Origin of the sequence: Streptococcus pseudopneumoniae (assembly GCF_001068775.1) — a bacterium.
GTDB lineage: Bacteria > Bacillota > Bacilli > Lactobacillales > Streptococcaceae > Streptococcus > Streptococcus pseudopneumoniae_N.
On record NZ_JWAJ01000148.1, the window covers coordinates 1 to 40927 of the forward strand.

General features: G+C 40.5%; 36 protein-coding genes and 1 tRNA gene. 32 read left to right on the plus strand and 5 right to left on the minus strand.

Going from position 1 to position 40927, the window contains the following annotated elements; translation table 11 throughout:
* Window positions 1–251: 251 nt before the first annotated feature.
* Window positions 252–1418: an IS30 family transposase gene (locus tag ADF68_RS09105; RefSeq protein WP_049548801.1), complete on the minus strand. Its 1167-nt coding sequence runs from the start codon at window positions 1416–1418 to the stop codon at window positions 252–254.
* Window positions 1419–1668: 250 nt separating this feature from the next.
* Here ADF68_RS09105 and rpmH point away from each other — a divergent pair, with 250 nt between their 5' ends.
* The gene (gene rpmH / locus ADF68_RS09110) at window positions 1669–1803 is read left to right on the plus strand and encodes a 50S ribosomal protein L34 (RefSeq protein WP_000831905.1); all 135 of its coding nucleotides are present in this window, start codon (window positions 1669–1671) and stop codon (window positions 1801–1803) included.
* A gap of 248 nt (window positions 1804–2051) precedes the next feature.
* The gene (locus tag ADF68_RS09115) at window positions 2052–4016 is read left to right on the plus strand and encodes a peptide ABC transporter substrate-binding protein (protein WP_049549538.1); all 1965 of its coding nucleotides are present in this window, start codon (window positions 2052–2054) and stop codon (window positions 4014–4016) included.
* 294 nt (window positions 4017–4310) lie between these two features.
* On the opposite strand, the gene ADF68_RS09125 is transcribed toward ADF68_RS09115, so the two are convergent.
* Window positions 4311–6155 (minus strand): APC family permease, encoded by a 1845-nt coding sequence (locus ADF68_RS09125; protein WP_049549539.1) that lies wholly within the window; start codon window positions 6153–6155, stop codon window positions 4311–4313.
* A gap of 155 nt (window positions 6156–6310) precedes the next feature.
* On the opposite strand from ADF68_RS09125, the gene ADF68_RS09130 reads away from it, so the two are divergent.
* The 12 genes from ADF68_RS09130 to pflA all read left to right on the plus strand — a co-directional run bounded on the left by ADF68_RS09130 (window position 6311) and on the right by pflA (window position 17643).
* Window positions 6311–7087: a TatD family hydrolase gene (locus ADF68_RS09130; protein WP_049549540.1), complete on the plus strand. Its 777-nt coding sequence runs from the start codon at window positions 6311–6313 to the stop codon at window positions 7085–7087.
* Window positions 7084–7647, plus strand: a complete 564-nt coding sequence (gene rnmV, locus ADF68_RS09135; RefSeq protein ID WP_049549541.1) for a ribonuclease M5 — start codon at window positions 7084–7086, stop codon at window positions 7645–7647. The genes ADF68_RS09130 and rnmV overlap by 4 nt, the downstream gene beginning before the upstream one ends.
* 132 nt (window positions 7648–7779) lie before the next feature.
* Window positions 7780–9180, plus strand: coding sequence for an SseB family protein (locus tag ADF68_RS09140; RefSeq protein ID WP_049549542.1), 1401 nt, complete (start codon window positions 7780–7782; stop codon window positions 9178–9180).
* Window positions 9181–9229: 49 nt separating this feature from the next.
* On the plus strand, window positions 9230–10102 hold the full coding sequence (gene rsmA / locus ADF68_RS09145) for a 16S rRNA (adenine(1518)-N(6)/adenine(1519)-N(6))-dimethyltransferase RsmA (RefSeq protein ID WP_049549543.1): 873 nt from the start codon (window positions 9230–9232) through the stop codon (window positions 10100–10102).
* A gap of 1 nt (window position 10103) precedes the next feature.
* Window positions 10104–10982 carry a ribosome small subunit-dependent GTPase A gene (rsgA, locus tag ADF68_RS09150; RefSeq protein WP_049549544.1) on the plus strand — a complete coding sequence of 293 codons (879 nt, stop codon included), beginning with the start codon at window positions 10104–10106 and terminating at the stop codon, window positions 10980–10982.
* 10 nt (window positions 10983–10992) lie between these two features.
* Window positions 10993–11649: a ribulose-phosphate 3-epimerase gene (gene rpe / locus ADF68_RS09155; protein WP_049549545.1), complete on the plus strand. Its 657-nt coding sequence runs from the start codon at window positions 10993–10995 to the stop codon at window positions 11647–11649.
* On the plus strand, window positions 11612–12274 hold the full coding sequence (locus ADF68_RS09160) for a thiamine diphosphokinase (RefSeq protein WP_049549546.1): 663 nt from the start codon (window positions 11612–11614) through the stop codon (window positions 12272–12274). The genes rpe and ADF68_RS09160 overlap by 38 nt, the downstream gene beginning before the upstream one ends.
* A 1-nt stretch (window position 12275) precedes the next feature.
* Window positions 12276–13532 carry a DNA recombination protein RmuC gene (gene rmuC / locus ADF68_RS09165; protein ID WP_049549547.1) on the plus strand — a complete coding sequence of 419 codons (1257 nt, stop codon included), beginning with the start codon at window positions 12276–12278 and terminating at the stop codon, window positions 13530–13532.
* Complete coding sequence (locus tag ADF68_RS09170; protein WP_049549548.1) at window positions 13522–14463, plus strand: 3'-5' exoribonuclease YhaM family protein; 942 nt, start codon at window positions 13522–13524, stop codon at window positions 14461–14463. Before rmuC ends, ADF68_RS09170 begins: the two co-directional genes overlap by 11 nt.
* A 101-nt stretch (window positions 14464–14564) precedes the next feature.
* Window positions 14565–15389 (plus strand): pur operon repressor, encoded by an 825-nt coding sequence (gene purR, locus ADF68_RS09175; protein ID WP_049549549.1) that lies wholly within the window; start codon window positions 14565–14567, stop codon window positions 15387–15389.
* Between the two features lie 72 nt (window positions 15390–15461).
* Complete coding sequence (locus ADF68_RS09180) at window positions 15462–16715, plus strand: diaminopimelate decarboxylase (protein WP_049549550.1); 1254 nt, start codon at window positions 15462–15464, stop codon at window positions 16713–16715.
* Window positions 16716–16848: 133 nt separating this feature from the next.
* Complete coding sequence (gene pflA / locus ADF68_RS09185) at window positions 16849–17643, plus strand: pyruvate formate-lyase-activating protein (protein ID WP_001287990.1); 795 nt, start codon at window positions 16849–16851, stop codon at window positions 17641–17643.
* 83 nt (window positions 17644–17726) lie between these two features.
* Here pflA and yidC read toward each other — a convergent pair whose 3' ends face one another.
* Both yidC and ADF68_RS09195 read right to left on the minus strand, forming a co-directional pair.
* Window positions 17727–18653, minus strand: coding sequence for a membrane protein insertase YidC (gene yidC / locus ADF68_RS09190; protein WP_049549551.1), 927 nt, complete (start codon window positions 18651–18653; stop codon window positions 17727–17729).
* Between the two features lie 77 nt (window positions 18654–18730).
* A complete protein-coding gene (locus ADF68_RS09195) occupies window positions 18731–19009 on the minus strand; it encodes an acylphosphatase (protein ID WP_049502928.1) in 279 nt (92 codons plus the stop codon).
* 33 nt (window positions 19010–19042) lie between these two features.
* On the opposite strand from ADF68_RS09195, the gene ADF68_RS09200 reads away from it, so the two are divergent.
* The 11 genes from ADF68_RS09200 (at window position 19043) to ADF68_RS09250 (ending at window position 28195) form a co-directional block, all read left to right on the plus strand.
* Window positions 19043–19783, plus strand: coding sequence for a TrmH family RNA methyltransferase (locus ADF68_RS09200; protein WP_049549552.1), 741 nt, complete (start codon window positions 19043–19045; stop codon window positions 19781–19783).
* Between the two features lie 54 nt (window positions 19784–19837).
* The gene (locus tag ADF68_RS09205) at window positions 19838–20521 is read left to right on the plus strand and encodes a Bax inhibitor-1/YccA family protein (RefSeq protein ID WP_049549553.1); all 684 of its coding nucleotides are present in this window, start codon (window positions 19838–19840) and stop codon (window positions 20519–20521) included.
* A gap of 95 nt (window positions 20522–20616) precedes the next feature.
* Complete coding sequence (gene asnA, locus ADF68_RS09210; protein WP_049549554.1) at window positions 20617–21609, plus strand: aspartate--ammonia ligase; 993 nt, start codon at window positions 20617–20619, stop codon at window positions 21607–21609.
* 60 nt (window positions 21610–21669) lie between these two features.
* Window positions 21670–22209: a 16S rRNA (guanine(966)-N(2))-methyltransferase RsmD gene (gene rsmD, locus ADF68_RS09215; protein ID WP_045762698.1), complete on the plus strand. Its 540-nt coding sequence runs from the start codon at window positions 21670–21672 to the stop codon at window positions 22207–22209.
* Window positions 22199–22687, plus strand: a complete 489-nt coding sequence (coaD, locus tag ADF68_RS09220; protein WP_049549555.1) for a pantetheine-phosphate adenylyltransferase — start codon at window positions 22199–22201, stop codon at window positions 22685–22687. The genes rsmD and coaD overlap by 11 nt, the downstream gene beginning before the upstream one ends.
* Entirely contained in the window at window positions 22671–23708 is a 1038-nt protein-coding gene (locus tag ADF68_RS09225) for a SepM family pheromone-processing serine protease (RefSeq protein WP_049549556.1), read from the plus strand. The genes coaD and ADF68_RS09225 overlap by 17 nt, the downstream gene beginning before the upstream one ends.
* 56 nt (window positions 23709–23764) lie before the next feature.
* The gene (locus tag ADF68_RS09230; protein ID WP_000615324.1) at window positions 23765–23995 is read left to right on the plus strand and encodes a DUF1146 family protein; all 231 of its coding nucleotides are present in this window, start codon (window positions 23765–23767) and stop codon (window positions 23993–23995) included.
* A 25-nt stretch (window positions 23996–24020) separates the two neighbouring features.
* Entirely contained in the window at window positions 24021–25307 is a 1287-nt protein-coding gene (murA, locus tag ADF68_RS09235; protein WP_049549557.1) for a UDP-N-acetylglucosamine 1-carboxyvinyltransferase, read from the plus strand.
* On the plus strand, window positions 25294–25488 hold the full coding sequence (locus ADF68_RS09240; protein ID WP_080979411.1) for a DNA-directed RNA polymerase subunit beta: 195 nt from the start codon (window positions 25294–25296) through the stop codon (window positions 25486–25488). Before murA ends, ADF68_RS09240 begins: the two co-directional genes overlap by 14 nt.
* A gap of 198 nt (window positions 25489–25686) precedes the next feature.
* Complete coding sequence (locus ADF68_RS09245; RefSeq protein WP_049549558.1) at window positions 25687–26517, plus strand: DNA/RNA non-specific endonuclease; 831 nt, start codon at window positions 25687–25689, stop codon at window positions 26515–26517.
* A 346-nt stretch (window positions 26518–26863) separates the two neighbouring features.
* Window positions 26864–28195, plus strand: a complete 1332-nt coding sequence (locus ADF68_RS09250; RefSeq protein WP_049549559.1) for a hemolysin family protein — start codon at window positions 26864–26866, stop codon at window positions 28193–28195.
* An 84-nt stretch (window positions 28196–28279) separates the two neighbouring features.
* Here ADF68_RS09250 and ADF68_RS09255 read toward each other — a convergent pair.
* Window positions 28280–28350: transfer RNA gene (locus tag ADF68_RS09255), tRNA-Cys, on the minus strand.
* A gap of 189 nt (window positions 28351–28539) precedes the next feature.
* Here ADF68_RS09255 and ADF68_RS09260 point away from each other — a divergent pair.
* The 7 genes from ADF68_RS09260 (at window position 28540) to ADF68_RS09290 (ending at window position 40730) form a co-directional block, all read left to right on the plus strand.
* Entirely contained in the window at window positions 28540–30519 is a 1980-nt protein-coding gene (locus tag ADF68_RS09260; RefSeq protein ID WP_049549560.1) for a peptide ABC transporter substrate-binding protein, read from the plus strand.
* Window positions 30520–30584: 65 nt separating this feature from the next.
* Entirely contained in the window at window positions 30585–32081 is a 1497-nt protein-coding gene (locus tag ADF68_RS09265; protein ID WP_049502738.1) for an ABC transporter permease, read from the plus strand.
* Window positions 32081–33007 (plus strand): oligopeptide ABC transporter permease OppC, encoded by a 927-nt coding sequence (gene oppC / locus ADF68_RS09270; RefSeq protein ID WP_049549561.1) that lies wholly within the window; start codon window positions 32081–32083, stop codon window positions 33005–33007. The genes ADF68_RS09265 and oppC overlap by 1 nt, the downstream gene beginning before the upstream one ends.
* 8 nt (window positions 33008–33015) lie before the next feature.
* On the plus strand, window positions 33016–34083 hold the full coding sequence (locus tag ADF68_RS09275) for an ABC transporter ATP-binding protein (RefSeq protein WP_049549562.1): 1068 nt from the start codon (window positions 33016–33018) through the stop codon (window positions 34081–34083).
* Between the two features lie 10 nt (window positions 34084–34093).
* On the plus strand, window positions 34094–35020 hold the full coding sequence (locus tag ADF68_RS09280) for an ATP-binding cassette domain-containing protein (RefSeq protein WP_001291283.1): 927 nt from the start codon (window positions 34094–34096) through the stop codon (window positions 35018–35020).
* 443 nt (window positions 35021–35463) lie between these two features.
* The gene (locus tag ADF68_RS09285; RefSeq protein ID WP_049549563.1) at window positions 35464–36444 is read left to right on the plus strand and encodes an acetylxylan esterase; all 981 of its coding nucleotides are present in this window, start codon (window positions 35464–35466) and stop codon (window positions 36442–36444) included.
* Window positions 36445–37079: 635 nt separating this feature from the next.
* Window positions 37080–40730: an SIALI-17 repeat-containing surface protein gene (locus tag ADF68_RS09290; protein ID WP_049549564.1), complete on the plus strand. Its 3651-nt coding sequence runs from the start codon at window positions 37080–37082 to the stop codon at window positions 40728–40730.
* Window positions 40731–40927: the final 197 nt, after the last annotated feature.

Sequence of the window (40927 nt, forward strand, 5' to 3'; positions counted from 1 at the left end):
GCTAAATTCCCAAACTAAGTTCCACCGCTAGTAGAAGTGGAAGTTAGTCTGATAAAAATTGTAAAAACCAGTGGAATTCCGTGTCAGGGTAAGTTCCACTGGTTTTACTCATGCTTGATTTCATCGCTTTTGTAGTCGAAAGGAATAGAAAAAAGAGCGCACAAAATCCCCTCATCTGAAAGCGTTTCAGATTAAGTTCCGCTATGGTGGAAGTTAGTATGAGACGTTTGAATGGGTTTTTTGGTTAGTTTTTAGATTTTATGTTGGAGTAATTTAGAAGACTGACAGACATCTTCTGCAGGTATTTTAGAAATGCCGAGAAGTTTAGGAATTTCTTCTCCGTAAGTAAAGGCAAAGAGTTCATAGGCTGACTTTCCATTCAAAGCAGCGCGTTTGACACTGTTGACATGCGAACAGACGAGATTAATATCCTCTTGAGTTAAGTTGTCAAAGGAAGTTCCCTTAGGTAGAATGTCGCGAATCAGCGTGTGATTTTTCTCAATTCTCCCTTTCTGGTCAGAGCGATTAGGGTCGCAAAAGAAGAGCTTGCTCTCTCCTCGAACATCCATTTCGATGTCATCAACCCTGGCAAACTCTCCACCATTATCAGTCAGAATGACAGGAAAGAGTTGGAAGAAATCTTTGTCCGCTTGGTGAAGAGTGTTCTTGATTTTATAAAGGTGTTTGGTAACCTCAAGGGCAGTTTTATTAACCAGAAGTCTAGCGAAGATAAAGTTACAGAAAGAGAGGTTGAAGGTGAGTAGGACTTTCCCTCCCATTCTGCCCATAACTGTATCCATTTCCAGCCAAGAGTCTAGTTGATTAAGGGCTAAATAGTTTTGGAAATCCTCATAGGAACGGCCTTTTTTAGCTTCTTTAGGGATGGAAGGTAGATTATTTTTTCTTCTTTCTTTAAATTTAACAGCTCTAGCAAGATCAATCGGAGCGATAGACAGGTAACCTTTTCGGATGTGTCGATAGACAGTTGAGGAGCTAACATCAAGGTTATGAGTTTTGAGGATATGATAGATGTGTTGTCCCTTTTTAACCCCATCAGAAATAATTTTATCCATGTTCCAGAAAGTCTGAGAATTAAGAGGAGTTCCTTCACGAGCTTCGACAAGAGTTTGTTCGTACTGCTTTTGAGCTTGTTTGGCGAGGTAGAAGATTTTCTGATAGCCACAGTTTTGTCTTCTTTTAGGACATCCATTACAGACAAAGGGAGCTTTGGCAAGTAAAGGACAAGGGAGGTTATCACACGTAGACTCTCTGACTAGTCTGTTTCGTTTGACTTCTTTGGAAACAGTAGTCGGGTCTTTTAGAATAAGTTGCCCGATAGCTTTGAAGGTTTCACCGCGCTCTAAACCTAATTGGATATCATTACGGTCTGAAAGGGTAAGGTGTTTATGTTTGATCATAGTAGGCCTCATTTCTACCACAAACGTCTCACACTTAATTCCACCATAAAAATCCGTTTTAGACTAATTTCCACTTTGGTCAGGAAAGTGGAAGTTACTTTGAGAAATTACCCCCTGCAAAAAAGCTGGAAACATTTGTCAGAGCTATTGACAAATGCGAAAGAATCAGATAGAATAGTAAAGTATGTTTAGTAACTGATCACTTTATAGCCGGCTAAACGAATACAAAATCTATGAGGAGGTATTCATCGTGAAACGTACTTATCAACCAAGTAAACTACGTCGTGCGCGCAAACACGGATTCCGTAACCGTATGTCAACTAAAAACGGTCGTCGCGTATTGGCAGCTCGTCGTCGTAAAGGACGCAAAGTTTTGGCTGCATAAACCAAACGAATTCAACAATGAAGTCAGTAGGAACTCGAGTCTACTGGCTTTTGTTTTGCCCTAAATGATGGCCTGCATTTACTTTCTATTTTTTCTATAATAGTGTATATAGGAGATTGAATTTATAACAGTACACTACAACTGCTAAAAATATTTCTAGAAATTAGTTTGACTTTCCTAATCTCTCTGTTCATATCTTATTTCAATCCACTATAATATTTCATATACTATATAAATGGAGAATATTTATGAAAAAATCAAAAGCTCTCTTACTAGGAGCTGGGCTTTTGAGTGCTAGCTTCTTGATGGTAGCTTGTAGCTCGACACAGTCAAATGCATCTGATAAAACCTACTCTTATGTATTTGCCAGCAATCCGGATACGTTAGATTACATTACTTCAACACGTGGTTCCACTTCTAGCATCACAACCAACTTGATTGATGGTTTGTTGGAAAATGACCGGTATGGCAACCTCATTCCTTCTATGGCTGAGTCATGGACTGTGTCAAAAGATGGTTTGACCTACACTTATAAAATCCGTCAGGGAGCTAAATGGTACACTTCTGAAGGAGAAGAGTATGCGGACGTAACAGCTCATGACTTTGTGACTGGTCTCAAGTATGCGGCTGATAAAAAGGCTGAAAACTTGTACTTGGTACAAGACTCTATCAAAGGGCTAGCAGACTATGTTGAAGGGAAATCATCTGATTTTGCAACTGTGGGCGTTAAGGCAGTGGATGATTACACGCTACAATACACCCTCAATCAACCAGAGACTTATTGGAACTCTAAAACAACAGCAAGTATCCTTAGTCCGGTAAATGAAGCCTTCTTGAAGGCTAAGGGAGATGACTTTGGAAGTGTGACGCCATCAAGTATCTTGTCAAATGGTCCTTACTTGTTTAAGTCCTTTACATCAAAATCTTTGATTGAATTTGATAAAAACCCTAATTACTGGGATAAGGACAATGTTAAAATTGAGAAAGTGAAGCTCTCTTTTTTTGACGGTTCAGACCAAGATAGTTTGGCTAGAGGATTCTTGGAAGGCAACTATACAGACGGGCGTATCTTCCCAACAAGCTCTGTGTTTGATCAGTTGAAAAAAGGGAATGAAGATAAGATTACCTATACCCCTCAAAATGCTATAACCTTCTACTATCTCTTCAATGTCAATCGTCAAAGTTACAAGCAAACCATGAAACAGACGGACAAAGAAAAGACGGATTCTCGTCTAGCTATGCAAAATAAAGATTTCCGTCAGGCCATTAACTTTGCCTTTGACCGTCATGCCTATGCTGCCCAGACAAATGGAGAAGATGGGGCTGATCGAATCCTTAGAAATACAGTCACACCAAGTAACTTTGTTCAAATTGGTGGAAAAAACTTTGGAGATGCGGTCAATGAAAAGATGGTCAACTATGGTACAGAGTGGTCTAATATCAATCTGAATGATGCTCAAGCTGCTTTCTTGGATCCTGAAAAAGCCAAGGCTGAATTTGCCAAGACTAAAGATAGTTTGCAAGCAGAAGGCGTGACCTTCCCTATCCACTTGGATATGTTGGTTGATCAGACTGCTAAGTTGGATGTTCAGCAAGCAAGCTCCTTCAAGCAGACCGTTGAAGCGACGCTTGGTTCAGATAATGTGGTTATTGATATCATTCAATTGTCTCCAGATGAGAAAGACAATGCTACCTTCTTTGCGGATACCGCAGATCAAAAGGACTATGACATTGATATCTCAGGTTGGAGTGGAGATTTCTCATATCCGAAGACCTATCTTGATCTCTTGGATCCAGACTCTGGTTCTCAGTTGAAAAATCTTGGCTTGACTCCAGGAAAAGACAATGAAGTCAAAGAAAAACTTGGTCTAGCTACCTACAGGGAGTTGTTGGGTGCGGCAGATAATGAGAATGAAAATATGCAAACACGTTATGAAAAATTTGCTGAAGTTCAAGCTTGGTTGACAGATAGTGCTCTCTTCCTACCAGTTCAAAGTGGAGGGGCTAATCCTATCTTCCGTAAGACTGTTCCATTTACAGCGGCCTTCTCATTTGTTGGACACAAAGGAGATGCGGACAACTACAAATATGTTGAATTGCAAAAGGAACCTGTGACGGCTAAACAGTACCAAGAACTTTATGAAAAATGGCAAAAAGAAAAAGCTGAGTCAAATAAAAAATCCCAAGAAGATTTGGCTAACCACGTTCGATAGAAGAAGGTTATCAATAAAATTTTAATACTCTTCGAAAATCTCTTCAAACTGCGTCAACGTCGCCTTGCCGTAGGTATGGTTACTGACTTCGTCAGTTCTATCCACAACCTCAAAACAGTGTTTTGAGCTGACTTCGTCAGTTTCATCTACAACCTCAAAGCAGTGCTTTGAGCAGCCTGCGGCTAGTTTCCTAGTTTTGCTCTTTGATTTTCATTGAGTATAAGTCTAATTTTAGGGACTAGATTCAGAAAAAGGCATTACCAGGAGCTTGTTGGTTCTGGTAATGCCTTTTCTTTATTCTTTCAAATGATAAGAGTAGCTAGCAACGACGACATCTTCGTGCCATCTGAGAGCATATTTTAATTTAAGGCTCATTTGATTGTGTAGGATATTTTGCCAAGGTTTATTAGGGATAAACTGGGGTACAAGAACTGTAACCGTGTAGTTCTTGTTCTTAGCTTCTTGAGAAATCTTTCGAACATAGCGGACTGTAGGAGTAATGATATCGCGATAGCTAGTATTAATGGTTTTAAGAGTAATATTTGGGAAGTAGTCAGCAAATTCTTGGAGGATTTCTTGGTCTTTTTCTTCGGTTTCCTTGGTGGAAATGTGCATGGCCAAAACTTCATCTCCTATACTTTGAGCGTAGTTAATCGCTCCAACGCTGACTCGAGTAACATTTCCTACTAAGACAAGGACGACATTGCCATCGTAGGCTTTCTTTTGAATTCCTTCATAAAGTCGAAGTTGTTTCGCCACTTTTTGGTAATGACTGTGGATAGACAGAAATAGGAAGGTCAATACCAGGATGATTGGGAAGAATGGCCAGATATCCCCAAGCCTGAAGAAGAGTAGAATAAGGACAATAGCGTAACAAATGATGGCACCAAGGATATTAGCAAAGGCAGATTTTAAGAAATGAGAGCCTTTTTCTTTTTTCCAGTGGCGAATCATCCCTGTTTGAGAAAGTGCAAAAGGAACGAAAACTCCGATAGTATAGAGAGGAATCAAGCGTTCTGTATTTCCGTTAAAAATGAGCAGAAGAATCATAGCACCAAAGGCTAGTGTTAAGATACCGTTTGAGTAACCTAGGCGGTCTCCCTTCTCCATAAAGAGATGGGGCATGTACTTGTTCTTAGCCATATTGTAAGCCAACATCGGAAAGGCTGAAAAACCAGTATTTGCAGCGACAGCTAGGATTAGGGCAGTTGAGAATTGGAAGAGATAATAAACAATCTGACCGATAGCTGAATCCCCTAAAATCCCTTTAGCCATTTGTGAGAGGATTGTTTCTCCGTGTTGAGGGGTAATTCCCATCCAGTAGTTTAAGAAGGTAATCCCTGCAAATAGAAATCCAAGGATAAGTGACATGATGGTCAATGTTTGAGCTGCGTTTTTTTCTTTAGGGCTCTTGAAAAATGGAACGGCATTTGAGATAGCTTCAACCCCTGTTAGTGAAGCCGAACCGCTGGTGAAGGCTCTTAAAATGAGGACAATTGAGAGACTTGGGACGGTTTGACCAATAGAGGAAGTTGCATGATAGCTTAGAGAGCCTGTCAACAGTTGGAAGATACCAAACAATAAGAGGAAGACTGTACTAAAGATAAAGAGATAGACAGGGATCATCAAAGAACTGGCGGATTCCTTCAAACCTCTTAGATTCAAAAGCATGAGTAAACAGACCAGAAAAATGGCGATGTGGAGGTTATAGGGGTGGAGGGTAGGCAGTGCTGCTGTGATAGCATCAGCTCCTGCAGCCACGGATACGGCAACTGTTAGCATATAGTCAACAAGCAGGCTTCCTCCAGCAATCAAACCTAGCTCAGGAGATAGATTTTCTCGAGTTACCATATAGGCACCTCCACCTTGAGGGTAGGCGTGAATGATTTGCCGGTAGGAAATGGTCAGGCTAGCTAATAGTAAGAGGACAAAAATGCCAATAGGGAGACTCCACCAGATAGCAAGCGGAGAAAGGCTGGCCAAGACGAGGACGACCTGTTCAGGCCCGTAGGCAATAGATGATAGAGCATCGCTTGATAGCATTGCGAGTGCCTGCGTTTTTCCAAGTAGTCCTCCCTCGCCTTCAGTTAAGGACTTAAGGGGACGACCAATAAAGGTATATTTTAGTTTTGTAAACATTTTCTTTCCTTTTCTGAAAAATTTCAACAAGAGTTATTATACTGCTACGAAAAAATACCGTCAAGAAAAAATGAGTGATTTCAAAATATTTTTTCCTATAAGAATGAGACTAGTTTTTTGGTATAATAGAAGGTAGAAAAAACGAGGGAATATACATGATTTTTGATACACATACCCACTTGAATGTGGAAGAATTTTCAGGAAGAGAAGCAGAAGAAATAGCCTTAGCAGCTGAAATGGGTGTGACTCGGATGAATATTGTTGGTTTTGACAAACCGACTATTGAGCGTGCTCTTGAACTAGTGGACAAGTATGACCAACTCTATGCGACGATTGGCTGGCATCCAACGGAAGCAGGAACCTATACAGAGGAAGTTGAGAATTACTTGCTAGAAAAACTAAAACATCCAAAAGTTGTTGCCTTGGGCGAGATTGGTTTGGACTACCACTGGATGACGGCATCTAAGGAAGTTCAAGAAAAGGTTTTTCGTCGTCAGATCCAGCTATCTAAGGAACTGGACTTACCTTTTGTGGTTCACACACGTGATGCGCTCGAAGATACCTATGAAATTATTAAGAGTGAGGGAGTTGGTCCACGTGGCGGCATCATGCATTCCTTCTCAGGTTCTTTGGATTGGGCTGAGAAGTTTGTTGAGCTTGGTATGACCATTTCCTTCTCAGGAGTGGTGACCTTTAAGAAGGCGACGGATATCCAAGAAGCTGCCAGAGAACTTCCTTTGGACAAGATTTTGGTAGAGACAGATGCACCTTATTTAGCCCCAGTACCCAAGCGTGGGCGTGAAAATAAGACAGCTTACACGCGCTATGTAGTAGACTTTATTGCGGACTTGCGTGGCATGACGACAGAAGAATTGGCAGCAGTGACAAGTACCAATGCTGAACGAATCTTTGGATTGGAAAGTAAATCATGAAAGAGAAAATTTCCCAAGTCATCGTAGTCGAAGGGCGTGACGATACGGCAAATCTAAAACGCTACTTTGACGTGGAGACCTATGAGACTCGTGGTTCGGCTATCAATGAACAGGACCTTGAACGAATTCAACGTTTACATGAACGTCATGGGGTGATTGTCTTTACAGATCCTGATTTCAACGGGGAACGCATTCGTCGGATGATTATGACGGCTGTTCCATCAGTGCAGCACGCTTTTCTCAAACGTGATGAGGCAGTTCCTAAGTCCAAGACCAAGGGACGTTCTCTAGGAATCGAACATGCCAGTTATGAAGACTTGAAAACAGCGCTGGAACAAGTCACAGAGCAATTTGCAGCAGAAAGTGACTTTGATATTAGCCGTAGTGACTTGATCCGATTAGGGTTTCTAGCTGGAGCAGACAGCCGAAAACGCAGAGAATATCTAGGAGAGAATCTTCGTATCGGTTATTCCAATGGGAAACAACTTCTCAAGCGTTTAGAATTATTTGGAATCAGTCTAGCTGAAGTTGAAGATGCCATGAAATCGTATGAGAATTGAGAAACCGTCCCAAAATGTAGGGGGAATATGATACAATAGAAGTAATCATATACGGTTTAATCAGGCTTGATAGCAAGCATTAGAAAAGTGCTCCACGGAATTAGCCTTGTGTGGAGTTAATGAGGAAAAGTTATGGGAATCTTTGATTTTTTAAAAAAGACGGAAACTGCAGAGGCAACTGAAATAACTGAAGCACAGAATGAAAGAGAAGAATCTAAAAACAATGCATGTATTGGAGTTTTAGATTTGTTCCCAATGAAGGAAACGAATCAATTATTGATCGTTGGGAGTTTAGAAGGGACTCTCAAGGTTGGAGATCAGTTGCAGTTTTGCAATCCTGACCAAGGAATGGACGCTCTTGGTACTGTAGAGGTTAAAAAACTTAGCAGTCAAAACAAAGATGCAGATAGTCTTACTGATGAAGTTCTCGCGCATCTAGTGGTTGATAGGCTTCCTTCTTTGGATAAATTGAAAAAAGGAAGTGTGCTCTTTAGTTCAGGTGTTGAGGAAGAGCAAAAATTATCAAGCTATTCAGATGCCCTTTATCGTGCTTTTGTAGCCATCCAAGAGGGTCAATTGACTAATGAAGACTATTTGTCAGCTAGCCTTGATGACAGTGTAGAGATTTTACGTCTCTTTTTATGGAAATGCCGTCAAAATCAGGAAACTGAAAGCGAAGAAAGCTATCAAGCCAACACTCGCAAGTTGGAACGTCTAGCGGAAATCGTCAAGGACAAGTTGTTAGTAGCAGATTCTGTTTATGCAGTTTATTCGGAAAAAACAGGCGAACCTTACCTTTTCTCAACGACCTATGACAGAGGTGAGGAAGGTTATCTGTGTACTGATCCCATGATTATGCTGTTGACACCATCTTGGTATCGCCAATTCAAGGAAACCATTGATAGTCGACCAAACTCAGTGGTAAAACTGATTGAAAATACGGAAGACAAAACAGGGATTGAGAATTTCCTTGGGACAGCCTTTTACTTAAACGGTGCCATGGGAGCAATCTTTAATTCCAAGGAAGTCAGCGTCAGCGCTCCTGCCTTGGTTCAAAAACCAGATTTTTCTGATTTGCCAGAAATACAAGTGCCTGTCATGAATCCTGACCTGGTAAGATGGATGCTCCTGATGGGACAGATGGATCAACCGACTACAGAAGAGCAAGAACTAGTTTATGGGCTTTACTACAAGTTCTTCTCTATGGCTATGCCTAAGGCAAAATTCTTGCTTCCATTAGATGCAGCATCAGGATTCCCAGAGGATAATTCAGAAGGGAATTCCTTTGTTTTGGAAAAAGACGCTAACTTTAATATTCCCGTTAGAGAGGGAAAAGATGGACGAAATTCCGTCCCAGTATTTACTGATTGGAAACGTCTGAGAATGGTCTTTGATGAAAAGTGGAATGGCATGATTGAAGAAGCTGGAGGCATGATTGAAGGCTTTGACTATGCCATTAATCCAACGGAATACTATGAAGCGGGTGCCTATGTTAGCCTAACAGCTTTTAAAGAGATGCAAGAGCTCAGTTAGGAACTAGAAGGCAATTAGAGAGTTCTTTAATAATTAGAAAAGAGAATAAATGAGAATTGCAGATTATAGCGTGACCAAGGCAGTGCTGGAGCGTCACGGTTTTACCTTTAAAAAGTCCTTCGGGCAAAATTTCTTGACCGATACCAATATCCTTCAAAAAATTGTGGATACGGCTGAGATTGATGACCAGGTTAATGTCATTGAGATCGGGCCGGGTATTGGTGCTTTGACTGAATTTTTAGCTGAGCGTGCAGCTCAAGTCATGGCTTTTGAGATTGACCACCGTTTGGTACCAATCCTAGTGGATACTTTACGTGGTTTTGACAATGTGACCGTAGTTAACGAAGATATTCTCAAGGTTGATTTGGCGCAACATATCCAGAATTTTAAAAATCCTGACCTGCCTATTAAGGTAGTAGCTAACTTACCTTACTACATCACGACCCCTATTCTCATGCACTTGATTGAAAGTGGGATTCCTTTTAGTGAGTTTGTCGTCATGATGCAGAAAGAAGTAGCAGATCGTATCTCTGCACAACCAAATACCAAGGCTTATGGTAGTTTGTCGATTGCAGTTCAGTATTACATGACGGCCAAGGTTGCCTTCATCGTGCCTCGTACGGTCTTTGTACCAGCACCAAATGTGGACTCTGCTATTTTGAAAATGGTGCGCCGTCCAGAACCAGCTGTAGCAGTTGAAGACGAGAACTTTTTCTTTAAGGTTTCCAAGGCAAGTTTCACCCATCGCCGAAAGACCTTGTGGAACAATTTGACAGGTTACTTTGGCAAGACTGAAGAGGTCAAGGACAAGCTGACCAAGGCTTTGGACCAAGCAGGCTTGTCACCAAGTGTGCGTGGGGAAGCTCTCAGCTTGGAAGAGTTTGCCAGCCTAGCAGATGCACTTAAAGGGCAAGGACTCTAAGATGCGGGGACAAATCATTAAAGCCTTGGCAGGATTCTACTATGTGGAGAGTGAGGGTCAGGTTTATCAAACACGCGCGCGTGGGAATTTCCGTAAAAAAGGCCATACTCCCTACGTTGGAGACTGGGTAGATTTTTCTGCCGAGGAAAATTCAGAAGGCTATATCCTCAAGATTCATGAACGGAAAAACAGTCTGGTCCGTCCGCCTATTGTCAATATTGACCAAGCTGTAGTAATCATGTCTGTCAAGGAACCTGATTTTAATAGCAATTTGTTGGATCGTTTCTTGGTTCTCTTAGAACATAAGGGCATTCATCCTATCGTTTATATTTCTAAAATGGACCTCTTGTCAGATCGACTAGAACTGGATTGTTACGAGCAGACCTATCGTGCCATCGGCTACGACTTTGTGACTAGTAAGGAAGAGCTCTTGCCACTATTGACAAACAAGGTGACAGTCTTTATGGGGCAGACAGGTGTTGGGAAGTCAACTCTTCTCAATAAAATCGCACCAGACCTCAATCTTGAAACAGGAGAAATTTCAGACAGTCTGGGTCGCGGGCGCCACACTACTCGAGCGGTTAGTTTTTATAATCTCAATGGAGGTAAAATCGCAGATACACCGGGCTTTTCATCCTTGGACTATGAAGTATCAACGGCGGAAGACCTCAATCAGGCCTTCCCAGAGATTGCTAGTGTCAGCCGAAACTGCAAATTCCGCACTTGTACCCATACCCATGAGCCGTCCTGTGCAGTGAAACCAGCAGTTGAAGAAGGTACTATTGCGCCCTTCCGTTTTGAAAATTATCTGCAATTCCTCAGTGAGATTGAGAATCGCAGAGAAACCTATAAAAAAGTCAGCAAAAAAATTCCAAAATAAGGAGAAACCTATGTCTCAATACAAGATTGCTCCGTCAATTCTGGCAGCAGATTATGCCAACTTTGAACGTGAAATTAAACGCCTAGAAGCAACTGGGGCAGAATACGCCCATATCGATATCATGGATGGTCACTTTGTACCACAAATCAGCTTTGGTGCAGGTGTGGTCGAAAGCCTTCGCCCCCATAGCAAGATGGTTTTTGATTGCCACTTGATGGTCTCTAATCCTGAACACCATCTAGAAGATTTTGCGCGTGCAGGGGCAGATATCATCAGCATTCACGTAGAGGCAACACCTCATATCCATGGCGCTCTTCAAAAGATTCGTTCTCTAGGTGTCAAACCATCGGTTGTTATCAATCCTGGAACGCCTGCTGAGGCTATCAAGCACGTGCTTCACTTAGTTGATCAAGTCTTGGTCATGACGGTTAACCCTGGATTTGGTGGACAAGCCTTTCTGCCAGAAACCATGGATAAGATTCGTGAGTTGGTGGCACTTCGTGAGGAGAAGGGCTTGAACTTTGAGATCGAAGTGGATGGTGGGATTGATGATAAAACTATTGCTCAAGCCAAAGAAGCTGGTGCAACAGTTTTTGTAGCAGGGTCTTATGTCTTTAAGGGAGATGTCAATGAACGAGTGCAAGCTCTCCGAAAACAACTGGACTAAAGTTGCAGTTTTTGCTGGTGGAGACCGTGGACATTATAGGATAGATTTTGATTGCTTTGTCGGTGTGGACCGTGGCTCACTCTGGGTACTGGAGGAAAAACTTCCTCTTACTATAGCCGTTGGGGATTTTGATTCTGTGACTATGGAAGAGCGTCAGTTGATTCAAAAACGTGCGCGACACTTTGTCCAAGCCCAGCCAGAAAAAGATGATACGGATCTGGAACTAGCACTGTTAACGGTTTTTGAAAAAGATCCTCAAGCTCGAGTGACCATTTTTGGCGCCCTAGGTGGTCGCATTGACCATATGCTGGCCAATGTCTTTCTGCCTAGCAATCCTAAATTGGCGCCCTATATGCGTCAAATAGAGATTGAGGATGGGCAAAATTTGATTAGCTATTGCCCAGAAGGGACCAGTCAACTTGAACCACGTTTGGACTATGATTATCTGGCCTTTATGCCTGTGAGGGACAGTCAGTTAACCATTATCGGAGCCAAGTACGAATTGACTGAAGAGAATTTTTTCTTTAAGAAAGTTTACGCTTCTAACGAATATATAGATAGGGAAGTTTCGGTGACTTGCCCAGATGGCTATGTGGTTGTCTTGCATAGCAAAGACAGGAGGTAGGATGGAAAGTTTACTTGTTGTTTTATTAGTTGCTAATCTAGCCGGCCTCTTTCTTATTTGGCAAAGGCAGGATAAGCAGGAGAAACACCTAAGTAAGAGTTTGGAAGATCAGGCAGATCATTTATCAGACCAGTTAGATTATCGCTTTGAGCAAGCCAGACAAGCAAGCCAGCTGAACCAAAAAAATCTAGAAGTGGCTGTTAGTGATCGTTTGCAGGAGGTGCGGATCGAATTGCACCAAGGTCTGACTCAGGTTCGACAGGAGATGAATGAAAACCTCCTCCAAACCAGAGATAAGACTGACCAACGACTACAGGCCTTGCAGGAGTCAAATGAGCAACGTTTAGAGCAGATGCGCCAAACGGTTGAGGAAAAGCTAGAAAAGACCTTGCAGACACGCTTGCAAGCGTCTTTCGAGACAGTTTCCAAGCAACTGGAATCTGTCAATCGTGGTCTAGGTGAAATGCAGACGGTCGCCCGTGATGTCGGTGCCCTAAATAAAGTCCTTTCTGGAACTAAAACGCGAGGAATTCTAGGAGAATTACAACTGGGGCAGATTATCGAAGATATCATGACACCTGCCCAGTATGAACGAGAATTTGCAACTGTTGAAAACTCCAGTGAACGTGTGGAATACGCTATTAAGTTGCCTGGGCAAGGAGACCAAGAATATGTCTACCTACCGATTGACTCCAAGTTTCCATTGGCGGATTATTACCGTCTGGAAGAAGCCTATGAAGCAGGTGACAAGGAGGAAATTGAGCGTTGTCGTAAGTCTCTCCTAGCAAGCGTCAAGCGTTTTGCCAAGGATATCAAGAGTAAGTACCTGGCGCCGCCTCGGACAACCAATTTTGGAGTTTTGTTTGTACCGACAGAAGGTCTCTACTCAGAAATTGTTCGCAATCCAATTTTCTTTGATGATTTGAGACGGGAGGAACAGATTATTGTTGCAGGTCCAAGTACCTTGTCGGCTCTTCTTAACTCCTTATCAGTTGGCTTCAAAACTCTTAATATCCAAAAGAGTGCTGATCATATCAGTAAAACCCTAGCTAGTGTCAAAACAGAATTTGGCAAGTTTGGAGGTATTTTGGTCAAGGCACAAAAACATCTCCAACATGCCTCTGGCAATATTGATGATTTATTAAACCGTCGTACTACAGCTATCGAGCGAACGCTTCGTCGCATTGAGTTATCAGAAGGTGAGCCTGCGCTTGATTTGCTCCAATTCCAAGAAGATGAGGAAGAATATGAAGATTAGTCACATGAAGAAAGATGAGCTTTTTGAAGGCTTTTACCTGATCAAGTCAGCTGACCTGAGACAGACACGTGCTGGGAAAAACTACCTAGCCTTCACCTTCCAAGATGATAGTGGAGAAATCGAAGGGAAGCTCTGGGATGCTCAACCCCACAATGTTGAAACCTTTACAGCAGGGAAAGTAGTCCATATGCAAGGTCGTCGTGAAGTGTACAACAATACGCCTCAGGTTAATCAAATCACCCTTCGCTTACCACAACCTGGCGAACCAAATGACCCAGCGGACTTCAAGGTTAAATCTCCAGTAGATGCCAAAGAGATTCGTGAGTATATGGCGCAGATGATTTTTAAAATTGAAAATCCAATTTGGCAGCGAATTGTTCGAAATCTCTACACCAAGTATGACAAGGAATTCTACTCCTATCCAGCTGCTAAGACCAACCATCATGCTTTTGAGACAGGTCTTGCTTACCATACTGCTACTATGGTTCGTTTGGCAGAAGCGATAGCAGATATTTATCCTCAGCTCAATAAAAGTTTACTTTATGCAGGAATCATGCTCCATGATTTAGCCAAGGTAATCGAGTTGACGGGACCCGACCAGACAGAGTACACAGTAAGAGGAAACCTTATTGGTCATATTGCTTTGATTGATAGTGAGATTACCAAAGCAGTAATGGAGCTTGGCATTGATGATACTAGAGAAGAGGTTGTCCTTCTTCGCCATGTCATTCTCAGTCACCATGGTCTCCTTGAGTACGGTAGCCCTGTTCGTCCACGAATTATGGAAGCAGAAATTATTCATATGATTGACAATTTGGATGCCAGTATGATGATGATGACAACAGCTCTGGCTCTTGTTGATGATGGAGAAATGACTAATAAAGTATTTGCTATGGACAATCGTTCCTTCTACAAGCCAAAATTAGACTAGAAACTAAAAAAATGAACTTTATTTAGACAATAAAGTTCGTTTTTTTGCTTTAGTGTGATATAATGAAGAAAGATTAAATAAAAAAGAATGGTAAATATATAATGAAATTAAGAAGAAGTGATCGGATGGTTGTCATTTCCAATTACTTGATTAACAATCCATACAAATTAACCAGTCTCAACACCTTTGCGGAAAAGTATGAATCTGCCAAATCGTCTATTTCTGAAGACATTGTCATCATTAAACGGGCCTTCGAAGAAATTGAAATCGGGCATATTCAAACGGTGACAGGTGCTGGTGGTGGTGTTATTTTTACACCATCAATATCTGACCTCGAGTCTAAAACGATTATCGAAGAGCTTCGTGATAAACTTTCAGAGAGTGACCGCATTCTGCCAGGTGGCTACATTTATTTATCTGACCTATTGAGCACTCCAGCTATTTTGAAAAATATCGGTCGCATTATTGCTAAGAGCTTTATGGATCAGAAGATTGATGCCGTTATGACTGTTGCGACCAAAGGGGTTCCGCTTGCGAATGCGGTAGCAAATGTCCTCAACGTACCATTTGTCATTGTCCGTCGCGACTTGAAAATCACTGAAGGTTCAACTGTTAGTGTCAACTATGTTTCAGGTTCTAGTGACCGTATCGAAAAGATGTTCCTTTCAAAACGTAGCCTCAAAGCAGGAAGTCGTGTCTTGATCGTCGATGACTTCTTGAAGGGTGGAGGAACCATTAACGGGATGATTAGCCTCTTGTCTGAGTTTGATTCAGAGTTGGCTGGAGTAGCCGTCTTTGCTGATAATGCACAGGAAGACCGTGAACAACAGTTCGACTACAAGTCACTCTTGAGAGTCACGAACATTGATGTGAAGAACCAACAAATTGCTGTTGAAGTTGGAAATATATTCGATACAGAAAAATAAGAATTGACTTGAAATACAAAGGTTGGAACTTTCGTCCCAGCCTTTCTTTGATAATGAATATGAAGGAGTCCTATGAAAACACCATTTATTAAACGTGAAGCCTTAGAAAAGATTGTTGGGGAGTTTCCAACCCCTTTTCATCTCTACGATGAAAAAGGGATTCGCGAGAAAGCACGAGCAGTAAATAAAGCCTTTTCTTGGAATAAGGGCTTTAAAGAATACTTCGCAGTTAAGGCAACGCCAACTCCAGCCATCTTGAAAATCTTACAAGAAGAAGGATGTGGAGTGGATTGTTCTAGTTATGTTGAACTTTTGATGAGTCACAGGCTTGGGTTTTCAGGGGCGGATATGATGTTCTCATCTAACAACACCCCAGATCGAGAATATGCCTATGCCCGTGAATTAAGTGCGACGATTAATTTGGATGCCTTTGAAGATATCGAGCATTTGGAACGTGCAGCAGGCATCCCAGAAATCATCTCTTGCCGTTACAATCCTGGTGGAGTATTTGAACTGGGTACGGATATTATGGATAATCCTGGTGAAGCTAAGTTCGGGATGACTAAGGAACAGCTTTTTGAAGCCTTTGCCATCTTGAAAGAAAAGGGAGCTAAAACCTTTGGGATTCATTCCTTCCTAGCTTCCAATACAGTGACCCATCTCTACTATCCAGAATTAGCACGTCAGCTTTTTGAATTGGCAGTAGAAATCAAGAAAAAGTTAGGAATTTCGCTGGACTTCATCAATCTTTCTGGAGGAATCGGAGTCAACTATCGTCCAGATCAGGAGCCAAATGATATCGCTGTAATTGGTGAGGGAGTTCGTCAGGTTTATGAGGAAGTCCTCACACCAGCAGGTCTTGGTCAAGTTAAGATTTTTACAGAGTTAGGACGCTTTATGTTGGCACCTCATGGAATTCTAGTGACTAAAGTAACCCATAAAAAGAAAACCTACCGAACTTATCTTGGAGTAGATGCCTCAGCTGTCAACCTGATGAGACCGGCTATGTATGGAGCCTATCACCACATCACCAATATGATGCATCCTGATGGTCAGACTGAAATCGTTGATGTTGTTGGTTCTCTCTGTGAAAATAACGATAAGTTTGCAGTTAATCGTGATCTACCTCAAACAGAAATTGGTGATTTGTTAGTCATTCATGATACAGGTGCGCATGGCTTCTCTATGGGTTACCAGTACAATGCCAAGCTTCGTTCGGCAGAAATTCTATATACAGAGGATGGTGGAGCACGCTTGATCCGCCGAGCCGAGCGACCAGAGGACTATTTTGCGACTCTCTATGGCTTTGATTTTGACAAGGATTAATAAATATTTTGAAAATCATGAAAGTTGAAAGTGAAAAACAGATTGTTTTCTAAAAAATAGGCAAAATCTGTGGTTTTTCTTTTCAGTCATGGTATAATAAAGACTATAAAACGTTTTCAAGGAAGGTAACGATATGTCTGAGGAAATAATTGACTATGGACAAGTGACAGGAATGGTGCATTCGACAGAGAGTTTTGGGGCGGTAGATGGGCCTGGAATTCGTTTTATTGTCTTTTTGCAAGGCTGTCAGATGCGTTGCCAATATTGCCATAACCCTGATACTTGGGCTATGGAAACAAATAAATCTCGTGTACGAACAGTAGATGATGTTCTAGAAGAAGCGCTTCGTTATCGTGGTTTCTGGGGTGACAAGGGAGGTATCACAGTCAGTGGAGGAGAAGCCCTCTTGCAGATTGATTTCTTGATTGCCCTCTTTACTAAGGCAAAGGAAAAAGGTATCCACTGTACCTTGGATACTTGTGCCCTTCCATTCCGTAACAAACCACGCTATCTAGAAAAGTTCAACAAGTTGATGGCCGTGACAGACTTGGTTCTCCTTGATATCAAGGAAATCAACGAAGCGCAACACAAGATTGTAACCAGTCAAACCAATAAAAACATCTTGGCTTGTGCTCAGTACTTGTCAGAAATCGGTAAACCTGTTTGGATTCGTCACGTTCTTGTACCTGGATTGACAGACAGAGATGAGGATTTGATTGAACTTGGTAAGTTTGTAAAAACTCTCAAAAATGTTGATAAGTTTGAAATCTTGCCTTACCACACTATGGGTGAGTTCAAATGGCGTGAACTTGGGATTCCATATTCCCTTGAAGGAGTTAAACCTCCAACAGCAGATCGTGTCAAGAATGCTAAGGAATTGATGGATACAGAAAGCTATCAAGATTACATGAAACGTGTACATGGATAAAATGAAAGAAGAGGTCGGGATTTTTTCTCGGCCTCTTTTCGACTATAGAAAAGACTCAGCATTTAAGCTAAGCCTTTTATTTTTTATCTAGAATGTTGTTTTCCAGCATTGCGTTTTTTGTTTTTCTTCTTATTAGAAGTTGTGATAGCTGTTGCTGGTTCAGGGGTCACATCTTTACGAGTGATTGAAGTTTTGCTTGCTTTTAGTGGGTTCTTAGCAAATTCTTCGCGTACTTTTTTACGAAGTTTTGGACGAACGATGTAGTTGATGATAAATTGTTGAAGAATCATCATGAAACCACCGACAACCCAGTAAAGTGTAACGCTGGCTGGTGAGAAGACAGAGAACACGACAATCATGAGAGGACTCATATAGAGCATCTTCTTGATTTGTTCTCTTTGAGTTTCGTCCTCAACTCCATGTAAAGAAAGGAGTGATTGAAGATAGTAAAGGATACCAGCAAAGGCAACTAAAATCATACTAGGTGAGCCCAGAGGAATTCCTAGGTAGCTTGCTTGGGCAACTCCTTCAGTATGTTGGGCAGCAAAGTAGATAGCAGAGAAGAAAGGCATTTGAATGAGGATAGGGAAACATCCCACGCCGCCAAACATGCTGATGCCGTGCTCTTTTTGAGCAGCAAAGAGAGCTTGTTGGGCTTCGAGTTTTTCTTCTTGAGTTGTTGCTTCTTTCAGGCGAGTCTGATGTGGTTCAAGAACGTGCTTGAGAGCATTCATCTTCTCAGAGTGAAGCGTTGCCTTCCATGATTGGTAGATACCAAGTGGGAGGATAATCAAGCGAACGATAATGGTTACGATGATGATTCCAACACCGAAACCGAGGCCTTGATCATTGGCGAAGTACTTGATAGCTTCTCCCATCGGAGCACCCAAGAACTCCCAAACGGGACCAATTGGCTTACCTGTTGCTTTATCAACCTGAACGCAACCAGTCAAGACAAGCAACATAGCCACTCCCATAGCTGAGAGTGCAAAACGTTTAATAGATTTCACTGTTTTTATTCCTTCTTTAAAAATTATACCTTTCTATTCTACTGTTTTTTTGGAAAATATACAATAGTTCTAGAGACCTAATTTGCGACTTTGAAGTCTGAATAAGATGGAAAGTTACTCATTTGCACATCTAGGTAGGTTACTTTAGAGAATGGGGTAGGGCCTTTTCGAATCTCTTGGATAAACTTAGCCATAATGGCAGAAGACTCTGCCTGGGCCAGAATCTCAACGGTTCCGTCATCGTTATTCCAGACACGACCCGTAATGCCACCTAGTTCTAGAGCTAGGGTATAGACACCCCAGCGGAAGCCCACTCCTTGGACGCGACCTTGGGCGATCATTTTAACCTTTTGCATACCAAACCTCCTTGATTGTGTTATAATATTTCTATGACTATTATAACCTCTAAAGCCAATTCTGTGGTGAAAAATGCCAAAAAATTACATCAAAAAAAATATCGGAAAACCTCTTACTTGATTGAGGGCTGGCATCTGTTTGAAGAAGCTATTCAGGCTGGTGCAAAGATTGAGAAAATATTTGCCCTTGCAGAGTATGGCGAAAAATTAATGGACTATTCCCAGACTGTCTTTGTTACTGAAGAAATCTTGCTTGATTTAGCAGATTCGCAAACTCCTCAGGGTATTGTTGCCATTGTCCAAAAGGAAGAGGAGCAGTTGCCAGATTTGAGCCAAGGAAAGTATCTCTTTTTAGAAGATGTGCAGGATCCTGGAAATGTTGGGACTATGATTCGAACGGCAGATGCGGCAGGTTTTTCTGGAGTCATTGTTTCCAGTAAGTCAGCAGATATCTATAGCCTCAAAACTCTTCGCTCCATGCAAGGAAGTCATTTCCATTTGCCGATTTATCGCATGTCTGTTGAAACATTTCGCGAAAAGGCTAAAAAGAGCGATTTACTGATTCTAGCAACTACCTTGTCCCAAAATTCTAAAGATTATCGTGAACTTGCTCGTCAAGAGGACTTCGCCTTGGTCATGGGAAATGAAGGTCAAGGCATTAGTCCATTCATGGCAGAGCAGGCGGACCAACTGGTTCATATCAGCATGAAGGGCCAGGCGGAAAGTCTCAATGTTGCCATTGCAGCGGGTATACTTATGTTTTATTTGAGTTAAAATAGTTTATTTTTGTTATAATCAATAAAAATACTTTTATAAGGAGAAAAAGATATGAATCAAACAATTATTCAAGAACGTTCTGGTTTGAATCAATTCTATGCAAAAGTCTATGCTTTTGTAGGTTTGGGAATTGGCTTATCAGCCCTTGTCTCAGGACTCATGTTGACAACTTTCCAGGATTTGCTCGTTCAAATTATGATGAATGCTCGTGTATGGCTAATAGTTGCGGGCTTTGTAGAAGTTGCTCTGGTCTATGTAGCGAGTAGTATGGCTTTAAAAAACAGTCCAGCAGCCTTGCCAATTTTCTTGCTTTATTCCGTTTTAAACGGTTTTACACTGAGTTTCGTTGTCTCGCTCTATACCCCAGGTACTGTTTTGACAGCCTTTGTATCTAGTGCAGCTCTCTTCTTTGTGATGGCTCTTATCGGAGTTGTGATTAAGAAGGACTTGAGCGGTATGGGACGTGCCTTGTTGGCAGCTTTAGTGGGCCTCATACTAGCTATGATTGTCAATATCTTTTTAAACAGTAGCCTTTTTGACTATATCATCAGCATTATCATGGTTTTCGTTTTTGCAGGCTTGATTGCTTGGGACAACCAAAAGATTCGCTATGTTTATGAGGAGTCAGGTGGTCAGGTTGCAACAGGTTGGGCAGTTTCTTTGGCGCTCAGTCTTTACTTGGACTTTATCAACGTATTCCTTAGCTTGCTCCGTATTTTCGGTAGTGACGATTGATTTTTTAGAGCTCCGTGGAGCTCTTTTTTTAATTTTTACTTTCATTTTTACTGGCAAAAGGGTATAATCATCTTATTATTCAAAAGGAGAGATGTATGAAGAAAAGTTTTATCCATCAACAGGAAGAAATTTCCTTTGTAAAAAATACCTTTACCCAGTATTTAAAAGATAAGTTAGAAGTGGTTGAGGTACAAGGTCCTATCTTGAGTAAGGTTGGGGATGGGATGCAGGACAATTTATCAGGTGTGGAAAATGCCGTGGAAGTTAAGGTTTTGCAAATTCCAGACGAAACCTATGAAGTGGTACATTCACTTGCTAAGTGGAAACGCCATACCTTGGCTCGTTTTGGTTTTGGCGAGGGTGAAGGCCTCTTTGTTCACATGAAGGCCCTTCGTCCAGACGAAGATTCGCTAGATGCAACTCACTCAGTCTATGTGGACCAGTGGGACTGGGAAAAAGTTATTCCAAACGGACAGCGCAATCTTGCCTATCTTAAAGAAACGGTAGAAAAGATTTATAAGGCTATTCGTTTGACAGAGTTAGCAGTGGAAGCACGCTACGATATTGAGTCAATTTTGCCTAAGCAAATAACCTTTATCCATACAGAAGAGTTGGTAGAACGCTACCCAGACTTGACACCAAAAGAACGTGAAAATGCTGTCTGTAAGGAGTTCGGTGCGGTCTTCCTAATTGGTATCGGTGGAGAATTGTCAGATGGAAAACCTCATGACGGACGTGCACCAGACTATGATGACTGGACAACTGAGTCTGAAAATGGCTATCATGGCTTGAATGGGGACATCCTTGTTTGGAATGATAATTTGGGTGCAGCCTTTGAATTGTCTTCAATGGGCATTCGTGTCGATGAAGACACTCTCCGTCGCCAAGTAGCTATCACAGGAGATGAAGACCGTTTAACTTTAGAATGGCATAAGGCTCTCCTAAATGGACTCTTCCCATTGACAATCGGTGGAGGAATCGGCCAATCTCGTATGGCTATGTTCCTGCTTCGTAAGAAGCACATCGGTGAAGTCCAAACCAGTGTTTGGCCGCAAGAAGTGAGAGATACTTACGAAAATATTCTTTAATCAATCGAGCCGTAAGGTTCGATTTTCTTTTTTTGATAAGAATTTGGTATAATAGACGTTATGAAAATCGTATCAGGAATCTACGGTGGGCGTCCTTTAAAGACGCTGGACGGTAAAACGACAAGGCCAACATCAGACAAGGTTAGGGGCGCTATTTTTAATATGATTGGTCCCTACTTTGAAGGTGGACGTGTGTTAGATCTTTATGCTGGTAGTGGTGGTTTATCCATCGAGGCTGTCTCAAGGGGAATGTCCAGTGCAGTACTGGTTGAGAAAGATCGTCGAGCCCAGAATATTGTCGCAGAAAATATTCGGATGACCAAGGAAACTTCCAAGTTTCAATTGTTGAAAATGGAATCCAGTCGTGCTTTGGAGCAGGTGGATGGAGTCTTTGATCTCATCTTTTTGGATCCTCCCTATGCAAAAGAACAAATCGTGTCAGATATTGAAAAAATGGCAGAGAGAAATCTTTTTTCAGAAGATGTCATGGTGGTATGTGAGACCGATAAATCGGTAGAACTTCCAGAAGAAATCGCCTGTTTGGGTATCTGGAAGGAAAAAATATATGGAATTAGTAAGGTGACGGTTTATGTCAGATAAGATTGGGCTATTTACAGGTTCCTTTGATCCGATGACCAATGGACATTTGGATCTCATCGAGCGTGCAAGTAAGCTCTTTGATAAATTGTATGTCGGGATTTTTTATAATCCACACAAAATGGGATTTTTACCGATAGAGAGTCGAAAGAAGACTGTTGAAAAAGCAGTGGGACATCTCAAAAATGTGGAAGTGATGGCTTCTCACGATGAATTGGTAGTTGACGTTGCTAGAAGATTAGGTGCAGAGATCTTAGTGCGTGGTTTACGCAATGCTACGGATCTTCAGTATGAAGCTAGTTTTGATTTTTACAACCATAAATTAGCGGGAGAAATGGAGACAATCTATCTCCACAGTCGGCCGGAGCATGTTCATATCAGCTCTTCAGCTGTCAGAGAACTATTAAAATTTGATCAAGATATCAGTGGATATGTGCCAAATACTGTCTTGGAGGAATTAGAAGATGAAGAAAAAGACTAGATGGCCCTTATATCTCATTATTGGGCTCGTTATCACTTTTATAGCTTTTACGGTGCCCCTGCCATATTATATCGAGGTGCCAGGAACTTCTGAAGATATTCGAAAGGTTTTACAAGTTAATAACCAACCTGACCAAGAGGGAGGTTCCTACCAATTTGTGACGGTTGGAGTTAAGCACGCTAGAATGGTTGACTTGTTTTATGCCTGGCTAACACCTTTCACGGATATACATAGTGCCAAAGAAATGACGGGTGGTTCGTCAGATGCGGAATTTATGCGAATCAACCAGTTTTACATGGAAACTTCGCAAAATATGGCCAAATATCAAGGCCTGAAGACGGCGGGTAAGGAAATTGAGCTCAAATATCTGGGGGTCTATGTTTTGACTGTAACAGATAACTCGACTTTCAAGGGAGTTCTTAATATTGCTGACACCGTAACCGCTGTGAATGACAAGACTTTTGAGAGCTCCAAGGAGATGGTTGACTACGTTAATTCTCAAACTCTAGGTGATCAGGTTAAGGTTACCTATGAGGAGGATGGAAAAGTCAAGACTGCCGAAGGAAAAATCATTACTCTGGAAAATGGGAAAAATGGTATCGGAATCGGTTTGATTGACCGCACAGAAGTATCTAGTGATGTGCCAATCAAGTTTTCAACTGCAGGCATTGGTGGTCCTAGTGCTGGGATGATGTTTAGTCTATCCATCTATACGCAAATTGCAGATCCTACTCTTCGAAATGGACGGATTATTGCGGGTACAGGAAGCATCGATAGAGATGGCAACGTAGGTGACATTGGGGGAATTGATAAAAAGGTTGTGGCCGCAGCTAAAAAGGGAGCAACTGTATTCTTTGCTCCTAATAATCCAGTAACTGAAGAAGCTAAAAAAGCAAATCCAAATGCCAAGAGTAATTATGACACAGCTCTAGAAGCAGCTCAAATGATTAAAACAGACATGAAAATCGTTCCAGTCAAAACGCTTCAAGATGCGATTGACTATTTGAAAAATAATCCCTAAACAGTAGGCGAATTCCTAAACTAGCGTAGAAAAAAAGAAGATGGTATAATAGGCAAATGATTCAATTGTTTTTTACCCTTAGTAGTCATATGTTTTTTGTCTACCTAGTCTTTCAGCTCTTGAAAGATTTGGTCAGATGGGATCAAATTTTGAAGGTGACAAAGGATAATGCGAAGAAGGTTCGACTCTTGGTAGTATTGTGTAGTATCGGTTTAGGATATCTGATTAGTTCCTTTTTCCTAAATCTCTACCAACTTTGGCAAGAAGCAGTTAGAACACTATTCTAAAATTGTAAGTGAAGGAAAATACTCTATGGAAAAAATTGTAGTTCAAGGTGGAGATAATCGTTTGATTGGAAGTGTCACCATCGAGGGCGCAAAAAATGCAGTTTTGCCACTGCTTGCAGCAACTATTTTAGCAAGTGAAGGAAAAACAGTCTTAAAAAATGTTCCTATTTTATCGGATGTTTTTACCATGAATCAGGTGGTTCGTGGATTAAATGCGAAAGTAGACTTTGATCAAGAAGCACATATTGTTGAAGTTGATGCGACTGGAGATATCACAGAAGAAGCTCCCTATAAGTATGTCAGCAAGATGCGTGCTTCTATTGTAGTATTGGGGCCAATCTTGGCTCGTGTGGGACATGCTAAAGTTTCGATGCCAGGTGGCTGTACTATCGGTAGTCGTCCGATAGACCTCCACCTTAAAGGACTCGAAGCAATGGGGGCTGAGATCACTCAAACGGCTGGTTATATTGAAGCTAAGGCGGAACGCTTGCACGGTGCACATATCTACATGGACTTTCCAAGTGTAGGTGCTACTCAAAACTTGATGATGGCAGCAACTCTTGCCAACGGCGTAACTGTCATTGAAAATGCTGCGCGTGAACCTGAGATTGTCGACTTGGCTGTTCTCCTAAATAAAATGGGTGCCAAAGTCAAGGGGGCAGGAACAGAAACTGTGACGATTACTGGTGTTGAACAATTACACGGTGCAACCCACAATGTTGTGCAAGACCGTATTGAAGCAGGGACTTTCATGGTAGCAGCTGCCATTACAGGTGGAGATGTCTTGATTCTGGATGCTATCTGGGAACATAATCGCCCCTTGATTGCTAAATTACAGGAAATGGGTGTTGAAGTCATCGATGAGGACGAAGGAATTCGTATTCGTTCTCAACGTGAAAAATTAAAGGCGGTTCATGTTAAGACATTACCACATCCAGGATTTCCGACAGATATGCAAGCGCAGTTTACTGCTCTAATGACCGTTGCTCAAGGTGAGTCAACTATGGTAGAGACTGTATTTGAGAATCGTTTTCAACATTTAGAGGAAATGCGTCGTATGGGCTTGCACTCAGAAATTATTCGTGATACAGCCCGTATCGTCGGAGGACAGCCTCTCCAAGGGGCAGAAGTTCTATCGACAGACTTACGTGCCAGTGCAGCCTTGATTTTGACAGGCTTGGTAGCTGAAGGCGAAACAGTTGTAGGAAAGCTTGTCCATTTAGATAGAGGTTACTACCGTTTCCATGAAAAATTGGCTCAGTTAGGAGCTAAGATTGAACGGGTAAGTGTGGAAGCTGATGAAGATGAATAAAGAAGCCAAATATGTATTGCGTCGTTTTGTCTTGGTTATGCTAGTTCTCCTTCTAGGTGCTTTAGCGCTTGCAATTGGTTTGATGATTGGCTATGGCATACTAGGAAAAGGGGAAGACCCTAGGGCTATTTTGGCGCCAGCAAAATGGCACGAACTCGTCACAAAATTTACAGGGAAATAGGCTGGGAGACCAGTCTTTTTCTAGGAAGTAAAATGTAATACTCAATGAAAATCAAAGAGCAAACTAGGAAGAGATCCGCAGGTTGCTCAAAACACAGTTTTGAGGTTGTGGATAGAACTGACGAAGTCAGTAACACATATACGGCAAGGTGAAGCTGATGTGGTTTGAAGAGATTTTCGAAGAGTACAAGGAGAAAATATGAATAAAAAAACAAGGCAGGCCCTAATTGGTCTCTTGCTCTTTTTGCTCTTGTCAGCAGGAAGCTACTATATCAAACAAATGCAGTCTTCCAACACTGCACCACAAACACAAGCAAAACAAAAATCACAGTCGTCTGATACTCCAAGTCAAGAACTGGCTGAAAGTGTCCTAACAGATTCAGTTAAAAAACAAATTAAGGGTACTCTAGAGTGGAATAGCGCAGGAGCCTTTATCGTCAATAACAATAAAACCAATCTAGACGCCAAGGTTTCAAGTAAACCCTATGCGGATAATAAAACAAAGACTGTAGGAGGAGAGACAGTTCCCACAGTAGCGAATGCAATCATGTCAAAAGCGACCAGACAGTACAAGGACCGTGAAGAAACTGGCAATGGTTCAACATCTTGGACGCCTGCGGGTTGGCATCAGGTTAAGAATCTAAAGGGAAGTTACAACCATGCGGTCGATAGAGGGCATTTGTTGGGCTATGCCTTAATCGGTGGTTTAGATGGCTTTGATGCTTCTACTAGCAATCCTAAAAACATTGCCGTACAGACAGCTTGGGCCAACCAAGCGCGTGCCGAAGATTCGACAGGCCAAAACTACTATGAGAGCTTGGTTCGAAAAGCTCTAGATCAAAACAAACGAGTTCGTTACCGCGTGACATTACTCTATGCTACTGAGGAAGATTTGGTGCCGTCTGCATCTCAGATTGAAGCTAAGTCCTCTGATGGAGAATTGGAGTTTAATGTCGTAATTCCAAATATCCAAAAGGGAATTCAGTTAGATTACCGAACAGGTGAGGTCACAGTCACAAAAAATAACTAATTGATCAAGAGGTTGAGGAAAAATCCCAACCTCGTTTTTTATTAGTCATGAACTATTGACAGGCTTGCTTGTTTTTTGCTCTTTTGATTTTAATACTCAATGAAAATCAAAGAGCAAACTAGGAAACTAGCTGCAGGCTGTACTTGAGTACGGCAAGGCGACGTTGACGCAGTTTAAATTAGTATAAAGAGCTTTTTTGAAGATTCACAAGGCTTGAACTAGGGCGTCGAGACTTGGATTGCAGCACTCTATTCAGCGACCCTTTATCATAGAAATTGAAAATTAATGTGTAGAAATTGGAAAATATGGTATAATGGTTTCAATTATACTTTTTAGGAGAAGGAAAATGGAAGACCCGAGCAGTCAGGATTTGTTACTGCAATTTGTTTTATTAGTTGTTTTGACCTTTTTAAATGCCTTTTTCTCTGCAACAGAAATGGCCATGGTTTCACTTAGTCGTTCACGTGTTGAGCAAAAAGCTGAAGAGGGAGATAAACGCTATATCCGTTTACTAAAGGTACTTGAAAACCCCAATCACTTTTTATCAACCATTCAAGTTGGTATCACCTTAATTACGATTTTGTCAGGGGCTAAACTAGCAGATTCACTTGGAGAGTTGATCGCCTCTTGGATGGGAAATAGCGAAACTTCCTATGCGGTAGCTAGCTTCTTGTCACTAGCTTTCTTGACCTATATTTCTATTGTTTTTGGGGAGCTTTATCCTAAGCGAATTGCTCTAAATCTTAAGGATGCCTTGGCCATCCGAACAGTACCATTTATTATTGGACTTGGTAAGATTGTGAGTCCCTTCGTTTGGATGCTCTCAGCATCAACTAATCTCTTGAGTCAATTGACACCGATGACATTTGACGATGCAGATGAAAAAATGACTCGTGATGAGATTGAGTACATGTTGTCTAAGAGTGAAGAAACCTTGGATGCAGATGAAATTGAAATGTTGCAGGGGATTTTCTCACTCGACGAACTCATGGCACGTGAAGTCATGGTTCCTCGAACCGATGCTTTCATGGTAGATATTCAGGATGATACTCAAACCATTATCCAAAGTATCTTGAAACAGAACTTTTCTCGTATTCCTGTTTATGATGGAGACAAGGATAATGTCATTGGTTTGGTTCACACCAAGAGCCTCCTTAAAGAAGCCTTTGTCAGCGGGTTTGACAATATCGTCTGGAAGCGAATCTTGCAAGATCCACTCTTTGTACCTGAAACGATTTTTGTGGATGATTTATTAAAAGAGTTCAGAAATACTCAAAGACAGATGGCAATCCTTTTGGATGAGTATGGTGGTATGGCTGGTCTAGTTACACTAGAAGATCTCCTTGAGGAGATTGTCGGAGAGATTGACGACGAAACTGACCGTGCTGAGGTTTACGTTCATACTATTGGTGAGAATACCTACATTGTTCAAGGTACGATGAACTTGAACGACTTCAATAGTTATTTCGATGTTGAACTTGAAAGTGATGATGTAGATACAATCGCTGGTTATTATTTGACGGGTGTAGGGACTATTCCAACAACTGAAAAGCTTAGCTATGAATTGGAAAGTGCCAACAAACACATTACATTGACTAATGACAAAGTCAAAAATGGCCGTGTGACCAAGTTGAAGGTTCAAATCACAGAAATTGAGCTGGAAGAAGAAACTGATTAACAAAAGAAGCTTTACTAGTCCTCGGCCAGTAAAGCTTCTCCATTTTGTAAAAAAAGACTCCAACTGGAGTCTTCTGAATCATAGAGGCGGTAGACGGATTTGAACCGACGATCAAGCTTTTGCAGAGCCGTGCCTTACCACTTGGCTATACCGCCTTAACTTTTATTATTATACCTTTTAAATTAAATCTCGTCAATAGTTTCTTTTCTGAAAATGTAAGTTTTCCTGCTTTTCTGCTTTCAAAAGGTATGCGACAAAATATTCTGAAAATTCGTTTACTTTTGAAAGGGAGTGTGGTATAATTAACAGTATCTCATTAATTTTAATAGAGGAGTTAACTAAACATGAAAAAAAGTCGGATTCTTGCAGTAGCAGGGGTTGCACTACTCGCAACAGGCGTTCTCGCAGCTTGTGGCTCTTCAAAATCATCAAATGCTGAAGCGCCAAAAGCCTATGGTTATACTTATACTGCTGACCCAGAAACATTGGACTACCTTATCTCTGGGAAACAAAGTACAAAAGTTGCCACTTCAAATGGTATTGACGGACTCTTTACAAATGACAAGTATGGAAACCTTACTCCTGCAGTCGCTGAAGACTGGTCAGTATCTCAAGATGGATTGACATACACTTATAAGATTCGTAAAGGTGTAAAATGGCTCACATCTGATGGTGAAGAATATGCGGAAGTAACTGCAAATGACTTTGTTACAGGTTTGAAACACGCAGCCGACAATAAATCAGCCGCTCTTTACCTAGCACAAAATTCTGTTAAAGGATTGGCTGACTATGTATCAGGGAACAATACAGACTTCTCTGCTGTAGGTGTAAAAGCTGTTGATGATTACACTCTTCAATACACTTTGAACCAACCAGAACCATACTGGAACTCTAAATTGTCTTACGCAATCTTCTGGCCTTTGAACGCAGAGTTTGAAAAATCAAAAGGTAAAGACTTTGGTAAGGCAACAGACCCAACATCATTGCTTTACAATGGACCTTTCTTGCTTAAAGGGTTGACGGCTAAGTCTTCTATCGAATTTGCGAAGAATGAACAGTATTGGGATAAAGGTAATGTTCACATCGATACTGTAACACTTTCTTATTATGATGGTTCAGACCAAGAGTCACTTGAGCGTAACTTTACAAATGGTGCATACAGTTATGCCCGTCTCTTCCCTACTAGCTCAAACTATTCTAAGGTAGCAGAAACATATAAAGACAATATTTACTATAACCCACAGGGAGCAGGTATTGCTGGTTTAGGTATTAACATTGATCGTCAAAGCTATAAGTACACTTCAAAAACAACTGACGAAGAAAAAACATCTACTAAGAAAGCCCTTCTCAACAAAGATTTCCGTCAAGCTTTGAACTTTGCTTTTGATCGTACTGCTTATTCAGCTCAGCTAAATGGTAAGGATGGAGCAGCCCTTGCTGTCCGTAACCTCTTCGTAAAACCAGAATTTGTTTCAGCAGGTGAAAAAACATTTGGTGACTTGGTTACTGAGAAAGTTGTTTCTTATGGTGATGAGTGGAAAGATGTAAACTTTGCGGATGCTCAAGATGGACTTTACAATGCTGATAAAGCTAAAGCAGAACTAGCTAAAGCTAAAAAAGACCTTGAAGCAGATGGTGTGAAATTCCCAATCCACTTGGATATTCCAGTTGACCAAACATCTAAAAACTATATCGCTCGTATCCAATCATTTAAACAATCTGTTGAGACCGCTTTGGGTACAGATAATGTAGTTATCGATATCCAACAAATCACTACGGATGAATTACATAATATCACATACTACGCTGCTAGTGCGGCAGCAGAAGATTGGGACCTTTCAGGTGCTGTTGGATGGAATCCAGACTATGATGATCCATCGACTTACCTTGATATCTTGAAATCAACTAATAGTGAAACAACTAAGACCTACATGGGCTATGACAATCCATCAAACCCAGCGGTTGCTCAAGTTGGTTTGAAAGATTACGACAAATTAGTTGATGATGCAGCTAGTGAAACAAGTGATCTTAACAAACGTTATGAGAAATATGCAGCAGCTCAAGCTTGGTTGACAGATAGCTCACTCTTCCTTCCGGCTATGTCATCTTCAGGAGCAGCACCAGTTATTTCTCGTGTAGTACCATTCTCAGCCTCTTACACTCAATCTGGTGATAAAGGTTCAGATGTATACTTCAAGTACCTTAAATTGCAAGCTAACACTGTAACAACCAAAGAGTACAAAGAAGCTCGTGAAAAATGGCTCAAAGAAAAAGCTGAATCAAACGAAAAAGCTCAAAAAGAGTTAGCGAGTCATGTGAAATAAATAATGCTCATCAGAACTTTCTCTCCTAAAGGAGAAGGTTCTTTTGGGATTTTAAAGGAAATAATATGAAAAAATATGTTTTTATGCGTATCTTGCGGTCGTTGGTTTCTATTTTCTTAGTAACGACCTTGATTTACACAATCATCTATACGATGGTTCCACGGAAGTTGATCTTCAAACAAGATACTAACTACAATAAAATTGCGACAACGGCTGATAAACGAGATAACTATGAAAATACTGTCTTTGAGCGTATGGGTTATATCGAATATTACGATACGAAAGAGTTGCAGGAAAAAGCTAGTAGCATTGACTCTTCTGTTACAGTAGATGCAAATGATACAAATAAAGCAATCTATGAAAAATATATCCAACAACTCGGGAATGGTTGGACTTTAGGTGAGTTTACAGAGAGCGGTCAATTCTACGCTACACGTGAAATTCCTATTTTTGAGCGTGTGTTCAAATTCTATGCAAACTTGCTTGATATTGACCATACAAACAAGATACAAGACCCAGAAAATCCAAACTTAGAGCGTTATTTGCGCTTTGAGAATGACCCTGCTATCGGTTGGTCTCTTGTGGGTTCAGGTACTAAACACAAATACCTCTTGTACTTCAATAGTCAGTTCCCATTTGTTCACCAAAACTTTGTCAACTTGAATCTAGGAGATTCTTATCCAACTTATGCCAATACTCCTGTTCTTCAAGTTATTACACAAGGACAAGGACAAACCAAGACTTCTGAAGTTCAATTCCCAACTGGTAAGAAAACATCATCAGTTAATATTTACTCAAGAACTTATAAATCTCCGAGTCAAGCTGATGCTCGTGAAGTAGCCAACTACGGTAAAGATGATCCATATACAGCTACTGAAAGCAACTATCAGTACCCATCTATGATTGCAAGTTCTGCTATCACTGGTTTGATTGGTCTTGCGATTTCATATGCGATTGCGATTCCTCTTGGTTCAGCAATGGCTCGTTTCAAAAACACTTGGATCGATAGTTTCGCTACAGGGACTCTAACTTTCTTGTTGGCTCTTCCAACGATTGCCCTAGTCTATATTATTCGTTTGATTGGTTCTTCAATCGGCTTCCCAGACTCATTCCCAATCTTGGGTGCTGGTGATTGGCGTTCTTATGTCCTTCCTGCAGTGATTCTGGGCTTGCTAGGAGCACCTACTATGGCAATTTGGATTCGCCGTTATATGATTGACTTGCAATCACAAGATTTCGTTCGTTTTGCTCGTGCTAAAGGTTTATCTGAGAAAGAGATTTCTGATAAGCACATCTTTAAAAATGCTATGGTACCACTCGTTTCTGGTATCCCAGGTTCTATCATTGGTGTTATTGGTGGAGCAACTCTTACTGAAACAGTCTTCGCCTTCCCAGGTATGGGTAAAATGTTGATCGACTCTGTAAAGGCTTCAAACAATAATATGGTAGTTGGTCTCGTCTTTATCTTCACTTGTGTTTCAATCTTCTCAAACCTTATCGGAGATATTTGGATGACCATTATTGACCCACGTATTAAATTGACAGAGAAAGGAGGCAAATAATGTCTACAATTAGTAATGAAAAATTTCAGTTTGTAAAACGTGATGATTATGCCTCTGAAGCAATTGATGCTCCTGCCTACTCATACTGGGGTTCTGTCTTTAGACAGTTTTTGAAGAAGAAATCAACAGTAATCATGCTAGGTATCTTGATTGCAGTTGTTTTGATGAGTTTCATTTACCCAATGTTCTCTGATTTTGACTTCAATGATGTAAGTAAGGTAAATGATTTTAGCGCTCGTTACATTAAGCCAAATGCTGAGCATTGGTTCGGAACAGACAGTAATGGTAAATCTCTCTTTGATGGTGTCTGGTTTGGAGCTCGTAACTCTATCTTGATTTCTGTCATTGCGACCTTTGTCAACCTTTTTATCGGTGTTGTTATTGGTGGAATTTGGGGGATCTCAAAATCAGTTGACCGTATCATGATGGAAGTCTACAACGTTATCAACAATATCCCATCACTTTTGATCGTTATTGTTTTGACTTACTCTATCGGTGCAGGTTTCTGGAATTTGATCTTTGCCATGAGTGTAACCACTTGGATTAGTGTTGCCCATTCAATTCGTATCCAAATGTTACGTTACCGTGATTTAGAGTACAACCTTGCTTCACGTACCTTGGGAACACCAAGTTACAAAATTATTATGAAAAACATTATGCCCCAATTGGTATCTGTTATTGTTACGAGCACGTCGCAAATGCTTCCATCTTTTATCTCATATGAAGCTTTCCTATCATTCTTTGGACTTGGCTTGCCAATCACAGTACCAAGTTTGGGACGTTTGATTTCAGATTATTCTCAGAACGTAACAACCAATGCATACCTCTTCTGGATTCCATTGACAACTTTGGTCTTGGTATCCTTGTCCCTTTTCGTAGTAGGTCAAAACCTAGCAGATGCTAGTGATCCACGTACACATAGATAGGAGTAGAAATGACAAAAGAAAAGAATGTAATTTTGACTGCTCAAGATATTGTCGTGGAATTTGATGTTCGTGACAAGATTTTGACAGCTATTCGAGGTGTCTCCATCGATCTGATCGAGGGAGAGGTTCTCGCTTTAGTTGGGGAGTCAGGTTCAGGTAAATCAGTTTTGACAAAAACATTCACAGGAATGTTGGAAGAAAATGGTCGTATTGCACAAGGTAGTATTAATTACCGTGGACAAGATTTGACAGCCTTATCTTCTCATAAAGAATGGGAAAGTATTCGTGGTGCCAAGATTGCAACTATCTTCCAAGATCCAATGACCAGTCTAGACCCAATCAAGACAATCGGAAGTCAAATCACAGAAGTTATTGTTAAACACCAAGGTAAGACTGCTCAAGAAGCTAAAGAGATGGCTATTGACTATATGAATAAAGTTGGTATTCCAGATTCTGAGAAACGTTTTGACGAGTATCCTTTCCAATATTCTGGGGGAATGCGTCAACGTATTGTTATCGCGATTGCTCTTGCTTGTCGTCCAGACATTCTTATCTGTGATGAGCCGACAACAGCTCTTGACGTGACCATTCAGGCACAGATTATTGATTTGTTGAAGTCACTTCAACACGAATACCACTTTACAACAATCTTTATCACCCACGACCTAGGTGTCGTAGCAAGTATCGCTGATAAAGTTGCAGTTATGTATGCTGGTGAAATCGTCGAGTATGGTACTGTTGAAGAAATCTTCTACGACCCACGTCATCCATATACATGGAGCCTCTTGTCAAGCTTGCCTCAACTTGCGGATGACAAAGGTGAATTGTACTCAATCCCTGGAACACCTCCATCGCTTTATACTGAATTGAAGGGAGATGCTTTTGCTCTTCGTTCAGATTATGCTATGAAGATTGACTTCGAGGAAAAAGCACCTCAGTTTGCAGTATCTGATACTCATTGGGCTAAGACATGGTTGCTTCATGAACAAGCTCCAAAAGTTGAAAAACCATCGGTGATTGCAGATTTACACGACAAGATTCGTGAAAAGATGGGCTTTACACATCTTGAGGGCTAGGAGGAAGGAAATGTCTGAAAAATTAGTAGAAATTAAAGACTTAGAAATTTCCTTCGGTGAAGGAAGCAAAAAGTTTGTCGCTGTTAAAAATGCGAACTTCTTTATCAACAAAGGAGAAACTTTCTCACTTGTTGGAGAGTCTGGTAGTGGTAAGACAACAATTGGTCGTGCTATTATCGGTCTTAATGATACCAGCAAAGGTGATATCATCTTTGAAGGTCAAAAAATCAATGGTAAAAAATCACGTGAACAAGCTTCGGAATTAATCCGTCGTATCCAAATGATTTTCCAAGACCCTGCTGCAAGTTTGAATGAACGTGCAACAGTTGACTATATCATTTCTGAAGGTCTTTATAACCACCATTTATTTAAAGATGAAGAAGAAAGAAAAGAAAAAGTTCAAAATATCATTCGTGAAGTGGGACTTTTGGCTGAACACTTGACACGTTACCCACATGAGTTCTCAGGTGGACAACGTCAACGTATCGGGATTGCCCGTGCCTTGGTTATGCAACCTGACTTCGTTATTGCGGATGAGCCGATTTCAGCCTTGGACGTTTCTGTACGTGCCCAAGTCTTGAACTTGCTCAAAAAATTCCAAAAGGAATTAGGCTTGACTTATCTCTTTATCGCCCACGATTTGTCAGTAGTTCGTTTCATTTCTGATCGTATCGCGGTGATTTACAAGGGTGTTATTGTTGAAGTGGCTGAAACTGAAGAATTGTTTAACAATCCAGTTCATCCATACACGCAAGCACTTCTATCAGCTGTTCCTATTCCAGACCCAATCTTGGAACGTAAAAAAGTTTTGAAAGTCTATGATCCAGATCAACATGACTATGAAACTGATAAACCTTCTATGGTAGAAATTCGTCCAGGTCACTATGTTTGGGCAAACCAAGCAGAGTTGGAACGCTATAAAAAAGATTTGAAATAAGAAAGAGTTTTGTAATCTTGGTAGAACAATTCTATTAAGATTATGAAACTTTTTTATTTTTGAAAAAAACTAGTTTAAAGATAGACAACTAAATACCCGAGAACATGCTAATACTCAATGAAAATCAAAGAGCAAACTAGGAAGCCAGCCGCAGGTTGCTCAAAGCACGGCTTTGAGGTTGCAGATAAAGCTGACGTAGTTTGAATTTGATTTTCGAAGAGTATAAGACTAGTCTTCAATGACAATTGGATGAGAGACCAAAGAAGCTGTTTTCTTTGAAAGTGTATTGAATCAATACAAAATGGAATGGATAAAACTACTTTCAGACTAGCTTCGCTGAAGCTGCAAAATTAAAATCACTTTCTATTTAAGAATCTACCTTGCATTGCCTTACTTTGTGTGCTAGAGTTATGATAACGATTACAAAAATTAAGGAGAATTATATGAGAAACCCAGCACTAATAGAAGAAATGAAAACTTACAGAGGGAGAGATGAAGTTCCGCAAGACTTTGACGCTTTTTGGGATGGTGAGATTGAGGAATTGTCAGTGTTACCAGACTATCAATTAGAGGAACGAGACTTTCATATTCCAAATGTGAAGTGTTATGAGTTAAGCTTTAAAGCTACCCGTGATGGCCTTGTATATGCGCGTATAGTCTTACCAAAATCAGAAAAGAAAGTACCTGTCATTTTCCACTTCCATGGCTATATGGGACGTTGCTGGGATTGGACAGATATGCTAGCCTTTACAGTAGCTGGTTATGGTGTCGTATCGATGGATGTTCGTGGACAATCTGGATACTCACAAGATGGCTTGCGCTCACCTCTCGGAAATACAGTTAAGGGCCAAATCATCCGCGGTGCTGTTGAAGGAAAAGAGCAACTTTTCTATAAGGATGTTTATCTTGATATTTATCAATTAGTTGAGATTGTAGCTAGCTTTCCACAAGTGGATGAGAGGCAATTAGCAAGCTATGGAGCTTCTCAAGGAGGGGCACTAGCTCTAGTGGCTGCGGGGCTAAATCCACGTATCAAGCGTACAGTTGCTATTTATCCATTCTTATCAGATTTTAGACGAGTGCTAGAGATTGGAAATACCAGCGAAGCCTATGATGAGCTCTTTCGTTACTTTAAGTTCCATGATCCATTCCATGAGACAGAAGAGCAGATTATGGAGACGCTCGCTTATATCGATGTAAAAAATCTTGCCCATCGCATTAAGGGGGAAGTTCGAATGATTACTGGGCTTGATGATGATGTCTGCTATCCAATCACCCAGTTTGCTATTTACAACCGTCTGACTTGTGAAAAGAGTTATCGTATCATGCCTGAATACGCTCATGAGGCCATGAATGTTCATGTCAATGATCAAGTTTACAATTGGTTGTGTGGTAGTGAGATTCCTTTTAAATATGTGAAGTGATGAATGAGAGAGCCTAGTAGCTCTCTTTTTGTATAGAGTCTAGTCAGCAAATATTCTAGTTCATATATACTTTGAAATTCAGCAACTCTTATAGCTATCACTGTATTTTAGGGAAAGAATGATAGAGTCCTTAATATGAACTATGATACGAATGCTTTGAAGCGGAAATGATAGATGAATGGCTATTTCTGAATCATACCCCAATGTTTTTCCCTGTATTAGAAAGGATATGGTAACTAAAGTCATCCATAAGAAGCCAACATGTTTTTTAAACCGATTTTTTCTTTGATTTTGTCATTCTTATGTCTAATGTGGTGGAACCTATTTCAATACATTGAAAAGCGTCTGTAAAATGTGTTATAATTTATAAGAAAATATACAGTTTCGCTACAAATGAACATTTATATATAAGTTTATGTATAACTTAGTTTTTCTGATTAGGATAATATCTTATAAAAAACTATATTCTTGGAGATACAGCACTTAAATATCATTTGTAAAGTAGCAAAATAGTCTATGTCTATTTTTATTGTAAGAATCAAAGTAGAGAGTGTTATGCTAATGAAAACTGTAATATTTTATTTTTTAGAATATACTTGGATAAATTAACTTTGAAAGTTAAAGTGAGGTAATGTATGTTTGTATGTTTAAAGGGTTTAGGGAAATTTCGTAAATCCAAAGCTTATGGTTTGGTTGGTTGTTTGACACTATCCGCAGTGATTGGCTTAGCTACACCAGAGTTACCAGTTATTGGTGGTGGGGTTGTTTATGCTGATGTCATTCAAGGTGGTAGCGATATTCACGATGTGGATGTTCATAGTAAATCTGCAGAAGGTGTTGCTATGACTTATACCACTTATGATAGCGGAACAAGTGGAAAACAAACTGCGTCTGGCAGTGGTGTATTCGTAGCGCCGAATGTGATGGTGACAGTAGCTCATAACTACTATGATAAAAACCAAGAGGATAAGTCTGCGGTCTTGCGTGGTGGGGAGTCTGCTCGTAGTTATGTTGTAATGAACTCGGAAAAGGAGAAAAGTAATAAAGTACCTACTTCTGGTGTATCGGAAACTCTTGAAAAAGACTCTATTCATTTGTATAACGGAAAAGATTTTGGGAAAGATTATAGCAATGATTTAGCAGTAGTGGTAACTAAAAAGCCTGTAGAAGCTATGACAGGTGGTGAAGATTCACCAAGAGAATTGAGCCATAAAGAGGTTTCTACTGGTGATAAAATCACTATGGTCGGCTATCCCAATGATTTTTCTACTCCAAATTTAAGTAAAGAAAATAAAGCTCGCTTGAAAGACGGTAAGGCTTATTCAGTCTCAACAACTGTGAGCAGTATCAATAAAGAGAGTGGTGCAGTCACTTATCATTCCTCAGCTTTAGGAGGTTTTTCAGGTGCTCCTTTGTTTAATGATAAGGGAGAGGTAGTCGGTATCCACCAGCACGGAACAAATACTTCAAACGCTCCTGAGAGTGAGCGTATTGGCGGTGGTACTATCTTTACGGACAAGCACAGAGCTTGGATTCAGTCAATGATTGATAAATATGGTATAAAGGGTTGGTATATAGATGGTGCAAACCGTTACTACTATGATGAAAATCATATAGCTTTAAAAGATGTAGAGTCTGAGATTGACGGTGCTTTGTATAGTTTTGATGAAAAAGGTCGAGCTACTTTAGTAAAAGGTGAAGAAAAAGGTCGTGTTCTACTTCGAGTAGAAGATACTAAAGGAACTCGTTTGATTTCAGATAAGGTTGTTCAGGAAGGCCCTGTTGGAAGTGGCTTGAATTTTCATTTAAGACAAAATCCAGACTTCAAACAGTTAATAGCAACGTCCTCAACAGCTAAAGTGGTATCCTATAACAGAGTGCCAATTAACAAACTAGCAAGTGATACTAGTTGGTCTGATGACTATGTCAGTAAGTTAGCTTTAGGAGATACAATTATAAGAGCGGTAGTAGATTCGGTAACTCCTCCATCTACCTCTTCTTCGGATTTTGCAAGAACTGAAGTTGGTAAAGTCGATTTGAGTGGTAAATCGAACTTACCTGTTCCTAGTAAAGAGGTATTACAAGCTCCGAATGGTTCAGAGAATTTCTATGCTACAACGCACATTCAAACGCCAGATGGGTCGGGGTCAGGTACTTTAATTGCACCCAATTTGGTGTTAACAGTAGCTCATAATTTTTTAACAGTTAAAGGTTCTGAGGTAGTTACTAAATCTGGTCGCACCAATACAGTGTATAAAGCAACTTTACCGAATGGTAAGTCTGTGAATTTTTCAGATGATGATATTGTTTATTGGAATAAGAAAGATTCAGTATTTGGATTTAAAAATGACTTAGCTTTGGTTCGGTTAAAAGAAGCAGTAAAAGGAGTAGCTCCTGTAGAGGTTGTAAAACAATCTTCGAAAGTTGCAGAGGGGGATTCGGTTTCGGTCTATGGTTTTCCAGATAACAAGCTAAGTCCAGTTTTAGATAGCAAAGTAGTAGGAACTACAGACTTCGGTTCTGGAATAGAGGGAATTAGCTATGGAGGTACGAAACCTGGAGCGTCTGGTGGTGGTCTTTATAATGATAAAGGTGCTTTAATTGGAGTTCACCAAAATGGTGTTGTAGGAAGCCGTAGTGGTGGTTTGGTTTTATCAAAAGAGCAGCTGGATTGGGTTCGTTCTTATATTGAGGGTCAACCAAAAGATCCTGTCTATGTGGAAGATAAAAAAGTGGAACCTTCTAAGAAGGATTCGGATAAGGATTTAGCTGGGAAATTAGATCCAAAAAAAGATAGTGGAAAAGAAGATTCTGGTATTTTAGGTACATCTGGTGACTTTGCAGCTCCTACAGTAGATAAGCCAGAGTTTAAAGGTGGAGTTCCTTTCACTGAATCTCCTATACTGGAAATCCCAGAGTATACGGGTGTATTATCAACCTCAGGAGAAGAATCGGCCCCAACAGTTGAACAGCATGACTTTACAGACGGAGTTAACGGAGGCGAATCACTTGTTACAGAAGTTCCAGAGTATAGCGGTGTTCTCTCCACATTAGGAGACACTCCAGCCCCTATAGTAGATAAACCAGATTTTACAGGCGGAGTTAATGGTGCGGATGCTGAGGTCCATCATATTTCAGACTATACAGGTGGAGTTCCTTTCACTGAATCTCCTATACTGGAAATCCCAGAGTATACGGGTGTATTATCAACCTCAGGAGAAGAATCGGCCCCAACAGTTGAACAGCATGACTTTAAAGGCGGAGTGAATGGAGGCGAATCACTTGTTACAGAAGTTCCAGAGTATAGCGGTGTTCTATCCACATTAGGAGATTCTCCAGCTCCTACAGTAGCTAAGCCAGAGTTTAAAGGTGGCGTGAATGGAGGCGACTCACTTGTTATAGAAGTTCCAGAGTACAGAGGCTTCCTATCTACATTAGGTAATTCTCCAGCTCCTACAGTAGCTAAGCCAGAGTTTAAAGGTGGCGTGAATGGTGCGGATGCTGAGATTCATCACCTTCCAGACTTCACAGGTGGAGTGAATGCAGTAACTAGTGTTGTGTATGATGTAGAAAATTATACAGAAGTATTATCTACAGCAGGAGAAGGAAGTTCAGTAGTGAAATCTACTGATAAACAAGTAAATAATAAAGACAGTAAGGATGAAGCAGAAACTAAGCACGTTATCATAGGAATTGCTAGTTCACAACGTATTTTAAAAAATGAAACAGGAAGTATTCAAATTCAAGCTTCAGAAGAAGTATTGAAAAATGTGATAGGTATTCAAATTCAAGAAGTTCAATTTAGTGATTTAAGTTCATTAAACTACAAAGCATTTGATATCAAATTGAAGGATGTAAATGGCAGATATGTTAAACCTGAAGGAAAAGTCCTTGTTACTTTTGCTACAGATCAGTCCGTTGAGAATGTTTATGCTGTGGATCCAGAAGGAAAACTACACACTATTGAATTCGAACAAAAAGATGGAAAGATTATTTTTGAGACTAATAATTCTAGTATTTATGCGATGACTTTCCGATACTTCATTGACAATCCACTATTTAAAAATCCTACAGAAGATAACAAGGCTGAAGAAGTTTCACTGTCATCTAAATTGTTATCTACAAATGAAAACTCTGAATCTAATCGATTAGAGAATAAAGTAAGTAATAACGAACAGTCTAAGTTACCAAATACAGGTGAGAATAAATCAATAACAACAGTTTTGCTTGGTTTTGTGGGAATGATCCTTGGAGTAATGATTTCCTATAAACAAAAAGACAGTTAACTTTGTCTGAAATCTCACTTTGAACTTCTATGTTAATCTAAAATAAACCAGTCTGGAGTCCTGTAAAAAGATGGGAATTCTAGACTGGTTTTATTGATATAGAAGTTTATAATAAGATTCGTAATTTTGAGTAATATAGTTAATTGAAACAAGAGCAAGACAAAAGAGCCTCGAAAAAAGTACTACAACTTGGCAAT

Excerpts from the sequence above, each read along its gene's own strand:
- ADF68_RS09105 (WP_049548801.1), bottom strand. The coding sequence starts at position 1,418 with ATGATCAAACATAAACACCTTACCCTTTCAGACCGTAATGATATCCAA.
- rsmD (WP_045762698.1), top strand. The coding sequence starts at position 21,670 with ATGAAAATCGTATCAGGAATCTACGGTGGGCGTCCTTTAAAGACGCTG.
- rsmA (WP_049549543.1), top strand. The coding sequence starts at position 9,230 with ATGAGAATTGCAGATTATAGCGTGACCAAGGCAGTGCTGGAGCGTCAC.
- ADF68_RS09225 (WP_049549556.1), top strand. The coding sequence starts at position 22,671 with ATGAAGAAAAAGACTAGATGGCCCTTATATCTCATTATTGGGCTCGTT.
- ADF68_RS09260 (WP_049549560.1), top strand. The coding sequence starts at position 28,540 with ATGAAAAAAAGTCGGATTCTTGCAGTAGCAGGGGTTGCACTACTCGCA.
- ADF68_RS09125 (WP_049549539.1), bottom strand. The coding sequence starts at position 6,155 with ATGTTTACAAAACTAAAATATACCTTTATTGGTCGTCCCCTTAAGTCC.
- ADF68_RS09140 (WP_049549542.1), top strand. The coding sequence starts at position 7,780 with ATGGGAATCTTTGATTTTTTAAAAAAGACGGAAACTGCAGAGGCAACT.
- murA (WP_049549557.1), top strand. The coding sequence starts at position 24,021 with ATGGAAAAAATTGTAGTTCAAGGTGGAGATAATCGTTTGATTGGAAGT.
- rsgA (WP_049549544.1), top strand. The coding sequence starts at position 10,104 with ATGCGGGGACAAATCATTAAAGCCTTGGCAGGATTCTACTATGTGGAG.
- ADF68_RS09285 (WP_049549563.1), top strand. The coding sequence starts at position 35,464 with ATGAGAAACCCAGCACTAATAGAAGAAATGAAAACTTACAGAGGGAGA.
- coaD (WP_049549555.1), top strand. The coding sequence starts at position 22,199 with ATGTCAGATAAGATTGGGCTATTTACAGGTTCCTTTGATCCGATGACC.
- ADF68_RS09250 (WP_049549559.1), top strand. The coding sequence starts at position 26,864 with ATGGAAGACCCGAGCAGTCAGGATTTGTTACTGCAATTTGTTTTATTA.
- ADF68_RS09205 (WP_049549553.1), top strand. The coding sequence starts at position 19,838 with ATGAATCAAACAATTATTCAAGAACGTTCTGGTTTGAATCAATTCTAT.
- rpe (WP_049549545.1), top strand. The coding sequence starts at position 10,993 with ATGTCTCAATACAAGATTGCTCCGTCAATTCTGGCAGCAGATTATGCC.
- ADF68_RS09290 (WP_049549564.1), top strand. The coding sequence starts at position 37,080 with ATGTTTGTATGTTTAAAGGGTTTAGGGAAATTTCGTAAATCCAAAGCT.
- ADF68_RS09160 (WP_049549546.1), top strand. The coding sequence starts at position 11,612 with ATGAACGAGTGCAAGCTCTCCGAAAACAACTGGACTAAAGTTGCAGTT.
- ADF68_RS09265 (WP_049502738.1), top strand. The coding sequence starts at position 30,585 with ATGAAAAAATATGTTTTTATGCGTATCTTGCGGTCGTTGGTTTCTATT.
- ADF68_RS09200 (WP_049549552.1), top strand. The coding sequence starts at position 19,043 with ATGACTATTATAACCTCTAAAGCCAATTCTGTGGTGAAAAATGCCAAA.
- ADF68_RS09280 (WP_001291283.1), top strand. The coding sequence starts at position 34,094 with ATGTCTGAAAAATTAGTAGAAATTAAAGACTTAGAAATTTCCTTCGGT.
- rmuC (WP_049549547.1), top strand. The coding sequence starts at position 12,276 with ATGGAAAGTTTACTTGTTGTTTTATTAGTTGCTAATCTAGCCGGCCTC.
- asnA (WP_049549554.1), top strand. The coding sequence starts at position 20,617 with ATGAAGAAAAGTTTTATCCATCAACAGGAAGAAATTTCCTTTGTAAAA.
- ADF68_RS09130 (WP_049549540.1), top strand. The coding sequence starts at position 6,311 with ATGATTTTTGATACACATACCCACTTGAATGTGGAAGAATTTTCAGGA.
- ADF68_RS09240 (WP_080979411.1), top strand. The coding sequence starts at position 25,294 with ATGAAGATGAATAAAGAAGCCAAATATGTATTGCGTCGTTTTGTCTTG.
- ADF68_RS09230 (WP_000615324.1), top strand. The coding sequence starts at position 23,765 with ATGATTCAATTGTTTTTTACCCTTAGTAGTCATATGTTTTTTGTCTAC.
- purR (WP_049549549.1), top strand. The coding sequence starts at position 14,565 with ATGAAATTAAGAAGAAGTGATCGGATGGTTGTCATTTCCAATTACTTG.
- rnmV (WP_049549541.1), top strand. The coding sequence starts at position 7,084 with ATGAAAGAGAAAATTTCCCAAGTCATCGTAGTCGAAGGGCGTGACGAT.
- pflA (WP_001287990.1), top strand. The coding sequence starts at position 16,849 with ATGTCTGAGGAAATAATTGACTATGGACAAGTGACAGGAATGGTGCAT.
- ADF68_RS09180 (WP_049549550.1), top strand. The coding sequence starts at position 15,462 with ATGAAAACACCATTTATTAAACGTGAAGCCTTAGAAAAGATTGTTGGG.
- ADF68_RS09245 (WP_049549558.1), top strand. The coding sequence starts at position 25,687 with ATGAATAAAAAAACAAGGCAGGCCCTAATTGGTCTCTTGCTCTTTTTG.
- ADF68_RS09170 (WP_049549548.1), top strand. The coding sequence starts at position 13,522 with ATGAAGATTAGTCACATGAAGAAAGATGAGCTTTTTGAAGGCTTTTAC.
- ADF68_RS09275 (WP_049549562.1), top strand. The coding sequence starts at position 33,016 with ATGACAAAAGAAAAGAATGTAATTTTGACTGCTCAAGATATTGTCGTG.
- oppC (WP_049549561.1), top strand. The coding sequence starts at position 32,081 with ATGTCTACAATTAGTAATGAAAAATTTCAGTTTGTAAAACGTGATGAT.
- ADF68_RS09195 (WP_049502928.1), bottom strand. The coding sequence starts at position 19,009 with ATGCAAAAGGTTAAAATGATCGCCCAAGGTCGCGTCCAAGGAGTGGGC.
- ADF68_RS09115 (WP_049549538.1), top strand. The coding sequence starts at position 2,052 with ATGAAAAAATCAAAAGCTCTCTTACTAGGAGCTGGGCTTTTGAGTGCT.